This window comes from Bradyrhizobium sp. IC4060 (genome assembly GCF_020193715.1).
In the GTDB taxonomy this organism is placed as follows: domain Bacteria; phylum Pseudomonadota; class Alphaproteobacteria; order Rhizobiales; family Xanthobacteraceae; genus Bradyrhizobium; species Bradyrhizobium yuanmingense.
In genome coordinates this window covers 1,178,536-1,236,206 of record NZ_JADYVJ010000001.1, presented here as the reverse complement: position 1 = coordinate 1,236,206, position 57,671 = coordinate 1,178,536, and the positions used below count along the sequence as shown (strand labels likewise).

Annotated in this window: 46 protein-coding genes (2 of these 46 only partly in view); 24 read left to right on the top strand and 22 right to left on the bottom strand. The window is 63.7% G+C overall.

Translation table 11 applies throughout. The features are described 5' to 3' along the window. The 7 genes from I6F16_RS05870 to I6F16_RS05840 all read left to right on the top strand — a co-directional run. A protein-coding gene (locus I6F16_RS05870; RefSeq protein ID WP_036005767.1) for a branched-chain amino acid ABC transporter permease crosses the window boundary here: on the top strand, positions 1 to 630 show its 3' portion. 318 nt of this gene lie to the left of the window's left edge; 630 of the gene's 948 nt are visible here — the last part of the coding sequence; its start codon lies beyond the left edge, outside the window; it ends in the stop codon at positions 628 to 630. Further along, on the top strand, positions 627 to 1,931 hold the full coding sequence (locus I6F16_RS05865; RefSeq protein ID WP_225111756.1) for a branched-chain amino acid ABC transporter permease: 1,305 nt from the start codon (positions 627 to 629) through the stop codon (positions 1,929 to 1,931). Before I6F16_RS05870 ends, I6F16_RS05865 begins: the two co-directional genes overlap by 4 nt. Beyond that, on the top strand, positions 1,928 to 2,677 hold the full coding sequence (locus I6F16_RS05860) for an ABC transporter ATP-binding protein (protein ID WP_036005761.1): 750 nt from the start codon (positions 1,928 to 1,930) through the stop codon (positions 2,675 to 2,677). The genes I6F16_RS05865 and I6F16_RS05860 overlap by 4 nt, the downstream gene beginning before the upstream one ends. Beyond that, positions 2,677 to 3,372, top strand: coding sequence for an ABC transporter ATP-binding protein (locus I6F16_RS05855; protein ID WP_036005758.1), 696 nt, complete (start codon positions 2,677 to 2,679; stop codon positions 3,370 to 3,372). The genes I6F16_RS05860 and I6F16_RS05855 overlap by 1 nt, the downstream gene beginning before the upstream one ends. 366 nt (positions 3,373 to 3,738) lie before the next feature. Then, on the top strand, positions 3,739 to 5,199 hold the full coding sequence (locus I6F16_RS05850; protein WP_225111757.1) for an ATP-binding protein: 1,461 nt from the start codon (positions 3,739 to 3,741) through the stop codon (positions 5,197 to 5,199). Then, positions 5,196 to 8,165 (top strand): bifunctional [glutamine synthetase] adenylyltransferase/[glutamine synthetase]-adenylyl-L-tyrosine phosphorylase, encoded by a 2,970-nt coding sequence (locus I6F16_RS05845; protein WP_225111758.1) that lies wholly within the window; start codon positions 5,196 to 5,198, stop codon positions 8,163 to 8,165. Before I6F16_RS05850 ends, I6F16_RS05845 begins: the two co-directional genes overlap by 4 nt. A gap of 186 nt (positions 8,166 to 8,351) precedes the next feature. Beyond that, on the top strand, positions 8,352 to 9,245 hold the full coding sequence (locus tag I6F16_RS05840; protein WP_057027218.1) for a LysR family transcriptional regulator: 894 nt from the start codon (positions 8,352 to 8,354) through the stop codon (positions 9,243 to 9,245). 227 nt (positions 9,246 to 9,472) lie between these two features. On the opposite strand, the gene I6F16_RS05835 is transcribed toward I6F16_RS05840, so the two are convergent. From I6F16_RS05835 to I6F16_RS05765, 15 genes are all read right to left on the bottom strand, one after another. Continuing rightward, a complete protein-coding gene (locus I6F16_RS05835; protein ID WP_225111759.1) occupies positions 9,473 to 11,803 on the bottom strand; it encodes a PAS domain-containing sensor histidine kinase in 2,331 nt (776 codons plus the stop codon). A gap of 215 nt (positions 11,804 to 12,018) precedes the next feature. Then, entirely contained in the window at positions 12,019 to 13,392 is a 1,374-nt protein-coding gene (locus I6F16_RS05830; protein ID WP_036005745.1) for a cation-efflux pump, read from the bottom strand. Between the two features lie 208 nt (positions 13,393 to 13,600). Then, positions 13,601 to 14,572, bottom strand: a complete 972-nt coding sequence (locus I6F16_RS05825) for a zinc-binding dehydrogenase (protein WP_036005742.1) — start codon at positions 14,570 to 14,572, stop codon at positions 13,601 to 13,603. A 25-nt stretch (positions 14,573 to 14,597) separates the two neighbouring features. Continuing rightward, entirely contained in the window at positions 14,598 to 15,593 is a 996-nt protein-coding gene (locus tag I6F16_RS05820) for a nitronate monooxygenase family protein (RefSeq protein WP_225111760.1), read from the bottom strand. A gap of 311 nt (positions 15,594 to 15,904) precedes the next feature. Beyond that, positions 15,905 to 16,567, bottom strand: a complete 663-nt coding sequence (locus I6F16_RS05815; RefSeq protein WP_128262572.1) for a hypothetical protein — start codon at positions 16,565 to 16,567, stop codon at positions 15,905 to 15,907. 54 nt (positions 16,568 to 16,621) lie between these two features. Continuing rightward, positions 16,622 to 16,825, bottom strand: a complete 204-nt coding sequence (locus I6F16_RS05810; RefSeq protein WP_036005927.1) for a hypothetical protein — start codon at positions 16,823 to 16,825, stop codon at positions 16,622 to 16,624. A gap of 561 nt (positions 16,826 to 17,386) precedes the next feature. Beyond that, the gene (locus I6F16_RS05805; RefSeq protein WP_225111761.1) at positions 17,387 to 18,169 is read right to left on the bottom strand and encodes a fumarylacetoacetate hydrolase family protein; all 783 of its coding nucleotides are present in this window, start codon (positions 18,167 to 18,169) and stop codon (positions 17,387 to 17,389) included. Continuing rightward, positions 18,169 to 19,188 (bottom strand): 2-dehydropantoate 2-reductase, encoded by a 1,020-nt coding sequence (locus I6F16_RS05800; RefSeq protein WP_225111762.1) that lies wholly within the window; start codon positions 19,186 to 19,188, stop codon positions 18,169 to 18,171. The genes I6F16_RS05805 and I6F16_RS05800 overlap by 1 nt, the downstream gene beginning before the upstream one ends. A 180-nt stretch (positions 19,189 to 19,368) precedes the next feature. Then, the gene (locus I6F16_RS05795) at positions 19,369 to 19,797 is read right to left on the bottom strand and encodes a CBS domain-containing protein (protein WP_036005729.1); all 429 of its coding nucleotides are present in this window, start codon (positions 19,795 to 19,797) and stop codon (positions 19,369 to 19,371) included. 175 nt (positions 19,798 to 19,972) lie between these two features. Beyond that, the gene (gene oxlT, locus I6F16_RS05790) at positions 19,973 to 21,295 is read right to left on the bottom strand and encodes an oxalate/formate MFS antiporter (protein WP_225111763.1); all 1,323 of its coding nucleotides are present in this window, start codon (positions 21,293 to 21,295) and stop codon (positions 19,973 to 19,975) included. 244 nt (positions 21,296 to 21,539) lie between these two features. After that, complete coding sequence (gene oxlT, locus I6F16_RS05785) at positions 21,540 to 22,832, bottom strand: oxalate/formate MFS antiporter (RefSeq protein ID WP_057030074.1); 1,293 nt, start codon at positions 22,830 to 22,832, stop codon at positions 21,540 to 21,542. Between the two features lie 408 nt (positions 22,833 to 23,240). Continuing rightward, a complete protein-coding gene (locus I6F16_RS05780; protein WP_036005721.1) occupies positions 23,241 to 24,740 on the bottom strand; it encodes a tripartite tricarboxylate transporter permease in 1,500 nt (499 codons plus the stop codon). Positions 24,741 to 24,782: 42 nt separating this feature from the next. Continuing rightward, positions 24,783 to 25,280: a tripartite tricarboxylate transporter TctB family protein gene (locus tag I6F16_RS05775; protein ID WP_036005718.1), complete on the bottom strand. Its 498-nt coding sequence runs from the start codon at positions 25,278 to 25,280 to the stop codon at positions 24,783 to 24,785. An 85-nt stretch (positions 25,281 to 25,365) separates the two neighbouring features. After that, positions 25,366 to 26,370 (bottom strand): tripartite tricarboxylate transporter substrate-binding protein, encoded by a 1,005-nt coding sequence (locus I6F16_RS05770; RefSeq protein WP_036023325.1) that lies wholly within the window; start codon positions 26,368 to 26,370, stop codon positions 25,366 to 25,368. A gap of 469 nt (positions 26,371 to 26,839) precedes the next feature. Next, positions 26,840 to 26,977 (bottom strand): hypothetical protein, encoded by a 138-nt coding sequence (locus I6F16_RS05765; protein ID WP_167361641.1) that lies wholly within the window; start codon positions 26,975 to 26,977, stop codon positions 26,840 to 26,842. Between the two features lie 252 nt (positions 26,978 to 27,229). Between I6F16_RS05765 and zigA the strand changes: the two genes are divergently transcribed. Together zigA and I6F16_RS05755 are read left to right on the top strand one after the other, a co-directional pair. Further along, positions 27,230 to 28,435 carry a zinc metallochaperone GTPase ZigA gene (gene zigA, locus I6F16_RS05760; RefSeq protein WP_225111764.1) on the top strand — a complete coding sequence of 402 codons (1,206 nt, stop codon included), beginning with the start codon at positions 27,230 to 27,232 and terminating at the stop codon, positions 28,433 to 28,435. A 123-nt stretch (positions 28,436 to 28,558) separates the two neighbouring features. Beyond that, complete coding sequence (locus I6F16_RS05755; protein ID WP_225111765.1) at positions 28,559 to 29,884, top strand: Hsp70 family protein; 1,326 nt, start codon at positions 28,559 to 28,561, stop codon at positions 29,882 to 29,884. A 41-nt stretch (positions 29,885 to 29,925) separates the two neighbouring features. Here the strand turns inward: I6F16_RS05755 and I6F16_RS05750 are convergent, their stop codons facing one another. Next, positions 29,926 to 30,504, bottom strand: a complete 579-nt coding sequence (locus I6F16_RS05750; protein ID WP_225111766.1) for a c-type cytochrome — start codon at positions 30,502 to 30,504, stop codon at positions 29,926 to 29,928. Positions 30,505 to 30,660: 156 nt separating this feature from the next. Beyond that, a complete protein-coding gene (locus I6F16_RS05745; RefSeq protein ID WP_225111767.1) occupies positions 30,661 to 31,104 on the bottom strand; it encodes an SRPBCC family protein in 444 nt (147 codons plus the stop codon). Between the two features lie 260 nt (positions 31,105 to 31,364). Between I6F16_RS05745 and I6F16_RS05740 the strand changes: the two genes are divergently transcribed. Then, positions 31,365 to 31,610 carry a hypothetical protein gene (locus I6F16_RS05740; protein WP_036005707.1) on the top strand — a complete coding sequence of 82 codons (246 nt, stop codon included), beginning with the start codon at positions 31,365 to 31,367 and terminating at the stop codon, positions 31,608 to 31,610. A 109-nt stretch (positions 31,611 to 31,719) separates the two neighbouring features. Here I6F16_RS05740 and I6F16_RS05735 read toward each other — a convergent pair whose 3' ends face one another. Both I6F16_RS05735 and I6F16_RS05730 read right to left on the bottom strand, forming a co-directional pair. Beyond that, positions 31,720 to 32,406, bottom strand: coding sequence for a hypothetical protein (locus I6F16_RS05735; protein WP_225111768.1), 687 nt, complete (start codon positions 32,404 to 32,406; stop codon positions 31,720 to 31,722). Between the two features lie 283 nt (positions 32,407 to 32,689). Continuing rightward, positions 32,690 to 33,667 carry an AraC family transcriptional regulator gene (locus I6F16_RS05730; RefSeq protein ID WP_109144350.1) on the bottom strand — a complete coding sequence of 326 codons (978 nt, stop codon included), beginning with the start codon at positions 33,665 to 33,667 and terminating at the stop codon, positions 32,690 to 32,692. A gap of 384 nt (positions 33,668 to 34,051) precedes the next feature. Between I6F16_RS05730 and I6F16_RS05725 the strand changes: the two genes are divergently transcribed. The 7 genes from I6F16_RS05725 to I6F16_RS05695 all read left to right on the top strand — a co-directional run bounded on the left by I6F16_RS05725 (position 34,052) and on the right by I6F16_RS05695 (position 43,220). Continuing rightward, positions 34,052 to 37,354, top strand: coding sequence for an outer membrane beta-barrel protein (locus I6F16_RS05725; RefSeq protein WP_225173493.1), 3,303 nt, complete (start codon positions 34,052 to 34,054; stop codon positions 37,352 to 37,354). A gap of 124 nt (positions 37,355 to 37,478) precedes the next feature. Beyond that, positions 37,479 to 38,309: an outer membrane beta-barrel protein gene (locus I6F16_RS05720; protein ID WP_225111770.1), complete on the top strand. Its 831-nt coding sequence runs from the start codon at positions 37,479 to 37,481 to the stop codon at positions 38,307 to 38,309. Positions 38,310 to 38,533: 224 nt separating this feature from the next. Beyond that, the gene (locus I6F16_RS05715) at positions 38,534 to 39,256 is read left to right on the top strand and encodes a hypothetical protein (protein WP_225111771.1); all 723 of its coding nucleotides are present in this window, start codon (positions 38,534 to 38,536) and stop codon (positions 39,254 to 39,256) included. 179 nt (positions 39,257 to 39,435) lie between these two features. Continuing rightward, on the top strand, positions 39,436 to 40,194 hold the full coding sequence (locus tag I6F16_RS05710; RefSeq protein WP_225111772.1) for a hypothetical protein: 759 nt from the start codon (positions 39,436 to 39,438) through the stop codon (positions 40,192 to 40,194). Positions 40,195 to 40,946: 752 nt separating this feature from the next. After that, positions 40,947 to 41,333 (top strand): hypothetical protein, encoded by a 387-nt coding sequence (locus tag I6F16_RS05705; RefSeq protein WP_050995893.1) that lies wholly within the window; start codon positions 40,947 to 40,949, stop codon positions 41,331 to 41,333. Between the two features lie 156 nt (positions 41,334 to 41,489). Next, entirely contained in the window at positions 41,490 to 42,452 is a 963-nt protein-coding gene (locus tag I6F16_RS05700; RefSeq protein WP_225111774.1) for an ABC transporter substrate-binding protein, read from the top strand. 204 nt (positions 42,453 to 42,656) lie between these two features. Beyond that, a complete protein-coding gene (locus I6F16_RS05695; protein WP_225111775.1) occupies positions 42,657 to 43,220 on the top strand; it encodes a group 1 truncated hemoglobin in 564 nt (187 codons plus the stop codon). 432 nt (positions 43,221 to 43,652) lie between these two features. Here I6F16_RS05695 and frc read toward each other — a convergent pair whose 3' ends face one another. The 3 genes from frc to I6F16_RS05680 all read right to left on the bottom strand — a co-directional run bounded on the left by frc (position 43,653) and on the right by I6F16_RS05680 (position 47,498). Next, complete coding sequence (frc, locus tag I6F16_RS05690; protein WP_036005670.1) at positions 43,653 to 44,930, bottom strand: formyl-CoA transferase; 1,278 nt, start codon at positions 44,928 to 44,930, stop codon at positions 43,653 to 43,655. A gap of 62 nt (positions 44,931 to 44,992) precedes the next feature. After that, complete coding sequence (gene oxc / locus I6F16_RS05685) at positions 44,993 to 46,726, bottom strand: oxalyl-CoA decarboxylase (RefSeq protein WP_225111776.1); 1,734 nt, start codon at positions 46,724 to 46,726, stop codon at positions 44,993 to 44,995. 76 nt (positions 46,727 to 46,802) lie between these two features. After that, on the bottom strand, positions 46,803 to 47,498 hold the full coding sequence (locus I6F16_RS05680; RefSeq protein ID WP_157282741.1) for a GntR family transcriptional regulator: 696 nt from the start codon (positions 47,496 to 47,498) through the stop codon (positions 46,803 to 46,805). A gap of 351 nt (positions 47,499 to 47,849) precedes the next feature. Between I6F16_RS05680 and I6F16_RS05675 the strand changes: the two genes are divergently transcribed. The 7 genes from I6F16_RS05675 to gcl all read left to right on the top strand — a co-directional run. After that, on the top strand, positions 47,850 to 49,979 hold the full coding sequence (locus tag I6F16_RS05675; RefSeq protein ID WP_036005664.1) for an acetate--CoA ligase family protein: 2,130 nt from the start codon (positions 47,850 to 47,852) through the stop codon (positions 49,977 to 49,979). Positions 49,980 to 50,174: 195 nt separating this feature from the next. Beyond that, positions 50,175 to 51,017 (top strand): IclR family transcriptional regulator, encoded by an 843-nt coding sequence (locus I6F16_RS05670; protein ID WP_225111883.1) that lies wholly within the window; start codon positions 50,175 to 50,177, stop codon positions 51,015 to 51,017. Positions 51,018 to 51,122: 105 nt separating this feature from the next. Beyond that, positions 51,123 to 52,091 (top strand): tripartite tricarboxylate transporter substrate binding protein, encoded by a 969-nt coding sequence (locus I6F16_RS05665; RefSeq protein WP_225111777.1) that lies wholly within the window; start codon positions 51,123 to 51,125, stop codon positions 52,089 to 52,091. Next, positions 52,088 to 52,573, top strand: coding sequence for a tripartite tricarboxylate transporter TctB family protein (locus I6F16_RS05660; RefSeq protein WP_057030059.1), 486 nt, complete (start codon positions 52,088 to 52,090; stop codon positions 52,571 to 52,573). The genes I6F16_RS05665 and I6F16_RS05660 overlap by 4 nt, the downstream gene beginning before the upstream one ends. Then, complete coding sequence (locus I6F16_RS05655) at positions 52,573 to 54,072, top strand: tripartite tricarboxylate transporter permease (RefSeq protein WP_036023341.1); 1,500 nt, start codon at positions 52,573 to 52,575, stop codon at positions 54,070 to 54,072. Before I6F16_RS05660 ends, I6F16_RS05655 begins: the two co-directional genes overlap by 1 nt. A gap of 120 nt (positions 54,073 to 54,192) precedes the next feature. Next, the gene (locus I6F16_RS05650) at positions 54,193 to 55,995 is read left to right on the top strand and encodes an adenine deaminase C-terminal domain-containing protein (protein WP_225111778.1); all 1,803 of its coding nucleotides are present in this window, start codon (positions 54,193 to 54,195) and stop codon (positions 55,993 to 55,995) included. A 152-nt stretch (positions 55,996 to 56,147) separates the two neighbouring features. Beyond that, positions 56,148 to 57,671, top strand: partial view of a glyoxylate carboligase gene (gcl, locus tag I6F16_RS05645; protein ID WP_036023343.1) — the 5' portion only. Its footprint extends 261 nt past the window's final position; 1,524 of the gene's 1,785 nt are visible here — the first part of the coding sequence; the start codon lies at positions 56,148 to 56,150; its stop codon lies off the right edge, out of view.

The following is a 57,671-nucleotide window of genomic DNA, read 5'->3' as shown; positions in this document are numbered from 1 at the left end:
GAAATCGTGGCGATGATGTGGGGCAGGAGCCCCGTCGATTACCGCGTGCCGGCGCTGCTCGACTTTCCGGCCTTCACGATCTTCTCGACGAATTATCCCGCCTACAAGATTTTCATGCTGGCTGTGTCGATCCTGATATTCATCGTGTTGCTGATGGTGCTCAAGCGCACGAGGGTGGGCCTGATCGTTCAGGCCGCGCTGACGCATCCCCATATGGTGGGGCATCTCGGTCACAATGTCGGACGCATATTCATGCTGGTGTTCGGCGTCGGCAGCGCGCTGGCGGGAATTGCCGGCGTGATCGCCGGTCCGGCGCTGGTGACGCAGTCCGACATGGCCGCGGCGCTGGGACCGATCCTGTTCGTCGTCATCGTGTTTGGCGGCCTCGGCTCCTTGCCGGGCGCCTTCATCGCCTCGCTGGTGATCGGCCTGATACAGACCTTCGCGGTGGCGCTGAACGGTTCGTTGGCGAGCGCCTTCGGTCCGCTCGATCCGTCGGCAGGGCCGTCCGTGCTCACCGACATCTGGAACGTCACCATTGCCCAGGTGGCGCCGATCGTACCCTACCTGCTGCTGGTGATCATTCTGATCGTACGCCCCATGGGCCTGATGGGGACGCGCGAGACATGAACGCCAAAACGACATCGACGCCGACATCGACAATCGCAGGGAAGCCGGCCGGCGACGGCCTGCGCTTCTACGGCATATGGCTTGCCGGCATCGCCGTGCTGATCGTGCTGCCGCTGATCTTCTCCTCCGGCGGCTCGCTGACGTCCTTCAGCCTGATCGGCATCGCGATCGTGTTCGCGCTGTCCTACAACATCCTGCTCGGCCAGACCGGCCTCTTGTCGTTCGGCCATGCGGTGCATTACGGCCTCGGCGGCTTCGCAGCGTGCCACATGATGAATGCAGTGGTCTCGCACGGCTGGCCAATCCCGCTGCCGTTCATACCGCTGTTCGGTGGACTCGGCGGCCTCGTTTTCGCGATCATCATCGGCTGGCTGATGACCAAGCGGGCTGGTACCGTGTTCTCGATGATCTCGCTCGGCATTGCCGAGCTGGTGGCGTCGTCCTCGCTGATCCTGCGTTCGGTGTTCGGCGGCGAGTCCGGAATATCGACCGACCGCACGGCTTTGCCGAAGATCTTCGGCTTGAGTTTCGGCCCGCAGCTTCAGGTCTATTACCTCATCGCGTTCTGGCTGGTGATCTCGGCCGTCGCGATGTATGCGCTGACGCGGACCCCGCTGGGGCGAATCAGCAATGCGGTGCGGGACAACCCCGAGCGCGTCCAGTTCATCGGTTATGATCCGCACGTGGTGCGCTACATCGCCTTCTGTTTTGCCGGCTTCTTCGCTGGCGTGGCAGGGGGCCTGGCCGCGATCAACTTCGAGATCGCCAACGCCGCCTATCTCGGCGCGATCCAATCCGGCCTCGTGCTGTTCTCGACCTTCATTGGCGGCGTCGCGTACTTCTTCGGACCCATCCTGGGTGCAATCCTCGTGACCTATCTTCAGCTCGGGCTGACCAGCGTCACCGGCGTGTGGCAGCTCTATTTCGGCATTATCTTCATCGGCATCGTGATGCTGTCCCCCGGCGGCATCGCCGGGCTGGTCATGATGCACCGGCCGCTGGTTCGCGCCGGAACTCTGCCGACGGTGATCCCTTCCTATCTGATCGCGGCGGTGCCGACCTTGGCACTGGCTTGCGGTGTGATCCTGACGATCGAATCGATCGCGCGCACGCATAGCGGTCAGGGCAATCCGATCAACCTGTTCGGCGTTGCCTTCAGTCCGGCGTCGCCGCTGACGTGGGCGAGCGCGGCGGTCCTCCTCATCGGCGGCTTCTTCGTCGCGCGCCTGAGCTGGCGGCGCGTCGCCGAGGCATGGGACCGCGCGGCGACGGTCGCGCGCGATCGGGGGTACTTGGCATGACGGCAGCGATCGAAGTCCGCGCCGTTGAGAAGCGCTTTGGCAATGTCGGCATCATCCGCGATCTCAATCTCAGCGTCGCGCAAGGTGAGCGTCACGCCATCATCGGTCCGAACGGTGCCGGGAAATCGACGACGTTCAATCTCATCAGTGGCCACATCAAGCCGACCTCGGGCGAGGTGAGACTGAACGGCGATGTGATCTCCGGCCTCAGGCCGTTCGAGATCAACCGGCGCGGCCTGTCGCGGTCGTTCCAGGTCACCAACGTATTCGCGCGCATGTCGGTCTGGGAGAACGTCCGCTGTGCCGTGCTGTGGGCGACGGGGCACCGTTACGCCTTCTGGAAGAACGTCGATAGCCTGCCGGAGGTGCGCGAGCGCACGGCGCAAATCCTCGACGACATCCATCTGACGCATCGGCGCGATGTTCCGGCCGGCTTGTTGACCTACGCTGAGCAGCGCGAACTCGAGATCGGCATCACCATCGCCAGCGGCGCGACCGTCGTGCTGCTGGACGAACCGACGGCGGGCATGAGCCACGCCGAGACCGACCGCGCGGTGTCGCTGATCCGGCGCCTGACCGAGGGCAAGACCCTGGTCATCGTCGAACACGACATGAGCGTTGTGTTCGGCCTGGCCGACCGCATTTCCGTGCTGGTCTACGGCCACATCATTGCTTCCGGCACGCCGGAGGAGATCAGGCGGGACCCGAAAGTTAAGGAAGCCTATCTCGGCGAGGAGGCGCACTGATGCTGGAGGTCAGGGACCTGCACGCCTATTACGGCAAGAGCCACATTCTCCAGGGCGTCGATCTCGACGTTGCGGCAGGCGAGGTCGTCAGCCTGCTCGGCCGCAACGGCGTCGGACGTTCGACCACTGTCAAGGCGATCATGGGCGAGGTTGCGCCGCAAGGCACGATCCGCTTCAAAGGCAAGGACATCGCGGGGCTGCCGAGCTACAGGATCGCGCGCCTCGGTCTCGGCTATGTGCCGGAGCATCGGGACATCTTTCCGGGGCTGACGGTCCGCCAGAATCTGCTCCTCGGCATCAAGGATACGCGGCGTCCCGGCAAATGGCAGCTTCAGGACATGCTCGACATGTTTCCGAATCTTGCCGCGCGGGCAGATACGCCTGCGGGGGTGCTGTCAGGCGGCGAGAAGCAGATGCTCACGACGTGCCGGACCCTGATGGGCGACCCCGATCTCATCATGATCGACGAGCCGACCGAAGGTCTTGCGCCCTTGATCGTGCAGCAGGTCGGCGATCTCATCGCCCGCATTGCGCAGGCCGGCGTCGCAATTTTGCTCGTCGAGCAGAAGCTGTCGATTGCGATGAAGATCTCCAACCGCGTCTACGTCATGGGGCACGGTCGTGTGGTCTTCGAAGGTACGCCCGAGCAACTGAAATCAAACAGCGACGTTCGCGCGCAATGGCTGGAAGTGTGAGGGAGGCCGGCGGGTTTGACCGCAATGGCGCGATGCCCTCGACAAGGACGTCCGCCCGTAACGGCTGATGTTCCTCAGCGTGGTCGGAAGGGGAGGCCCACAGCGGATCACTGCTCCCGCAGGCTCCGTCCGGTGTCCGCATGGCCCGAGCTTGCGGGGATTTAACTTGGTTCCGATCGAGTGCCCCTTTAACGTTCCGCGTGCGCCTATCACGTGTGGTCACGAATGCCTTTCGCGTTGCTCGTTCCACAAGGGACCTAGGCGCAGGTGCGACAATCTAAAGGCTATGTTATTGTAAACAAAGCGAAATACGTGAGTGTCGATGCTCGTGATGCAGGCGCGTGGTTGAAACTGGGTACATGATCCGTGACGGCATTCGGTAAACTCGTCCGCACCACGGCGTTCCGGCTGACGCTGGTCTATCTGCTGCTGTTCGCGATGTTCGCGGCCTCGCTGCTGGCCTATTTCGCCTGGAATACGCGGCGGCTGATCACCGAGGAGATCACGCAGACCGTCAATGCCGAGACCTCGGAGATCAACGAGATCTACGACCGCCGCGGCCTAGTCGGTCTCGTGCGCACGATCGAGTATCGGGCGCTGCGGCCAGGCGCCAATCTCTATCTCGTGACCACGCCGACGGGCCAGGCGATCGCCGGCAATGTCGGCTCGCTGGCGCCGGGCGTTATGGCGACGCGCGGCTGGTCGGAGACAGCCTACCGGCGGATCGAGGACAGCGATGACCGCGATCATCGCGCGCTCGTTCGCGTCACCGAATTGGAGAACGGCTTCCGGCTTCTGATCGGCCGCGACTTGGCCGAGCGGCGGCGCCTGTTCGGCATCGTCGCCAAGGCGGCGCAGTTTTCGGTCTTGATCGTCGTCGTGCTCGGCCTCGGCGGCGGCATCTTCGTCGCGCGGCGGGTGCTGAGGCGCATCGACGCGATGACCGGCACGGCGCAGCGGATCATGACCGGCGATCTCAGCGAGCGCCTGCCCGTGGGGCGCAGCGGCGACGAGATCGATCGCCTCGCCGAGAACCTGAACGCCATGCTGGAGCGGATCGAGGCGCTGATGGCGGGGCTGAAGGAGGTTTCCGACAACATCGCCCACGACCTCAAGACGCCGCTGACGCGGCTGCGCAATCGCGCCGAGGAGGCGCTGGCGAAATCGGGCTGCGAGGCGGATTATCGCGCCGCGCTGGAGCGGACCATCGAGGAGTCCGACGGGCTGATCCGGACCTTCAATGCGCTTCTGATGATCGCGCGCGCGGAATCCGGACAGGCGCGCGGCAACATGGACGACTTCGATGCCGCGGAGGTCGCGGAGGGCATCCACGAGCTCTACGAGCCGCTCGCCGAGGACGACGGCATGACCCTGAAGGTCAAGTGCGAGCCGACGCCGGTTCATGCCAATCGCGAGCTGATCAGCCAGGCGCTTGCCAATCTTGTCGAGAACGCGATCAAATACGGCCAGCCCGCGGCGCAGCCGGCGGGAACCGTGGTCAGCATGGACGCGCGGCAAATCACGATCGAGGCGAGGCGCGACGGCGACCTGGTGCTGCTCAGCGTCACCGATCGCGGCCCCGGCATCCCCGAAGCCGACCGCAAGCACGTCATCGAGCGATTCGTGCGGCTGGAGGCCAGCCGCACGCTGCCGGGCTCGGGCCTCGGCCTCAGCCTCGCCTCGGCGGTCGCGACATTGCACGGCGGCGAATTGCGCTTGGGCGATGCCCATCCCGGCCTCGTCGCCACGCTCGTGCTGCCGGCGCGCGCGGGTGCCGGCGACAGGGTTGCTCCGCCAATACCGGATGTGCCACAGAAGGTGGCATGAACCACTCCGCGCCGGGAAACGCGGACAAGCATGGTGAGAGGCTGGCCGCACGCTTCGCGGAGGCTCCCCATATTGCCGCTTCCGCAACCGACGAACGCCGTTTCGAAAGCTGGCTGGCCGAGCTCGAGCCGGCCCAATCGGCCCGTCTTGAAACGCATCTCGGCCATCCCTTCGCCCGCGAGATACTGACCGGGATTGCGGAATTCTCGCCCTATCTGTTCGACCTGGTGCGCGCCGATGCCTTGCGCCTGATCCGGCTGCTCGAATGCGATCCGGATGCGCATCTGACGGCGCTGATCGCGGAGGCGCGCAGCGCGGTGCTCGCGGCTTCGGAGGAGGCCGAGGTGATGCGGCTGCTCCGCCGCATGAAGGCTGAGGCTGCGCTCCTGATCGCGCTGTGCGACATCGGCGGTGTCTGGCCGGTGATGCGGGTGACGGCGGCGCTGACCGATGTCGCGGTGTCCTCGGTGCAGGCGGCGCTGCAATATCTGCTGCGGCAGGAAGCCGCACGCGGCAAGCTCTCACCGCCCAATCCCGAGGCACCCGAAGAGGGCTGCGGGCTGATCGTGCTCGCGATGGGCAAGATGGGTGCGGGCGAGCTGAACTATTCCAGCGATATCGATCTCATCGTGTTCTTCGATCCCGATGCGACGACCCTCGCGCCCGATATCGAGCCGCAGCCGTTCTTCGTCCGCGTGACGCAAGGCATGGCGCGCATCCTGCAGCAGCGCACCTATGATGGTTACGTCTTCCGCGTCGATTTGCGGCTGCGGCCCGATCCGTCCTCGACGCAGGTGGCGATCTCGCGGGACGCCGCGCTGAACTATTACGAGCGGGAAGGGCGCACCTGGGAGCGCGCCGCGATGATCAAGGCGCGGACCTGTGCCGGCGATTCAAAAGCGGGCGAGGCATTGCTCGCCGAGATCGGGCCGTTCGTCTGGCGCAAGCATCTCGACTTTGCCGCACTTGCCGACGTACACGACATGAAGCGGCAGATGCAGACCTATCGCGGCCAGAGCGAGGTTGCGGTCGAGGGCCACAACGTCAAGGTCGGACGCGGCGGCATTCGCGAGATCGAATTCTTCGCGCAGACCCAGCAATTGATTGCCGGCGGCCGCCATCCGGAATTGCGGGTGCGGCCGACACTGCGGGCGCTTGACGTGCTCGCCGCCAGCAACTGGATCACTGTGGCGGCGCGCGACGAGCTGGCGACCGCCTACGAATTCCTGCGCCGTGTCGAGCATCGCCTGCAGATGATCGCCGACGAGCAAACCCACACGCTGCCGGAGGACAAGCAAGCGGTCGAGCGCTTTGCGTGGTTCTTCGGCTATCGGACTCGGGAGGCCTTTGCGCGCGACCTCTTGCGCCAGCTCCAGATCGTCCAGGGCCATTACGAAAAACTGTTCGAGGGCGATGACCCCACCGGCACGGCGAGGCTGCCGGCGCTCGACTACGGTGCGGGCCCCGATGATCCGCGCCTGCTGCAGCACCTCGCGACGCTCGGCTTCAAGAAGCCCGCCGCGGTCGCGCAGACGGTGCGCGACTGGATCACCGGCGACTATCGCGTCTTCCGCGTTGAGGCGACGCGAAGCGCCTTCGTCGAGTTCGTGCCGGCCTTGATCGACGGCCTTGCCCATGCCGAAGAGCCGGATCGCGCCGTCGTTTCGTTCGATCATTTCCTCGGCGCGCTGCAGCGCGGCGGCCGGCTGATTACGCTGCTCGGCCAGAACCGCGATCTCGTCGCGCTGGTGGCGCTGGTGCTGGGAGCCGCGCCGCGGCTCGGCGACATGCTGGCGCGGCAGCCTCAGCTGATGGATGGCCTGATCGATCCGCGCTTCTTCGGCGCCATGCCCGACAGGCAGGAATTGTCGGGGCGGCTCGCGACCACCGTGCAGGACGCCGGCTCATACGAGGAGTTCCTCGATCGCCTGCGCCTGTTCGGGCAGGAGAGCCTGTTCCTGATCGGCACACGCATCCTCTCCGGCACGGTCTCGGCGCAGCAGGCGAGCACGGCCTTCGCCGACGTCGCGGAGGGAATCGTCCACACCGTGCACGGTCTCGTCGCCGATCGCTTCGCCGCCCAGCACGGCCGCATCAAGGGTCAGGAGACCGCGATCGTCGCGATGGGCCGGCTCGGCAGCCGCGAGATGACGGCCTCGTCCGATCTCGACCTGATCCTGCTCTATGATTTCGACGGCGACCATCCGGACTCCGACGGGGTGAAATCGCTTCACGGCGCACACTATTTCGCCCGTTTCACCCAGCGCCTCATCAGCGCCTTCACGACCCGCACCAATTACGGCGTGCTCTACGAGATCGACATGCGGCTGCGGCCCTCGGGACGCGCAGGTCCGGTGGCTTCGAGCCTCGTCTCGTTCGCGGACTACCAGGCCAACGAAGCCTGGACCTGGGAGCACATGGCATTGACGCGTGCGCGCGTGGTCTCGGCTTCGCCCGAATTCCGGGAACGGATCGAGCGCGTCATCCGCGATGTCCTGACCCGCCGCCGCGATCCTGCCATCACCGCCAACGACGTCGCCGACATGCGGCGCGCGATCGCGCAGGAGAAGGGCGAGGCGGATTGCTGGGATCTCAAGCATGCCGCCGGCGGCATGGTCGATATCGACTTCATCGCGCAGTATCTCCAGCTCGTGCACGCGCACGACAAGCCCGAGATTCTCGACGTCAGCACCATGCAGGTGCTGGAGAATGCCTGCAGGATCGGCGTGCTCGCGCAATCGGAGACGGAGATTTTGCGGGCCGCGGCGCGGCTCTATCACGACCTCACGCAGATCCTGCGTCTCTGCGTCAGCGAGCGCTTCAAGCCTGATACCGCCGGCACCGACCTGCAACGCGTCATGGCGCGCGCCGGCGACGCGCCGGATTTCTCCTCGCTGGAGGCGCGGGTGAAGGAGACCCAGAGCGAGGTGCGGCGCGTGTTCAGGGCGCTGCTGGAAGGGTCATAGCCTGCTTCAGCGCGGTGACCGAGCTCATCGCTCAGAAGCTGCGATTGCGGATTCCGATCGATTTGCAACCGCAATCCATCGATACGGATTGGTCATGAAAGTTGGGTCGGCTGCGGGTTTTTGCGTGTTGGTGCAGGCCCGGCGTGCTAGCTTGCGTGCCACGATGGAATCCGAGGGGACGACCGGTTGATCGACAAGCTTGAACTATTGCTGGCGCTGGCGAAGGAGCGGCATTTCGGACGCGCGGCCGAGGCCTGCGGCGTGACGCAACCGACGATGTCGACCGGGCTCAAGCAGCTCGAGGAGATTCTCGGCGTGATGCTGGTCCAGCGCGGCTCGCGCTTTCAGGGATTTACCCCCGAAGGCGAGCGGGCGCTCGACTGGGCGCGGCGGATCGTGGGCGATGCCCGCGCGATGCGCGACGAGATCAACGGGCTGAAGCATCAGCTCTCCGGCGAGATCCGCATCGCGGCGGTCCCGACCGTGCTCGGCATGGTCGCCGCGCTGACGACGCCGTTTCGTGCCAAGCATCCGGAGGTGCGCTTCCGCATCCAGTCCACCACCTCGTCCGAGGTGCTGGGGCTCTTGGAAAATCTCGAGGTCGATGCGGGGCTGACCTATATCGAGAACGAGCCGATCGGCAAGGTGCGCACCATCCCGCTCTACAACGAGAGCTATCGCCTGCTCACCGCGCCGGACGCGATGTTCGGCGATCGCGAGACGGTGACCTGGACCGAGGTCGGCCAGGTGCCGCTGTGCCTCTTGACGCCAGACATGCAGAACCGCCGCATCATCGACCGCGCATTGCGATCGGTCGGCGCGGAGGCGACGCCGACGCTGACCTCGAACTCGCTGCTGGTGCTGTTCACGCACGTCAAGACCGGGCGCTGGGCCAGCGTGATGCCGGCCAAGCTCGCCGAGACGCTCGGCCTGTCCGACACCGTGCGGTCGATCCCGATCGTCGATCCCGAGGTCACTTACAGCATCGGCCTGGTGATCCCGCAGCGCGATCCCATGACGCCGCTGATTGCAGCGCTGGTCAACGTCGCGCGCGAGGTCGCGCCGACGCTGCAATCGTAAGCGGAAGGTCTTTTGGCTGAGCCGAGTGAACCGAGAGCTCTTCTTCCCCTCTCCCCTTGTGGGAGAGGGTGGCTCGCCGCGTAGCGGCGAGACGGGTGAGGGGTATCTCTCCTCCCGAAAGTATTGCGCGTGGATAGACACCCCTCATCCGGCGCTTCGCGCCACCTTCTCCCACAAGGGGAGAAGGGCATCCCAGATCGAAACTGACTCGATCGTTGCTCGCGGTTTTAAGCCGCAGCCGATATCCCCGATCCCGCCTTCACCGCATCCCGCGGCAGGGTCACGCGCACGACGGTGCCGACCTCGATCTTCGAGCGCAGGCGCATCGAGCCGCCGTGGAGCTGCGCCAGTGAGCGGGCGATGGCAAGGCCGAGGCCCGAGCCGTGATAGGTCTTGGTGAGCTGGCTCTCGACCTGCTCGAAGGGGCGCCCGAGCCGCGCCAGCGAATGCGGTGCGATGCCGATGCCGGTGTCGGCGATCATCAGCACGATCCTGTCGTCGAGCTGCCGGCTGCGCACCACGACGCGTCCGCCGTCCGGCGTGAACTTCACGGCGTTGGAGAGCAGGTTGACGATGATCTGCTTGGTGGCGCGGCGGTCGGCGACGACCGAGATGGATTTTGCGATGTCGGCATCGAGCGTCAGGTGCTTGTCCTGTGCGCGGCCGGTGACGACCCGCAAGGATTCGGCGAGTGTCTGCGCGAGGTCGAGCTCTTCCATGTCGAGCTTCATGCGGCCGGCCTCGATCTTGGACATGTCGAGGATGTCGTTGATGACCTCGAGCAGATAATGGCCGCTGGTCAGGATGTCCTGGCAATATTCCTGGTACTTCTCGCTGCCGAGCTCGCCGAACATGCCCGACCCCATGATCTCGGAGAAGCCGATGATGGCATTGAGCGGCGTGCGCAGCTCGTGGCTCATATTGGCGAGGAATTTCGACTTGGTCTGGTTGGCTTCCTCGGCGCGGGTCTTCTCGCGCTGGTACTTCTCGGCGAGGTCGGCGAGCTCGACCGCCTGGCGCTCCAGCGCGGCCTGCGAGCGCTTGAGGTCGATGACGGTGGCGCGCAGGCGCAGATCGTTGTCGACCAGCTTCTGCTCGTGCTCCTTGATGCGGGTGATGTCGGTGCCGACCGAGACGTAGCCGCCGTCCTTGGTGCGGCGCTCGCTGATGTGCAGCCAGCTGCCGTCGTCGAGCTGCGCCTCGAAGGTGCGCGCCCCCGGGCCTTGGGCCGCGGTCTCGTTGTGGCGGGTGCGCACCTCCGGCATGCGGCCGACCTCGAGCACGGTCTCGTAGGAGGTGCCGGGGATGACGGCGCTGTCGGGCAGCTTGTGCAGGCGCTGGAAGTGCGAGTTGCAGAGCACCAGGCGGTCGCTCGCATCCCACAGCACGAAGGCCTCCGGAATGGTCTCGATCGCGTCGCGCAGGCGGAGGTCGGCTTCCACGGTCTTTTCGGCGAGGCTCTTCTGCTCGGTGATGTCGACGGCGATTCCGATCAGGTGCACGCTGGAATCGGTCGCGCCGCGCGTCTTCTCGCAGCGGACGCGGAGCCAGATCCAGTGGCCGTCGACATGCTGCATGCGGAAGGTCTGGTCGATATGGTCGATCTTCTCGGAGATGAGCTGGTCGGCGATCGCGAACAGGTCGATGTCATCGGACTTCACCAGCGCATTGACCTCTCCGAAGGTGAGGAGTTCGTGACGGCCGTCGAGACCGAGGATCGAGAACATCGACTGCGACCAGAAGATCCGGCCGCGCGACAGGTCCCAGTCCCACAGCCCGCAGCGGCCGCGGTTGAGCGCGGTGTCGATGCGGCCGCGCACCGCGTCGTTGATGAGGTCGCCTTCGCGGGCGCGGGTCGACTGCCAGTGGAAGGCGAAGCCCAGGATCAGGACGACGAAGCCCGTGGTCGCCGACAGCGTCACCGAAAGCGCGGCGTCCGAGCCCCAGATCGGCTCGTTGCGCTCCTGGATCACGGTGACGAAGCCGGGCAGTGACTTGATCTGCCGCGAGGTCGCCATCGCCGCGTTGCCGCTCGGCAGCGTCAGGTCGGAGACGTTGGCGTCGCGTGGCGGCGCCGCGACCAGCTGCGCGGTCGTGATCGCATCGAGCAGGCGGTCGTTGCCGATCGGGTCGCTGTCGGCCGGGATGCGCGCGAGGATGCGGCGGTCGATGCCGGCGGAGGTGACGATGACGTGCCGGCCCGAGGCCGTGGCCCAGGACGGAATGAGATCAGGCAGCAGCGTCGGCAGGCCCTCGATGGTCTTGAGCCGCTCCTGGCGAACCGAAGTGAGGCGGTCGATGCGCTCGGCGAGCAGGTCGGCGAGCGCCGAAATGTCGTGTCGGATCACCAGCCGCTTCTGGCGCGTTTGATCGACCACCTGCACGAAGGCACCGAGGCAGATCGTGATCAGGAAGGCGATGATGAGCGTCGGCACGGCGCGACGCAGCGCCGGCTCCGCGATCAACAGCCGATGATAGGCAGGTTTCGCGATCGATTGCGCCAATCCCTTGATCGAATCGGATTGGACGCACGCGTTCGCGGCGTCTGCACGCGACATGCCTTCGGCCCCCTGAAAAACGAGTTCCGGAAGCAGCCCCACGTCACTTCCGAATCACACCGATTTGAATCCAGTTTTCGCGGGCTGTCGAGAGTCAACGAATCGTTAACGCGAAATTATTCTTATCCAACACGCAGTTTGTGCGTCGCGCGTCCGCAAAGGCACGGGTGCAACGAGTCCGAAACGAGAACGTGTGACTCGTCGCGCATTCTTCATCACGCCCGCGGCGGCTCGGCGTGGCTGATGACGCGCTTCACGCTCGGGAACGCGCGCCGCAACGCACGCTCGATCGCGTCGACATGCTCGTGCACCTTGATCACGCTCATCGACGGTGTTGCGCGGCAGTGGAAGTTGACGATCTCGCCGGCGTCGGTGTTGCGGACCCGCACATTGTGGATGTCGTGGATCTCGCTGCCGGCGGCATATTCCGTCAGCGCGGCGGCGATGGTCCGCACCCGGTCCGGCGTGGCATCGACCCCGAACGGAAGTTCCGGTTCCAGCGGCTCGATGTGAACGTCGACCTCGACGTCCTCGCCGAACTCCTCCTGGATGTTGCGCTCCAGCGTGTTGGCGATGTCGTGCGCGGCCTCGAGCTGCATGTTGGCATCGACCTCGAGGTCGATGCTGACGATCAGCTTGACGCCGAGATCGTGCACCGTGACGTGGTGGACGGCGAGGGCGGAATTGCGCGCGATCACCATGATGCGGTCGCGCACGGTCTCGTTGTCGCGCGCGACGGGCACTGCGGCGAAGGTAAGGTCGGCATCGCCGAAAGCCTTGGCGACGGCGGCCTGCGCGTTGCGCTTGATGTCCTCGACCCGGTCGATCGGATAGGTCCGCGGCACCTTCGCGATAGTGTCGATGAACGTGGTCGCTCCGACCATGCGCACGCGCAAGCGTTCGACGTCGATCACGCCGGGCACGCTGCGGATCGCCGCTTTGGCCTTCTCCTGCGCGCCTTCGGGAGCGCGATCGACCAGCGTCTGCACGGTCGAGCCGGCCATGCGCAGGCCGAGCGCTGCGATCATCACGGCAACCGCTGCGGCCGCCGCGGTGTCGCCCCACCAGAAGCCGAGCCCAGCCAGGATCAGGCCCACGATCACGGCGCAGGAGCCCATCACGTCCGAGGCGAAATGCAGCGCGTCGGCCGCCAAGGCCTGGCTTCTGGTCTCCCGCGCGGCATGGTGCAGGGCGCGGGCGCGCCAGAGATTGACGGCGATATCGATCACCAGCACCACGAACGGCACGGCCGAGATGGTCGGCGGCGGGGTTCCCTCGCGCAGCCGGCTATAGGCCTCAACCAGGATGCCCCCAGCCAGCACGTAGAGCAGGGCGGTGACGCCGAGCGCGGAGATGCTTTCCAGCTTGCCGTGGCCGTAATGGTGCTCCTCGTCGGCGGGCTTGTCGGACACCCGCACCACCGCCCAGGTGATGATGGTCGCAACCAGGTCGATCAGGGAATGCAGGGCTTCCGAGATCAGCGCCAGCGAGCCGATCGCGATCCCGACCGCGAACTTGGCCGCCGCCATGCCGCCGCTGGCGAAGATCGAGATGGCCGCGACCGAGGTTTTGTCATGCTGGGAGGTCATGGGCGGGGATTTAGCAGCCCCGTGTGGGACATCAAGCGATGATCCACAGGATGTAGTCGCTAGTGAGTTGCAGGAGCGGTCTACGCCTTGCTCCGGCCCCGTAGGGTGGGCAAAGGCGCGTTAGCGCCGTGCCCCCCATTCGTCCGCGATGGATGCAGATCGTGGGCACGCTTCGCTTTGCCCACCCTACCGGGCCGCTGCCGGCGCCCTACGGCACCGTCACCACGATCTTCCCCAGATGCTTGTTCGCTTCCATGTGCTCGAACGCCTTGTCGATGTCGTCGAACGCGAACACCTTGTCGATCGGCAGTTGCAGCTTGCGCGATTCCACCGCGCCCCAGATGTCCCTGCGGACCTGGGCAAAGATCTCGCGGACCTCCTCGATGGTACGGGTACGGAAGGTGACGCCGACATAGTCGATGCGGCGGGCCGCGTGCAGGTCGAAATTGAAGTCGGCATGGGTGCCGCCGAGGCGGCCGACATTGACGATGCGGCCCTTGATCTTCGTCGCGGCGAGGTTCTGGTTGGCGACCTTGCCCGAGACCTGGTCGACGACGAGGTCGACGCCTTCGCCGTTCGTCGCCTTCAGCGCCTCGTCGACCCATTTCGGATCGGAGCTGTCGACGGCGAGGTCGGCGCCATACTCCTTCAGCCGGCCGCGGCGATACGCGTCGGTGGACGAGCCGATCACCAGCTTCGCGCCCTTGAGCCGGGCGATCTGCATTGCCATCAGCCCGACGCCGGAGCTCGCACCCTGGACCAGCACGCTCTGGCCAGCCTGCACCCCGCCGATCGTGACGACGGCGTTGTGCATGGTCGCGAGCGCGACGGGGAGGGTGGCGGCCTCCTCGAAATTCATGTTCGACGGCGTGTGGAGCAGCCGGCCGTGATCGGCCAGCGTATATTCGGCGAACGCCGCGCCGCCCGATCCCATGATGCGGTCGCCGATCTTCACGCCCTTCGCATCGGGCCCGAGCTCGGCGACCTCACCGGCCCATTCCATGCCCAGCACGGTGCCGACGCCGCCGGCCGCGCCATGGGCGTGGCCCTTGCGCATGCCGGTGTCGGCGCGATTGAGGCCGCAGGCGCGAACGCGGACGAGCACCTGCGTGCCTTTGGGCTTTGGTTGAGCGACGTCGGAAATCCCCGCGCCTTCAGGGCCGTAGACGTAGGCTTTCATGCAATACTCTCACGTCTTGCAGTGATTATTCCGCCGCTTCGCGTTGTGACTGAACGATCATCCCCTCGAGCCGGCTGCGAATGATCGCCTCCGCCTCGCGCACGATGCGGGAGACGAGCTCGGCACAGCTCGGGATGTCCTGGATCAGGCCCTGCACCTGGCCGGCCGACCAGATGCCTTCGTCGGAATTGCCGGTGGCATAGACCATCTTGCCGCGGGCACCGGCGACGAGCTCGCGGATGTCCTCGAACTTGGCGCCTTCCTTCTCCATCGCGACGACCTTGGTCGAGACCGCGTTCTTGGCCACGCGCGAGGTGTTGCGCATGGTGCGGAAGATCAGCTCGGTCTCGCGCTCGTCATTGGCGACGATCTTCTCCTTGATGAGCTGATGGATCGGGCTCTCCTTGGTGGCCATGAAACGGGTGCCCATGTTGATGCCCTCGGCTCCCAGCGCCAGCGCCGCGACCAGGCCGCGGCCATCGGCAAAGCCGCCCGAGGCGATCATCGGAATCTTGATCTTGTCGGCGGCGGCCGGGATCAGGATCAGGCCGGGCGTGTCGTCCTCGCCGGGATGGCCGGCGCATTCGAAGCCGTCGATCGAGATGGCGTCGACGCCCATCCGCTCGGCCGAGAGCGCGTGGCGGACGCTGGTGCATTTGTGCACGACCTTGACGCCGTGCTTTTTGAACTCGTCGACATGCTCCTGCGGCTTGTTGCCGGCGGTCTCGACCACCTTGATGCCGCTCTCGATGATCGCGGCGCGGTACTCGGCATAGGGCGGCGGCTTGATCGCCGGCAGGATGGTGAGGTTGACGCCGAACGGCTTGTCCGTGAGGTCGCGGCAGCGCGCGATCTCCTTGGTCAGGTCCTCCGGCGTCGGCTGGGTCAGCGCGGTGATGAAGCCGAGCGCGCCGGCATTGGCGACGGCTGCGACCAGCTCGGCGCGTCCGACCCATTGCATGCCGCCCTGAACGATCGGGTGCTGGACGCCGACGAGCTTGGTGAACCGTGTCTGCAACATGATCTGTTTCCCCCGCGCCCCGCGTGGCGCTTTGTTCTCGGTTGATGGCGGCAGGATGCCGCTGGGGGTGGGAAAAGTCTATTGCGCCGCCCGGCGGGGCGACCATGCGGAAGGCGAGGAGATTCCGCGGGGCGGATAATTGGGGTGCGCTGCTGCCTGATGAGGGCAAGCTCTTTCCTCAAACTCCGCCGTCATACCCAGCGAAGGCGGGGTATCCAGTACGCCGCGACCTCTCGGCTCTACCCTCGCAGTCTCTGGAATACTGGATTGCCCGCCTCCGCGGGCAATGACACCGAGTATGGGGCGAAGAGCTACTTCGCCGACAACCGCACCATCTGGCGCCCGCCGTTGATTTCCTTGAGGCTGTTGACGAAGTTTTCCGGGCGCTGCCAGCGATGGGGGACCTTCAATCCCATGAACTCCGCGATGTCGCCGATGAAGCCGGTACAGTTTATGGTCTCGGCATTCCAGACTGGAGAGCTGGCCTGCAACTCCTTGATGTAGGCGAACACGCGCTTGGCGTCGGCTTCGTTGAGATAGACCCGATAGCTCGCGGTCAGATATTCCGGATCGAGATCGCCGTAGCTGGCGCCGGTCTCGGATGGCACAAAGGTAATGTGACCGAGCACGTAAGCGAGCGTATCGCCGGCCGGTGTCAGGCCCGCAACCTCGACGGCCTTCTCGCTGGTCTTGCCGTACCAGACGAAGGCATGGCCCCAGCTCGCAGCCGTGCGGGCGCGGAAGTCGACGTAATAGGGGCCTTTCTCCGCACGCGCGACCGAGCGCCGCGTCGATTGCGGCTGTGGCCGCGGGGCGGTGTCGGTCGTAGCAAGCGCGTTCGCATCGGCAACGCGCCTGTCGGTCTGCTTATCGGCCTCATGGGCCGAGGCCGAGGGCGTCGTGCATGAGAGCATAGCCGCAAGAGCGAAGCCCGCGAGGATGCAGGATCCCGATCGACCAGCTTTGTTCGTCACGCTATTCCCCCTCGACCATCGAGCGCAAATGTCTGACGCGTATTTCGCTGCGCGTCAGTAGCGCGCGGCGACCGGGCCCGGCGCCTTGCCGATCGGGGCCTTTCCAATCGGGCTCTTGCCGATCGGCATCTTGCCGATTGGCGCCTGCTCGCCCGGATAGGCTGGCACCGGCTGCCGGCGCGGCAGATCTGCAGCGTTTGCAGCCGTCGCAAAAGCAAGCGTGGCACCCAGAGCAAATACAATCTTCTTCACAGCGATACCCCTAGAAGGTTTGGTCCAAACACGGTCATGCCGTGCCCCCAGACACGCCTCCCAAAAGGGCGGCCGAATGCGTCCAAGTTGCGGCGCGCACGGGACATGTTGGCGGCATTGCTCGGGCGCGCGGAGATGTGATGTGTCTGGATGTTTCGGAGCGCGACCGACCCTTGGTGCCGACAGGGGCGCGCTGGGCTTGCCGGGAGCGCGCAGCACCGGGATTCCGTCAACGCCAGGCGCTGCGGGAAGATGCGAGGTGGCGCCCACGTTCCTGTGCCGGCCCGCTTGCACCAGGCCAGCCGCCAGCGCTAGGACGAAGCAACGTGCCCTGGGGCTATCGCTTCCCGAGCAAGTTCGACCGAATCCTATCGGCGAACCAGACCACGAAGATCGCGGCGAACGAGAGAGCGAAGTACAGCACGGTCCACAGCAGTGCGTTGCCGGCATTCGACATGTGCGTCCTCCCTTGCATCAGAAATCAATCTTTTGCCGGGGAGGGTAGCCTTGGCCGCGACGGCGGGTTTGCGCCAGATCAATTTTGCTGCTCTGCGGCGGCGAAAAAGTCTACAGCCGAAACTCGTTGGTGAGTTCGCCGATGCCGTCGATCGCGACAGTCACCGTGTTGACGGGCTCCTTCATCACGCCGACGCCGACCGAGGTGCCGACCGCGATGAGGTCGCCGGGCGAGAGGGTCATGTCGTGGGAGATCCTGCTCACCAGCTCCTGCGCGCTGAAGATCATGTCCGAGATCGGGTAGTTCTGCCGCTCCGCGCCGTTGAGGATGGTGCGAACCGTGAGTTTTGCCGGATCGAGACCGGTCGCGATCACGGGACCGAACGGGCCGTAATCGTCGATGCCCTTGGCGCGGGCCCATTGGGCGAAGGTGGGGTCGCGCGTCAGGATGTCGTTGGCGGTAATGTCGTTGACGCAGGTGTAGCCGACGATGAAGCCGTCGGCCTCATCTGGCGAGACACGGGCGCAGGTCCTGCCGATGACAATGCCGAGCTCGCCCTCATAGGTGGTCTTGCCGTCGTAATAAGAGGGGCGGCGGATCACGGCGCCGGGTGCGGCGATGCTGGTGGTGGCCTTGAGCAGGTACAGCGGCTCCGGCGGTTCAGGCTGGTTCAGCTTGGCCGCGAGCGCGTGGAAATTATTCCAGAGCGCGACGATCTTGCTGGGCACGCAGGGCGCAAGCAGCTCGACCTCCGAGAGCGCCAAAATCTTGCCCGTTGCGGCGTTGCGACCGAACATGTCGCCCTCGTGCACGGTGATGCCGGAGGACGTCAGCGTGCCGAAGCCCGTCGTCCCGGCATGGCGGAAGCGCAGCCATTTGGTCACGCTCGTCATCACGCCACCGCCAGTGCGCGCGGATCAGCCGGTGTCGAGACGCCGTCATAGAGGCCGGCGATGCGGGCGCGCTGCGTCACCATGGCCAGCACCGAATCCAGCGCGGGCGTGGCGATGCCGGTGAGCCGGCCCATCTCCTGCACCACGGTGACGAGCGGATCGATCTCCATCGGGCGGCCGCGCTCGAGATCCTGCAGCATCGAGGTCTTGTGCGCGCCAACCTTGCGCGCCCCCTCGATGCGGCGCTCGACGTCGACGCGGAACTTGACGCCGAAGGTCTCGGCGATGGCTTGCGTCTCCACCATGATCGCGCGCGACAGCGCGCGCGTGGCGGGATCGGTGCAGATCACGTCGAGCGTGGCGTGGGTCAGCGCGCTGATCGGGTTGAAGCAGACATTGCCCCAGAGCTTCAACCAGATCTCGTCGCGGATGCGGTCGAGCACGGGAGCCTTCAGGCCGGCGGCGGCGAAGAGATCGGCGAGGCGCTGCACGTCGGAGGTGATCTCGCCCGAGGGCTCGCCGAGCGGAAAGTTGTTGCCGTAGACGTGGCGGATCACGCCGGGCGCCTCGATCTCGGTGGCGGGATAGACGATGCAGCCGATGGCGCGCTCGGCCCCCAGCTCACCCCACTGCCGGCCGCCGGGATCGATGCTCTCCAGCGTCGAGTTCTCGTATTGGCCGCCGTGCTTGTAGAAGTACCAATAGGGAATGCCGTTGACGGCGGTGACGATGCGGGTGTGAGGCCCGAGCAGCGGCTGCATCTTTTCGATTACGCCGGTGATCGAATGGGCCTTCAGCGTGATGATGATGAAGTCCTGCACGCCGAGCTCGGTGGGGTCATCGGTGCAGCGCGGATGAACGGTGTGCTTTTCCTCGCCCGCGAGCAGCGTCAGGCCGCGCTCGCGCATGGCGGCAAGGTGCGCGCCGCGTGCGATCAGGCTGACGTCGGCGCCCGCGCGCGCGAGCTGAACCCCGAGATATCCGCCGATCGCGCCGGCGCCGTAGATGCAGATCTTCATGAAATCCTCGCGAGCAGAGACGGATTTTGGGACGAAAGATCCGGTCCGGCTCGGAAGGATCCGAGCCGGGGCCGGCAGTCGCAGGGGGAAGTTTTGCCGCTCTAAAGCGCGATGCGCTTTAGTCTATTGTTTGAGCATGATCTTGTCGGAAAACCGCTGCGCGCTTTTCCGGATCATGCTTTAAGCCGCCGCTTGCGGCGTGCCGTTGAGCGCCTCGTCCATCGCCGCGGCGATGTCGCGCATGCTGATGACGGAGACGAGGCTGTAATCGTCGATCACGGGCAGATGGCGGATATGATGACGGTTCATCAGATGCCGGACGTGCTCGATCGTGTCGGTGGAGGTGCAGGACACCAGCTGCTGCACCGAGACCAGCTGGGAGACTTTGACGTTGACGGCGCCCGCGCCGTGCTCGGCGACGGCGCGCACCACGTCGCGCTCGGTGAACATGCCGACCGCGGTGTTGCCCTCGGAGCGGACCACATCCTTGACGACCAGCGCGCTGATATTGTTGGCGCGCATCAGCTTGGCCGCGATCCCCACCGTTTCGTTCATACGCACCGTGACAACGCGCGGCGTCTTCTTGCGCAGAATGTCTCCGACCAGCATTGCAACCTCCCTGGGTGAGTGGTGAGGAAGTGTGGTATACATAATGCCAATCGTCAAGCGCTGGATTTGGCGGATCCGAAAAATCTTGCGACAGGCGTACTGACATTATCGCCGTGCCCCAAAAAGAAAGGGGCGCATCGCTGCGCCCCTTCGCAAGCCGGCAAGGTTCAGCAGCTCACGCCGTCTCGGTCTTGGCAGTGCCGGTCGCTTTGTCCGTGCGCTCGGCTTCCTGGCCGTGGATGAAGGCGCGGCGCAGCGGCTTGATCACGAGCAGCGCCATCAGCGCCGCCATGGCATTCAGTGCCACCGCCAGCACGAACACGGCCTTCCAGCCATAGGCGGTCGAGATCACGCTCGCGAGCGGGACGAGCAGGGAAGCCGTGCCCTTCGCAGTGTAGAGCATGCCGTTGTTGGTGGTTGCGAACTTCGCACCGAAGGTGTCGCCGCAGGTTGCGGGGAACAGCGAATAGATCTCGCCGAACACGCCGAAATACACCGCGGTCGCCAGCACGAAGACGACAGGCACCCGGCCATAGGCCGAGAGCGTCAGCAGCATCAAGGCGGCGGTGCCGAAGGCGATGAACATGGTGGGCTCGCGGCCGATCGTGTCGGAGACCCAGCCGAAGAAGGGTCGCCCGAATCCGTCGAAGATGCGGTCGAGCGAGATCGCGAAGGTCAGCGCCGCCATCTGGAAGCCGGCGAGCGTCACCGGCGTGTTGGCAATCCCGAAGTCGCGTGCGATCGGGGCGATCTGCGCCGCAGTGATCAGCCCGCCGGAAGCGACCATGACGAAGACGAGATACATCGCCCAGAAAACAGGGCTGCGCAGCACTTGCGGCGGGGTGAAATCGATCCTGGTCTGCGGCAGGTTGATCTGCTTCTTCTTCGGCGGAATGGAGAGGCGCGGCGGCTGGATGAAGAAGGCGAGCACGAACACGACGAGGCCCTGGGCGATGCCGAAGGTGAGGAAGGCGTGCTGATAGCCGCTCGAGGCGATCATGCTCGCGATCGGCACGATGGTGATCGCGGCCCCTGCGCCGAAGCCGGCAGCGGTCGCGCCCGCCGCGAGGCCGCGGCGGTCGGGAAACCATTTCAGCGCGTTGCCGACGCAGGTGCCGTACACGGCACCCGCGCCCATGCCGCCGACGATCGCCGCCGCATAGAGCAGGGTGAGGCTGTCAGCGGAGGCGTTGAGGATCCAGGACAGTGCGATCATCACGCCGCCGAACATGATGACAATGCGCGGGCCGTATTTGTCGACGAACCAGGCCTCGACCGGCACCAGCCAGGTCTCGGTGACGACGAAGATGGTGAAGGCGAGCTGGATCGCGGTGCGCCCCCAGTGGTGGGCGGCATCGATCGGATCGACGAACAGCGTCCAGCCATATTGCAGATTGGCGATCATCGCCATGCAGACGATGCCCATGCCGAGCTGGAGCCAGCGGAAACCGGTGCGAAGCGGCGCGGCGGTGACGGCGCCGTCCGGGCTGGAAATCATCGAGAACCTCCCAGCGCCTGATTGTCCGTGACACAGGATCGCAAGACGACCTGGTGTCGCGAGTATTGTGGCTTATCGTCGCAGGCGCGACGCGGAGATTGGTATACGATATTCCAGATTGCAAGCCCTAACTTGTCACTTCTTGGTGGCTCCGCCCGCGCCCCGGCGAGGCGATGCGACGATCGCCAAAGAAAAACGCCCGGCCGTGAGGCCGGGCGTCGTGCTTGCTGAATTGTATCGCCGGTCAGATCGTCGATTTCGCGACCACGATCTTGCGCCAGGGCTTGAGCACCGCGATCGCCAGCACCGAAGCCAGGATGTTGGCGCCGGCCGCGATGATGAACACGCTGTCCCAGGTCCCCGATGTCTGCTGCATGTAGTTGGCGATCGGCACCAGCAGCGCGGCGGTGCCCTTCGCGGTGTAGAGCAGGCCGGCATTGGTGGTCGCGAACTTGGTGCCGAACGTGTCGGTGCAGGTCGAGGGGAATAGCGAGTAGATCTCACCCCAGGCGAAGAACACGAAGCCCGAGAGCAGCACGAACCAGACCGGATCGTGACCCCAGAGGTAGAGCATCCAGATGCCGAACCCTTCCATGCCGAAGGCGATGAACATCGTGTTCTCGCGGCCGATCATGTCGGAGATCCAGCCGAAGAACGGACGCGTCAGGCCGTTGAGCACGCGGTCGATCGTGGCCGCGAAGGTCACCGCCGTCATCGTCACCGCCATCAGCGTCACAGGGACGCTGTCGACCTTCCAGTCAACCGCGATCGGCTTCAGGTTCGCGGTGACCATCAGTCCACCCGCGCCGACGATCACGAACATGAAGTACATCAGCCAGAAGATCGGCTGGCGCAGCACTTCGGTCGGCTGATAGTTGCGCCGGGTCTGGATGATATTGGCATTCGCCACCACGTGCGGCACCTGGCCCGCTTTCGGCGCGAGCAGGAAGAAGGCGAGGAGGCAGATGATGATGCCTTGCCCGAGGCCGAAATAGAGGAAGGTGGTCTGGAATCCGCTGTCCTTGATCATGGCCTGGATCGGCGCCACGGTCAGCGCGGAGCCTGCCCCGAAGCCGGCCGCCGTGATGCCGGCCGCAAGACCGCGCTTGTCCGGAAACCATTTCAGCGCGTTGCCGACGCAGGTGCCGTAGACGCCGCCGGCGCCGATGCCTGCGATGATCATGCCGAGATAGTAGCCGTTCAGCGAGGTCGCCTGCGCGTTGATCGCCCAGCCGATAGCGCAGAGCACGCCGCCGACCAGCACCACGATGCGCGGGCCGTATTTGTCGACGAACCATCCTTCAACCGGCACCAGCCAGGTCTCGAACAACACGAAGAGCGTGAAGGCCCATTGGATCGAGGCACGATCCCAGCCGAACGTCTTCTGGATGTCGGGGACGAAGAACGTCCAGCCATATTGGTAGTTGGCGATCATCACCATCGCCGCCACACCGATCGCCAATTGCGCCCAGCGATAGGCATCGCTTACGCGCGCGGCACTCGGGGCCGCTGCTGCCGACTGCACCATGTCCGTCATCAAAAACCCTCCCAAACGCGCCCATCATTTTTATGCATGCGCTGGCGCGCACTCTGGTATGCAATATGCCAAGATTCAAGCGAGGACGGGAGGGTGCGGCGAAATAGCGCGGGCTTGTTCACATGCGCTATGAGCGCGGAAATGTAAAGCCCGATCGCGTCGGCGTGATGGCGGCGATTGCAGTTGATTAAAGCTAAGAGGCTGTTTTTACAGCGCTTTATCTCGGATCGTCGACGTCGCGGGGCGTTGTTGAAAGCCTATGCACTTGGCGTTCTTGCAGGCCTGCATTGGTCGCGTGCGCCGAGGCGCCGTCGGCGGGGACGGCGCAATCTCTGGAATTCTATATTCCAGAAGTCTGGAGTGCGGCAATTTGGCGTCGGTACCGATGCGGATTGCGCAGATCCCGCCTCACGCCATCGACGTGCGCAGCCGGCTGTAGCCTTCCTGGATCGCGGACCAGAACAGGGCGACCAAGCCGAGCGCCATGATGGTGCTGACGAGGCCGTTGGAGAAGAACACCCCGAGCGATCCTTGCGAGCCCAGCAGCGATTGTCGGAAGGCTTCCTCGGCCTTGTCGCCGAGCACGATGGCGAGCACCAGCGGCGCGAGCGGGTAATTGCACTTCTTCAGGAGATAGCCGATCACGCCGAACACCAACATCAGCATCACGTCGAAGGTGCTGTTGTGCACCGAATAGGCGCCGATCGCGCAGAGCACCAGGATCAACGGCGCGATGATGCCGAAGGGTACGCGCAGGATCGCGGCGAAGATCGGCACGCAGGTGAGTACGACGATGAGCCCGACGAGATTGCCGAGATACATCGAGGCGATCAGGCCCCAGACGAATTCCTTCTGCTCGACGAACAGCATCGGGCCAGGCTGCAGGCCCCAGATCAAGAGGCCGCCGAGCAGCACGGCGGCGGTCGGCGAGCCCGGCACGCCGAGCGACAGCATCGGCAGCAGCGCCGCGGTGCCGGCGGCGTGTGCGGCCGTCTCCGGCGCGATCACGCCCTCGATCTCGCCCTTGCCGAAATTGTTGCCGCGTCGCGCCAGTCGCTTGGCGATGCCGTAGCTCATGAAGGAAGCAGGCGTCGCGCCGGCCGGGGTGACGCCCATCCAGCAGCCGATCAGGCAGGACCGCAGCGATGTCATCCAATAGGCGGGCAACTCGCGCCAGGTCTGGAGCACGACACGAAGGTTGATGCTGGCTTTGCCGCCGCGGAAGGCGAGCCCTTCCTCCATGGTCAGCAGGATCTCGCCGATGCCGAACAGGCCGATCACGGCGATCAGGAAGTCGAAGCCGTTGAGCAGTTCGGTGATGCCGAAGGTCAGCCGCAATTGTCCGGTGATCGAGTCCAGCCCGACCGCCGCGAGCGCAAAGCCGATCATCATTGCGGCGATGGTCTTGAACGGCGGCTCCTTGCTGAGGCCGACGAAGGAGCAGAAGGCGAGGAAATACACCGCGAACTTCTCCGCCGGCCCAAATCGAAGCGCAAAGCCCGCGACGAGCGGCGCAACCAGCGTGATCATGACGACGGCAAACAGCGCGCCGACGAAGGAGGAGGTAAAGGCCGCCGTCAGGGCCTCGCCGGGCTTGCCCTGCTGGGCCATCGGATAGCCGTCGAAGGTGGTCGCCACCGACCATGGCTCGCCAGGGATGTTGAACAGGATCGAGGTGATGGCTCCCCCGAACAATGCGCCCCAATAGATGCAGGACAGCATGATGATGGCCGATGTCGGCGGCATGCTGAAGGTCAGCGGAAGCAGGATCGCGACGCCGTTGGCGCCCCCGAGCCCCGGCAGCACGCCGATGAGGACGCCGAGCGTGATGCCGATCACCATCAGCATGATGTTGTAGGGCTGCAGGGCGACCGCGAAGCCGTGAAACAGATTGGCCAACTCTTCCATGTCAAAACGTCCTGCAGCAGCAATTGAATGGGTGGATGGGTCTCACAGGCCGAGCCATTCCTCGAGCGGCCCCTTGGGCAGAGGGACGAGGAACCAGCGCTCGAAAACGAGGTAAGTCACGACCGGCATGCCGACCGCCACCGCTGCGACGGTCAGCCAGCGATAGCCGCCGAGCCAGCGCATGAACCAGGCGATGAAGAGCATTGAGCCGACGTAAAGGCCGATGAACGGCATTGTGCCGACGTAGATGGCGGTCGGCACCACGACGCTCATGACCTGGCGCAGCTGCCCCCATTCGGCGAACAACCGTCCGTCGTCGTCGCGCTGCGCGTTCCAGACGTTGATCGCACTCGCCGCGACGATGGCCGCGCCGATATAGAACGGGAAAAATCCGGCGCGCGGCCCCTCCGGGCCCCAATTGATGCCGGCCTTGAGGCTGCCGAAGATCACGATGAGGCCGAACACGCCGATCAGCAGCCCCATGCCGATTTCCAGCGTCTTGTGGGCGGGGCCGGATTCGGCTCGGGATCGTTCAGTCATGAGGCCTCCAGGCGGAAATGCAGTCTTTCGCAGTCGCTGCCGGCGCGAGGACGCACAGCATCCTCGGCCGTCATCGATGCCAGGCTCAATTCGATGCGAGGAAGCCGGCTTCCTTCATCAGGCTTTCGTGCCGCTTCTCCTCCGCCTCGATCCACTTGGCGTAATCGGCGCCGGTCAGGAAGGTCGTGTTGAAGGCGCCGCTCTTCATGAACTCCTGCCACTCCGGCGTGGCGCGGACCTTCTTGAACAGCTCGACGTAATATTCGACCTGGTCCTTCGTGGCCTTGGGCGACATGAAGATACCGCGCAGCATGAGATATTCCATCGCAAGGCCCTGCGACTTGCAGGTCGGAATGTCCTTCCAGGCCTTGCCGTCGGCGATCGGCTCGTCATAGGCCATCGGCTGGGCGTCGAACACGCAGAGCGGACGGAGCTTGCCGCCGCGCCATTGCGCGACCGCCTCGATCGGGTTGTTGACGGTCGAATCGACGTGGTTGCCGACCAGCTGCACCGCGACTTCGCCGCCGCCCTTGTAGGGAATGTAGGTGAACTTGGCGTCGATGGCCTTCTCGATCCCGACCGTGATGATCTGGTCTTCCTGCTTGGATCCAGTGCCGCCCATCTTGAACGTGCCGCTTGGTGCCTTCTTCGCGGCCTCGACATAGTCTTTCACGGAGCTGTACGGCTTCTCGGCATTCACCCAAAGCACGAACTCGTCGAGCGCGAGCATCGCAACCGGAGTCAAATCCTTCCAGTTGAAGGGGATGCCCGTCGCCAGCGGCGTCGTGAACAGGTTCGACAGCGTGATGATGATCTTGTGCGGATTGTTCGCCGACGTCTTCACATCGAGGAAGCCTTCACCGCCTGCGCCACCGGCCTTGTTGATGACGACCAGTGGCTGCTTCATCAGATTGTGCTTGGTGACGATGCCCTGGATGGTGCGCGCCATCTGGTCGGCGCCGCCGCCTGTGCCCGCGGGCACGATGAACTCGACCGGACGGACCGGCTCCCAGGCGGCACGGCTAGCGGTGCTGCTCGCGCACGACATCACCATTGCCGCCAACGCGACATTCAGAACGAATGGCTTCATCTTGTTCACTCCCTGTCGAACCCTCAACGCAGCCGCTCTTTGTCGGCTTGCGTTAGCCCATCCCGAGTCACATGCCCCGGGATTACCCTTGCGGTCTAGCACCCATGGCAGTCCCGATAGAAACTGTATGAGCAGGGATAACGCGCGGCATCCGCATCTTTCGGCTAAGGCTTCGCCAAGGGCGCGGCAAAACTTGCCACTCGGCCTTCCGTCCTGCGTTACGCTTCCCCGTCCTTACACTTTTGAATCGTGCAACCATTCTTGTTTGAATGGATGGTATGCGAAATGCCAGTAGACAAACAACCGGAATCGTCGGTTGGCCTCGGCGGACTAATCGTCGCAGTTCCGCTCGCCTGCGAGGGAGGGCGCTGCCAAACAGAAATGGCCCCGACAGGCGGGGCCATTTGGTCAAACACCGTGTTTTTGGCTTCTGTGCCGTCGCCCGTTCGGTGAGGCAGCGAAGGCCTTCTTACAGGCCGAAACGCGGCAAGTCCCCGTTGCGATTGGAGATTTCGGCGCTCGCCAGCAGCAAGCCGTCGATCGCGGCCATCAGGCGCGCGAACAGCGAGGAGGAGGGCGCAAGAGCGACGGAAGCGGTCTTCGACATCGGAAATCCCTTTCTTGAGAACAGTCAGTCTTGCTGTCTCATTTCTGGGAACAATCTATGTATGCCAGATGCCAGCGTCCATGCTCTTGTTTGCATAGCAGCATTCTTTCTTCCGCATTGCGGCATAGGCGGTGAACCGAGCGCCTTGACAGGGTCAGGTCGTATAGCGAATGTAATGTTATAACATTACATAGTGAGATGCCGTGTCTCGTCGTCCTCGGCCCATCCCCCTCAAGAGGCTGTTCGATCTCCATGCCCAAACTCCCCGTTACCGTCTTGTCCGGCTTCCTCGGGGCTGGAAAGACCACTTTGCTGAATCACGTCCTGAACAATCGGCACGGCTTGAAAGTGGCGGTAATCGTGAACGACATGAGCGAGGTGAACATCGATGCGGACCTGGTCCGCGATGGTGGTGCCAACCTCTCGCGGACTGATGAGAAACTGGTGGAGATGACCAACGGTTGCATCTGCTGCACCCTGCGCGACGATCTCCTGAGGGAAGTACGTGCGCTCGCCGAAAGCGGGCGCTTCGATTATCTGCTGATCGAATCGACGGGCATTTCGGAGCCGCTCCCCGTCGCAGCGACGTTCGATTTCCGCTCGGAAGAGGGCGAAAGCCTCTCCGATATCGCCCACCTGGACACGATGGTGACGGTGGTCGACGCCGCCAACCTGCTGAAGGACTATTCCTCGACCGAGTTCCTCGGCGAGCGCGGCGAGGCGCTGGACGGCGACAAGCGGACGCTGGTCGATCTCCTCGTGGAGCAGCTCGAGTTCGCCGACGTGATCGTCCTCAACAAGGTGGACGATGCCTCGCCGCAACAGCGCGAGGCGGCACGGCAGATCATCCGCTCGTTGAATCCCGAAGCCGACATCATCGAGGCCAATCACAGCCGCGTGCCGTTCGACCGCGTGCTCAACACCGGCCGGTTCGACTTCGAGAAGGCCCAGCAGCATCCGCTCTGGTACAAGGAGCTCTATGGTTTCGCCGACCACGTGCCTGAAACGCAGGAATATGGCGTCAAGAACTTCGTCTACCGCGCCCGCCGGCCGTTCGATCCGGCGAAGTTCGACAAGTTCGTCAAGGCATCCTGGCCAGGCGTGATCCGGGCGAAGGGTCATTTCTGGCTGGCGACGAGGCCGCAATGGCTCGGCGAGATCAGCCAGGCGGGAGCGATTGTGAGGACCGAAGCGCTGGGGTTCTGGTGGGCGAGCGTTCCAAAGGAGCGGTGGCCGAACGATGAGGCCTGGCGCAAGCGGCTCGGCCAGTATTGGGACAAGCTGTACGGCGATCGTCGCCAGGAGATCGTGTTCATCGGCACCGGCATGGACGAGGCCGAGATCCGTGGCAGGCTGGACGCATGCCTTGTCCCTGATACGTCCACCATGGACATCGCCGCATGGTCCGCTCTCGCCGATCCGTTTCCGGCCTGGCGTCGAGGCGATCAGTCCAACTGATCGACGTGCCTGCCAGCCACGCGACGTGAGGTCCGCGCTCGACCATCTCGGACCAGGTCTTGCAAGGGGACGGTAAAGCCGTTAGTGCTCTGCCCCCTTTCCAAGCATCATTCAGAGTGGTTCATGTCGAGCGCCTCGCCCGCCGTCTCGATCGGCATCGATTTTGGCACCAGCAACACGGTCGTTGCGCTGGCGGCGGACGACCGACGGGTCGAAGCCATTCGCTTCGACCATGGCGGGCAGCGTCACAGCGTCTACGTGTCGGCGCTGTGCTTCTGGGAGGACCGGCCGGGCGCCGGTGCCCAGGCGGAGGGCGGGCCATGGGCGATCGAGCAGTTTCTCGAAGGACGCCACGTCTACCGTTTCCTGCAATCGTTCAAGACCTTCGCAGCGAGCTCGAGCTTCAACACCACGCAAGTCTTCCGGCAGCGCTACAAATTCGAGGACATCCTGGCGGCGTTCCTGCGCACGCTGGCGCGCCATGGCGGGGACAAGTTCGGCTTCGAGGCGGCGAACATCACGGTCGGTCGCCCTGTGCGCTTTGCCGGCGGCAATCCCGACGAGGCGCTGGCGATGCAGCGCTACCGCGCCGCGTTCGAGCGCTTGGGCGCCGGCCACGCGCGCTATGTCTACGAGCCCGTGGGCGCGGCATTCTCGTTTGCCCGCAGGCTGGAGCGCGATGCCACCGTGCTGGTGGCCGATTTCGGCGGCGGCACCAGCGACTTTTCCGTGATGCGTTTCTCGCGTACGGGCGGCGTTCTTCGCGCCGAGCCGCTCGGCCATGCCGGCATCGGCGTTGCCGGCGACACCTTCGACTATCGCATCGTCGACCACATCGTGTCGCCGCGGCTCGGCAAGGGCTCCAGCTTCCGCTCGTTCGACAAGGTGCTGCCGGTCCCGACCGGGCACTACACGAACCTGGCGCGCTGGCATCAGCTCGCGATGATGAAGAGCAACGGCGATCTGCGCGAGCTCCGCGAGCTCGCGCGCACCGCGCTGAAGCCCGAGCTGCTCGAGGACTTCATCACTATCGTCGATCTCGACCTCGGCTTTGCGCTTTACCGCGCGGTGTCCGACGCCAAGGTGGCGCTCTCGGCGCAGGACGAGGTGGACTTCCGCTTTAGGGGCGGCGGCGTCGACATCGGCGCGGCCATCACGCGGAAGAAATTCGAAGCCTGGATTGCCGACGACATCGCCCGGTTAGGTGCCACCGTCGACAAGGTGCTGGCCGAGGCCCGCATCGCCTCGCGCGAGGTGGAGAAGGTGTTTCTGACCGGCGGCACCTCGTTTGTGCCTGCGGTCCGAAAATTGTTCGCCGACCGCTTCGGCAACGAGCGCCTGATGTCCGGCGACCAGTTCGAGTCGATCGCCTATGGCCTGGCGCTGATCGGGCACAGTCCGGATCCCGAGCGCTGGACGGCAGGCGGTGCACCTGCCGCGAAGGCATAGCAGGCGGCGTTCGGCGTCTGTGCGGCGACGCTGTTCGATCGCTATTTCTGCTGAATTCGGTTCAGGTAGTCGATCACGGCGAGAATCCGAGTCCGCACGACGACCTCCGGGTTCTGCTGCGGCCCTGCCTTTTGCCAGTAATAGGAATCCACGGCGTGAGGCAGGTTGACGATGGGGTTGAACCGCTCGCCCCAGATCGGCATTTCACGGGTGCCGTGCGCCGGGACCGATTTCGACCCATACAGGGTTTCGTAGACGGCGTTGGTGGGAAACACCCCGTTGTTGTTCTTGGTCAGCACGGTCAAGTCGGAAGGCCGGGTCTTGAGCTGGCTGCCGACGGGTCCGTTGCCCCTCGCGTCAGTGCCATGACAGCTCGCGCACGAAGACTGAAATTCCGCCTTGCCGATATCGACGTCTTCGCCCTTGGCGGCGGTGGCGAAACCGGCGGCAAGACCGGCAATGATCAACCATTCGACAGCAGATCGCATCATTTCGCCTCCGACGCGCGCAGGGAAGACGTCTGCTCCTAGCCGCTTCGCCGTCTTGACGGCTTGATGCATATCAAGACTGCACACCAGTGCCGCCGCGTGGGCAAAGGCGCGCTCCGCCGTGCGCGCCATCTGGCAAGTGCCGTTGGGTGGGCAAAGGCGCGCTCTTCGCGCGCCGTGCCCACCATCTTTGCGAGGTTGAGAGACCGTTGGTGGTGGGCACGCTTCCGCCTTCGCTCGTCGAGCTACGGCGGACAAGTCGCTTGGCCCACCCTACCATACTGACCGCTATTCATTGATCTCCGGCTCGACGAGCCTGGCCAGATTACGCAGCGATTCCTGCCAGCCGAGATAGCACGCCTCCGGTGGAATGACGTCGGGGATACCGGCCTGCGTGATGTCGATCTCGGTGCCGACCGAGACTTTCTTCAGGATCACGGTCACCTGGATTTCGCCGGGCAGGTTGGGGTCGTCGAATCTGTCGGTGTAGCGGAGACGTTCGCCCGGCACGAGCTCGAGATATTCGCCGCCGAACGAATGGCTGTTGCCCGTCGTGAAGTTCCGGAACGACATCTTGAACGTGCCGCCGACCTTGGGCTCGAAATGTTGCACGGTGCAGGTAAAGCCGTTCGGCGGAAGCCATTTCGCCATCGCGTCGGCTTCCAGGAAGGCGCGATAGACTTTCTCCGGGCTGGTGGCGAGAACGCGGTGCAGGCGGACGGTATTGGGCATGGTTGTTATCCTCAGTGTTGATGGGCCCGAGCTGGCCTCTATGGCCCATTCATGTCACGAGGACGACCGGGACGTCGCTGATCCGACAGGACTTTGCGGATTTTTTGTCGCGGGTGCCGGGACCGCGAACCCCTCATATGCGAGAACCCTGCCTGCGCAGGGACCGCAGAGCGCAGAAGCTCTCTCCTGGTTTAACCGCGCACGTGAGGAACACGGAGCGTATCGGCTTGTTGTTCGCGATCAGAACAGGAGACAGTCAGATGATCAAGAAGCTCATGCTGGGCGCAGTGATCGCCTCGATGATGGGATCCACCGCAATGGCGCAACCCAGTCAGCAACAGGGAGGCGCGCAATCCGGGGTGGGCGGAACAAGCGACACCACGAAGAACAATGACAAAACCAAAGGCGGCATGACGACCGGGACCTCGTCGACCGGCACCACGGACGGCTCGGGCAGCAGCACCCCTGGCGGACAATCCTCCAAGAAGAGCTCGACGCCCAAATGAGTTCAGGAGGCGCTCATTGTCGGTCTACGACCAAACGATGGGCGCAAACTTCAAGCCGCGGCAAGGAAGTTCTTTGCGGAGCAGCGGCGCGCTCTTTGATCGGCTCGGCCTAGGCCCCAACGTCATTCGGTGTCATTGTGAACGCCAATCTGTAACGACCTGGCGTCGGACCATCCTGCGCGCCCGCTCTTTGAAGCGATGGCGGCGAGAGCTGTCCGGCGATGACAGCGTCAACCGCATCGATATCGTAACCTGACACCAGAATGATCCAGTCGGCGGCACCGTCATTGCCGCGGATTTGCTGTTCAGTGGTGGGCGAACTCGTCTTGGGCGTATCGGTCAGGAGGAGGTGGGCGCCCGTCAGCCCCGGCTTGGAGGCGAGAGCGCCAAGCGTATCGAGAAGGTGGGCCTGTAGCTCGGCGGCCCGTCCGTTGAGCGGCGACAGCCTGATGGTGGCGAGCGCGCCTGCGATGCCGCCGCCAAAGCTCGCGGCGATCCGGCACTGGCTGCGCACCATGCCGAGATGATGTGGCATCATCTTCGTCGACCACGGCGTCGGCGCATTGAGCCGGTCGAGATATCCCTTCGACGTGAGAACGCCGTAGTGCTCGAGCTCGTAGAGCACGAAGAAGCCCTCGGCATCCGTCGCGCTGGTCCAGCGCGAACCCCGGCGAAAGCCGGGAATGCTCATCCGCTCGGGAAAGTGCTCGTGCGAATGCCAGTCACCGAACTCGCTGCGCTGCTCCGGGCGGACACTCCACCACATCGCGACGGCGGCCTTGCCGAGCAGTGACATGCTGACCTCCCTGCCTTGCGCGGGGCTATCGCATTTGAAAGCTTCTCCTTGCGGCCATCCTTCGAGATGCCCGCTTTAGGCGGGCTCTCAGGATGAGGGCTGAGTGCGCGCAGGCCGCCACTAGTCATATGCGATAGCCCTGACTTTCTTGCGGACACTTTGCCTCAACACCAACAGCGGCGGCAAGGTGTCTCCGCCTGGCAAGCCGCAGCCACGACACGATCGGAGGCGATCATGGTGCGTGGTGGACGCGAGCCAGCCGAGCGCCGGACTGCGCGTCCGATCACATCGGCTCGCCGACATCGCGGCGATAATGCCTCGGCGAAGTTCCGAAGCGGCGGCGGAAACAGCGGTTGAAGTAGGACACCTCGTTGAATCCGCAGGCATAGGCGATATCGCTGATCTTCGATCGGTTGTAGCGGGAATCGAGCAGCATCTTCCGTGCCTTCTGCAACCGCAGCTCGGTGACACGTTCGGTAAAGCTCGATCCGGTCTCCTGCAGCAGTTCCTGGACGTAACGCGGCGAAAGCCCTAACTTGCGTGCAAGTTCGCTCGGCGAAAACGACGGATCAGCGAAACGCCCCCTGATATCTGCGATCACGTCCTGCAGCCGCGCGGCACGCAACCCGCGCCGCGTCGCAAGCTCGGCTGAATCGCCGCGGGCGCCGAGGGCCAGCGCGACCAGATCGATGAGATGCGTGCCGATGTTCTCCTTCAGCACGAGGTCGGCATCGATGTCGGAGTCGATGACGATGGCGAGATAGCGCTCCAGGTGACGCAAGGCCGGCGATGCAGCCAACGGCGTCAAGGCAAGGTCCTCGAAATTCGGCAGCCGCTCGGCCAGCAGCGCGCGCGGCACCGTGATGCCGCGAAAGGCGATCGGCCCATCAAGTTGCGACGCGATCGGCGCGGCGTTGGTATAGAGCATCGCCTCCCCCGCGCCGCGAATGGCTTCGCGGCCTTCCTGCCTGATCAGCGTACTCACACCGTTGAACGTGGTGCCGATGATGTAGTCGCCGCGGGTATCGGCTTCGACGTGACGCTGGGTACGAACTGCCGTCTGAATATTAGCCTCAAGCTGGGTGACCGCGATATCGCCGAGTTTCAGGAATTCGGACCGCGAGTAAAACGGCGCATCGGGAAAGAACGAAATGTCCGCCGCGCACAAATGGTCGGTGAACAGGTCGAGCCACAGCCGCTGGCGCGCACCTTCGTCAAGATGCGCGGGAAGCTGATCCGAAGCGAATACGACCTTGGACATCGTTGCACGGCAAAGTTCAGGTGTAACTTGATACCGCCGCAGAGTTTATCGCGGCGCAAGCGCTACGTGTGCGGTAAAGCGCCGCATTCTCTGCGAGAACCAATTGGCTGCGCGCGCCAGTCTAAGTCGAGCGCGTCGCTGTCAAACTTCGTCATGCTTTGAACGGGCGAATGTATCCACCGAGCAACATGGATTCCGAAAAGGGCAGACGATGCGGAATCGTTCAACTCGGGTGCAGGCCAGGACAAGAAGCCGATGGCCATGACGTGTCAGTAACTTAGCCATCAAACGACGGCGGCAAGGGCGTGGTGCGCTACGCCTTTTGACGGGGCGCGTTCCTGTGGTTTTGGAGCGCCTGCTTTGGAATTGGAATTGGGGGGTGGAGTGAAAAAGCTGACATCACTGACGGGCGCTTCATTGGCTGGCGCCTCGATCATGGTTTCTGCAGGAGCTCTGGCCGCCGACTCCACTGTGAAGGCGCCGCCCCGACCGGCTTGGGTCGATAGCTGGGCCGGGCCTTATATCGGCGCCTATTTCGGCGCGGGTGCCGGACGTGTGACGGAATCCTCGACGGGCCGTTTCGGTAACAGTTCTGTCTCGACAAACGCCGGCGTTGTGACGTCGAGCTCGACCCTGGCCGGAACGACCGCGAGCAATCTTGCGGGCGATGTGACCGGTTCGATGGTCGACCTGTTCGCGGGGTATAATTGGCAGGCCGGGAGTATCGTGGCGGGCGGACAGGTCGAAGGCACGGTCTTTTCCGATGTCGCGTTGAAGCCGTTCGGCAACGAGACGCTCAACAGCGTCAGCACCAACGTGCTGCTCGGGGCGGTGACCTCGACGGGTGCCCGCACGGCGATCGTGCAGAGCAACCAGCAGCTGCGCTCGCGGGTCGGGCTGATCGGCCGGGTCGGTTTTCTCGCGCGTCCGGATCTGCTGCTGTATGGCCTCGGCGGCCTCGAGCTCGGTCACTTTACCTTTGCCGACGGCGCCGATCCTTTCGGCGGTGACAACAACAAATGGGTTGCCGGCTACACGGTCGGCGCCGGCGGCGAGCTGAAGCTGACCGGCAATTGGTCGCTGCGCGGCGAGTATCGGTATCTGAACTTTGGCTTCAACCGGAGCGCAGCCGCCAGCTCAACGGCCAGCTCGGCGACGGGCGCAACCACGTCCGTCTCGACTAGCAGTCAATCCTTTTCGTCACGCATAAATGCTGATTTCCACCTGGCCAAGATCGGTCTGGTCTACCAATTCGGTGATTCCGGGCCGCTGTCCGCAATGGCGGCGATACCTTCGGCAGCACGCGGGTCTTCATTCGCAGGCGCCTGGGGTGACAGCTGGGCCGGCCCCTATATCGGTGCTTACGTCGGCGCCGGCGCCGGGCGGGCAAGGCAGACCTCCACGAGAATCGACGACGAAGGCAATGCCAGCAGTCTCGGCGGGTCGTCGGCGTTCACGCGATCAGGATTCGGCAATCTCGCCGGCGACATGACCGGTTCGATGGTCGATCTGTTCGCGGGCTACAATTGGCGAACCGGCAATGTCGTGGTCGGCGGGCAGATCGAAGGCACCCTGTTCAGCGACATCACCACAAGGATGGTCGGCAACGAGGCATACAGCTCGGTGTCGAGCGACAACGGCGTCGTCACCTCGACAGAATCGGGGACGAACAGCATCGAGGACCGGCAGCAATTGCGCTCGAACGTCGGCGTGATCGGCCGGGCAGGTTATCTGGTGACACCGAATGTGCTGCTGTACGGCCTCGGGGGCCTGGCGCTGGGGCACCTGACCTATCCCGACAATTATCCCGACCCGGAAGCGCAGGTCAGCGACAAGAACGGCAAATGGGTGGCCGGTTATGTCGCGGGCGCGGGCGGCGAGGTCAAGCTGACGGACAGCTGGTCGCTGCGCGGCGAATACCGCTACATGCATTTCGGATATGACCGTAACGAGCCGTCAGGCAACTCGTCGACGTCCGTATCGGGCGGCGGCACCAACACGTCCACCAACAGCACCGTCCACCGGCGGCATATCGATGCCGATTTCCACGTCGGCAAGGTTGGACTGGTTTACCAATTCGGCGCGTCAGGCGCGCGGTCGGCGATGGCGGCACCGCCGGGCCCGGCCTGGAGCGACGGCTGGGCGGGACCCTATATCGGTGCCTATTTTGGTGCCGGTGCCGGACGTGCGGCGGAAACCATCGCAACGAACAACAGCAGGACGAGCACGACCACCAGCGTCGGGACCACGACCTCCACCAGCACTGAATCGGCGCGCGGCCGTCCCGTCGGGGACGTGACGGGCTCGATGGTCGATCTTTTCGCGGGCTACAATTGGCGCGCCGGCAATGTCGTGGCCGGCGGGCAGATCGAAGGCTCGGTGTTCTCCGACGTTACGTTCAACACCATCGGTCCTCAGACATTCACCTCAGTCGACACCTCGAACGGAGCTGTCACCTCGCGGTTCTCGGGCTCGCAAACCGCTGCGAGCCAGGCTCAGCAGCAGCTGCGTTCGAATGTCGGCGTGATCGGCCGGGCCGGTTATCTGTTGACACCGAACGTGCTGCTCTACGGCCTCGGGGGTCTGGCGCTGGGGCATTTCACTAACGCAGACGGGGACTTCAGCCGCGGCGATTCCAGCGGCAAGTGGGTGGCCGGCTACACATTGGGCGCCGGCGGCGAAGTGAAGCTGACAGGCAATTGGTCGCTGCGTGGCGAGTATCGCTATGCGCATTACGGCTTCGACCGCGACGAATCCAGCAAATTCGCATCGAACTCGCAATCGACCGGATCCTCCAGGACCTCTGTGTCCACCGACAGCACCCATCGTCAGATCAATGCCGATTTCCACACCGGGAAGATCGGCATGGTCTACCGGTTCGGTGAAGGCGGACCGCGTTCGGCCATGGCCGCGATGCCTGGCGCGCCCAGCGACCACTGGGCGGGCCCCTATCTCGGCGCCTATTTCGCTGCCGGCGCAGGCCGCGCCCGACAGAACCTCGCCTCGACGGCCGACTCCGCGCAGCAGAATTTCAATGGCGCCGTGCTAACGACGAATGGCGTCGTCAGCACGACGACCCGCGGCAATGCCGTCGGGGACACGATGGGCTCGATGGTCGACCTGTTCGCAGGCTACAATTGGCGAGCCGGCAATGTCGTGGCCGGCGGTCAGATCGAAGGCACGCTGTTCTCCGATGTCGCGTTCAAGACGGTCGGCGAGCAAACGAGGAATACCCGGCAAGTTTCCAACGGTGTCGTGACGACAGGTGTCAATCAGGTGGCGATGCAGGCCAGCGAGCAATTGCGCTCGAACGTCGGCGTGATCGGCCGGGCCGGCTATCTCGTGACCCCGAACTTGATGCTTTACGGTCTCGGCGGCCTGGCGCTGGGCCATTTCACTTTTCCCGATCCCGGCAATTTCGAAGGGCCCAACGGCAAGTGGGTGGCGGGTTATACGGCCGGCGCGGGCGGCGAGTTCAAGCTGACGCAGCGATGGTCATTGCGCGGCGAATATCGCTACATGCACTTCGACATCGACCGCAACGAGACACGGACCAGTTCGAGCACGCAGACCCTGGGCACCACGACCATTTTCAGGTCGAACGCAGACACCACGTCGCGAAAGACCAGTGCGGATATTCACATTGCGAAGATCGGTGCCGTCTATGGCTTCTGCTATTGCGACTAGGTGCACGGTGGCAAACGCGCATGCAGATGGTGGTTGCGATCACCTCTGTGAAATAGGCAGGCGAAAAGCCGCTACTGAATCGTTCCATGGGTGCGCCGCCTCTCGGCGCAATTTGAGGGAAGTCATGAAATCCATCGTCTCTGCTGCCCTTCTGGCCTCGGCTGTGTGTCTCTCCCACGCCGCCTCCGCGGCCGATCTTGCCAGGGCCTACACCAAGGCGCCGCCCGCGCCGGTCGCATTCAGCTGGACCGGTTTTTACGCCGGCGTGCATGGCGGTTATGGCTGGAGCGATCCGACGGCGACCTTCGATCCCGGCGCGCTCGCAACCGGGACGGTGCCCGGCTATGTCGTCACGGGTGGGACTGGGCCGTTCACCCTGGATGTGAGCCCCAAGGGCGGATTCGGCGGCGGCCAAATCGGCTATAACTGGCAGTCCGGCACGTTCGTGTACGGTCTGGAAGCGGATGTCAGCGGCGCAGCCATTAAGGAGACGGCGAGCCGCCCCTTCAGCGTCACCGGAACGATCGGCGGCGACAATGGCGCCTTCACCGGCGTATTCAATCTCAAGCAGGAAATCGACGTCTTCGGCACGGTTCGCGGACGCATCGGCTATGCCGCGAACAACCTGCTGATCTACGGTACCGGTGGCTTCGCCTGGGGCCACGTCAAGAACAGCATCTTCACCTCCAACCTCGCCACGCCGAATATCGCCAATTTCAACGGCTTCTTCCCGGCCCTGACGCGAAGCGCTTCCTCGTCGGAGGTCCAGGTGGGTTTCTCCGCGGGTGGCGGCCTGGAATGGGCATTCGACCCGCGCTGGACGTTCAAGGCCGAGTACATCTACATCAATCTCGGAAAGTCGAACGGCAATGCGCTTGCATTCCCCGGAGCGTCCTTCACGGACACCGAGGTTCAGCTTCATACGGCCAAGGGCGGCATCAATTATCGGTTTTGACTGAATGGATTTTGTGGTGCTTAGTGGTGGTAACGCAGGCGCGGCCAGTAGCGAACCACGGGCAGGGCAGAGCAAGTCTGCTCTGCCCCGAACTCAGACTTCAACTTGTTCGGCTATCGCGAGGGCGTCATCGACCCCGATGTCGAAATAATCGAACGGTACTCTCGGTCTTCCGAGACTAGCCGCTGAGCAAAAGAGGAGTCCGAGTCAATCGGTGGTGCCGGATGAACGAGTTATCAAGCACTTTCGACGGCCTCTTCAAAAGTGAATTCTCGATCAATCAAATGGTTGGCCGGAGCGTCACGTACGTGCGCCGGGGCAAGTTGCTGGGCGGCAATTCAGGGTTTGCTCATATAGGGAATTACCATGTCGAGGGGGACTCAATCCGTGTCGATGTGACCAGCCGACGACACAATTTTGGCGCCGATCATCAGTCTTTGCTCGGTTCCGACGTCTCGTCAATTTCCGTCGTCGGAAGGGCGGTTGGTAAGGCCTTTCACTTCGAGGGCAGCTCCCCGCAGGTGCCCGGTGCCGTCTTTCGATCCATCATGACCCCGCTGGATGAAAGCGACCTTCCGGCGCCCGGGATGATTGGTGAAGGTGGCATTTCCAACGGATTGTACTCCATCCATCTCAAAATCTTGGACGGCGTTCCCGGCGGCCTGACTGGAGTGATGCTATTGAACAACGGCCGTATCCTGGGTGGCGATGCCTTCTTCTACTATCTGGGGTCATATTCCTCCTCCAGCGGTCGATGGAGAGGGCAGATGGTCAATCAAGAGCATACGCCGGCGCGAGGGGAAGACCCGGTATTCGGCGGACACGAGATTGGAATTGGTTTTTCCGGGACGTGCGATGCCGAGGGCGGTTTGCTCGAGGGCACGGCGCTTGCGGGCAAGCGCAGCATCAGGTTCGAAGCTGATCTGAAATTGATCTGCGCTGCTTAGGGAGCGCGAAAGCCGAGGGCGCAGCTGCCGCGCGACGCCGCGCCGCACACCCATCATTTTTCCAAGCTCAAGTAGTCGAAATAGAGATAAGCTACTTGAAGTTGTCCATCGAACCGCGGCGTAGCTCGCGAACCGGCCTGTCCTAGTCGCTTTGAGCACTTAAAAGTGTGGAGGAGGAGATGAAACGGCTGCTATTCGTTGGGCTTGTCGCGCTTCAATCGATCGGTATCGGATTGGCTCATGCCCAATCCGACGACTTAGCCAGACGCATCGAGCTGGGCATGAGGCTTATTAAAGTAGGATGCCCTACCGGCTCGGCAACGCAGAAAACAGAAGTGAAGGGAAATGCGACCGGTCGCATTACACTGTTGAGACCTGCTGACGCATCCGCCGACGCCGGCGCCAGTGTCAACTTCACGAAGGAGGAAGCCCACGGGCTGGTGGCTGCACTGCAAGAAGAAGTAACTGACAGCGGAGTCAAACTCTCTGAGCGACAGCTCGATTGCCTAAAGCCCTATATCGACCGAATCTTCGAAGAGCTTTTCCCGAACAAGAAATCAGGTACACGCGATGAAAAGCGTTTAGCTCTTGCAGACCTTCATACTGCATTCAGAAAGATTGCAAGGCACGCGTATGGAGAGCAGATTGGTCCCCCTTTGACGTACGGGGTTAGCATCAATGACGACAAAATTGAGATATTTAACAGATCTTCGGCTTATTGGGCTCGCCTCGGCGATCTCAAACCAGAACCGGAATTTGTAACGCACGCTCCGGGGCTTCCACATCTCAGATTATATTGCCTGCTAAGCGACTGCGTGTCTCAGGTCTACAAAGATGGAAATTCCGAAAAAAGAAGCTACGCCCCAGTCTATGTAAAAATCGGAGCAGACCCGAAGCCGCTTGAGAATGCATTTGCTCGCGTGATCCGCCTATATTGAATCTAGCAGTTGTTGTGTCGCTTTTTTCCGCTCTCTGAGAGTTCCTGAGGGAGTGGACGGGTTTGAGCCTGAATCGGGCTAGAGGTCTTTTGGCGCAACCCCCGATTCACTTATCTTAATGAGCTGCGCACTTCCTCTTCTCTACTCTTAGACCGTTCAAGTCTTGTGGCGAGGGCGTCGATGCAGAACCACCGCACGATTGTGTTTGTCGAACGGCTGAACGAACTCTCTTCCCAACTTGCAGAACTAGAAGAACTCCGCCTCAAGGTCGAAGAGGCGGAGCGACTCGCCTGCGCTGTGCATACGTCGCGTTCGCCCGGACCTCTGACCACCCGCTGGAAACACAAATGCGCGCCAGACGCCGCGACATAGATTGGCACTTCGCCACTGTTGTCGTGACGCTGCTCTGGCTAGCGTGCTTTCTGCGACGCTGTTCGTGGTCCTTTTGCGTGGGCACCCCTGAGAGGAGTGACAGTCAGTGAAAGTCGCGTATTGGCTTGTCGCTGACGTCCTTGCGCCTCGCGAGACTGCGATACCGCCGCCAAAGCTCTGGCGATCCGGCACTGGCTGCGCACCATGCCGAGATGATGCGGCATCATCTTCGTCGACTACGATGTCGGCGCATTGAGCCGCTCGAGATAGCCAACGAGCACGGACGCCGATGAGCCTCATCCTGAGGAGGCGCGTGAGCGCCGTCTCGAAGGACGAGGCGTGCGCGCAGGCCGCCACCAGTCAATGCGAAGGACAGGGCCGTGATCGATCCTGCAAGGGTCGGCTTCGTCGGTTTCTCGCTCGGCGGGGCGACCGGCCTCGTGCTGATGGGGATCAAGCCGGATTTCGCCAGGGTCGCCAGCCTCTGCAAGGAGACGACCGGCATGTGCGCACAGCTTCACAACGGCGAGACGCCGCCCGAGCCGATACAGGACGCGCGCATTCGCGCCGCCGTCATCGTTGATCCCGCACCGGCGACCCTGACGCGAGACACCGCGGACGGTGTAATGCTAAGGGACACGACGAGCGACCATGGTGCGAGCTACGATCTGATTGCAATTAAGCCGGACCGCGCCCCAGTTGACCTCGCCTCCGTGCTGCCGCCGGCCCGTTTATTTGTGCGTGCCACCTGGGGAATACCTGATTAGTTCGGCTGTACTTCTTCCGCTTCTGGCCCTTGGCAGACCTATTGCGGCTTCGTGTTCGACAGCAGCTTTTGACCCGAAGCAGTCATTGCACCCGGTCTCACGAAAAAAGTGCTAAGCTGATCTTCCCACAGGCGTGATCCCTAGAGGGAGCGACGCATGCGACGGCGGGAATTCCTAGCCTTCAGCGGTGCCGTAGCAATCCTCCCATTTGCTGCGGGGGCTCAGGCCCAAGTCCGCCGCGTGGGTGCGCTCCTAGCTAGCCCTCTAAGCAGGCCAATTCTCGAAAGAGTATTGAAGGAGAAAGGTTGGCTGTTGGGTCAGAACCTGCTCATAGACTATTGCATAAGCGATGGCGATACTGAGGAGAGCCGCAAGTGCGCGCGCGAATTGATCTCGTTGAAGCCTGATGTCTTGTTCGCGGTTACCAACACGTCGATGGCGTCACTGCAAGCTGAGGGGTCTAACATCCCGACCGTATTCGCGATGGTCAGCGATCCGATTGGAATGCGCTATGTCGAGACTTTCGCGCGGCCCGGTCGTAATGTTACCGGCTTCACTGCCTTTGTACCATCTCTCGGGGGTAAGTGGGTCTCCCTGCTGAAGGAAATCGCGCCGCAGGTTGAGCGGATCGGCGTTGTCTACAACCCAGAACCAGGGAATAACTCTGCTGCGTTTCTCGCTTCGATAAAGGCCGTCGCACAAACCTCCGGAGTGGTTTCGGTGGAGACGCCCCACGGCGATAGCTCCAGCATCGAACGGCTAATCGTATCTCTCCAAGACACGCGGAACGCTGGTCTTGTTTTTCTACCTGACGCACTGACTGCCGCACGACGGAAGGAAATGACCGCGCTTGTTGCTAAGTGCAGGTTGCCCGCGATCTACTTCCTACGACTATTCTGCGATGTAGGGGGTCTTGTTTCGTATGGAGTAAACCTCAATAAAATATATGCAGGCGCGGCATCCTACGTTGATCGAATTTTGCGCGGCGCCAATCCGGCAGACCTGCCAGTGCAAGCTCCGACCGAATTCGAATTCATCATCAACCGCAAGACCGCGAGGGTGCTCGGCTTGGAATTACCTAAAAGCCTCCTAGCCCGCGCCGATGAAGTTATCGAATAGAGAGCCGACTTCCGCTTGTGGCCCATCGCAGACGTCCCGGGCGGCCACACACGCCAATGTGCGGTGAATCGTTCTTAGCGTGTAACCCCGACGCTTCCATCTTAATCCATCGACCTAAAATTTAATGCCGGAAGAAGGTGACGAATTCTGACAGGCTGCATGCTCCCAACGGATTATCCTGTTGCCTCACCAGAGGAGGTGACCATGGTACAATTTATTCCGACTTCCATCACACGACGAAGCATGGTCGCAGGAATGGCGCTGACCGCCGCCCCGACGACTACATTGCAGGGAGCGAGTAAGGCATACGCGCAGGCCCAGCAAACCTCGCCTGAGAAAAGTCTGTATGAGCGGCTGGGCGGCGTTTTTGCTATTGCGGCCGTGGTGGATCACTTCAGCGACGCTGTCGTGAAGAATCCCGTCGTGGGCCAGAAGTCCAAGAATCCGCAACTACGAGAATGGCACACCAAGAACCTGACAAGGTTGCCGGGCCTCAAGTTCATGCGGACGCTGTGGGTCTGCGACGTTTCGGGCGGGCCCCTTAAGTTCGCGGCCACCAAGCCTGGCGCGACGCCGCTCGGACTTGAGGAAGCGCACCGCAATCTCAGAATATCTCCGGCAGAGTTCGATGAGGTCGCGGCGGAACTCGGGCGGAGCCTCGACTTTGCCAAGGTCCCTAAGCGCGAGAAAGCCGAGGTGCTGGCTGCGTTTGCCGCGCACAAGGACGAGGTTACCGCCGGGTCTGCGACGGTCGGCAAGCGCGGCTGAAGGGTAATCTTCCCGGTCTTCGCTAGCACCGACTGGCTCCGGCTGGGCGGGCACGTTGGATCGCGCCGCGATCCGTCCGGTTGTGGCCATGCTGACGTCCCTCGCGCTAACGTCCGATAAGCGCCCTTGGACTCCAGACCTCTGCAGCCCCTTCCGCGAACAGCGTGTGGTCGGGGATTCGCTGCAATGTGCAGCAGCCAGCGCCTGATGTGCGCTCCCGGCAGGATATCCACGATGGCATAATACCCCTGTTTTGCCCGACGGGTCAGAAGTTTTTCGTCGAATCAGAAATATCGTTGCGGGCCAACGGGATGGCTCCTGTGCATGGGGTTGTTTTCCAGTTTTGATTTTGAGCCTGCGATTGCACGCCTTCACAAGCAAAAGGGGCCGCCCCTTCGGACGGCCCCTTTGGTCTCGTGAAATGTGGTCCGCTTACTCCGCGGCCTGCTTCTGCGGCGGGTCGAGCGCGCCGGACTTGTGGATCTCGGCGACCTGGTGATCGCTGAAGCCGAGCACCGAGCGCAGGATCTCGTCGGTGTGCTCGCCGAGCAGCGGCGATCGCGTCACGTCTGCCGGGCTATCCGACAGCTTGATCGGGTTGCCGACCGAGACGTACTTGCCGCGGGTGGGGTGGTCGACCTCGACCACCGTGCCGGTGGCGCGCAGCGACTGGTCTTCCGCGATCTCCTTCATCGACAGGATCGGGCCGCACGGGATGTCGTCCTTGTTGAGGATCTCCATCGCCTCGAACTTTGTCTTCGTCATCGTCCACTGCTCGATGCGGGCGAAGATCTCGTTGAGGCGCGGCAGGCGCGCGGCCGGCTTGGCGTAGTTCGGATCGGTCTTCCAGGTGGGTTCGCCGATCACATCGCAGATCTTCTCCCAGACCGGGGCCTGGGTGATGAAGTAAATGTAGGCGTTGGGATCGGTCTCCCAGCCCTTGCACTTCAGGATGCGGCCGGGCTGGCCGCCGCCGGAATCGTTGCCGGCGCGCGGCACGGCATCGCCGAACGGCACGCCTTCGCCGAACTGGCTGTATTCCTTCAGCGGGCCGTGGGCGAGGCGCTGCTGGTCGCGCAGCTTGACGCGGCAGAGGTTGAGCACGCCGTCCTGCATCGCGGCGGTGACGCGCTGGCCCTTGCCGCTGTGGGTGCGCTGGTAGAGCGCGGTGACGATGCCGAGCGCCAGGTGCAGGCCGGTGCCGCTGTCGCCGATCTGCGCGCCGGTGACGAGCGGCACGCCGTCGCGGAAGCCGGTGGTGGAGGCGGCGCCACCGGTGCACTGGGCGACGTTCTCATAGACCTTGCAGTCTTCGTACGGTCCGGGGCCAAAGCCCTTGATCGAGGCGACGATCATCTTCGGGTTGATCGCCTGGATCTTCTCCCAAGGAAAGCCCATGCGGTCGAGCACGCCGGGGCCGAAATTCTCCACCAGCACGTCGCACTTCTTGATCAACTCGGTGAGGACTTCCTTGCCCTTGGGGTTTTTGGTGTCGAGCGTGATCGAGCGCTTGTTGTGGTTGAGCATGGTGAAATACAGGCTGTCCACGTTCGGGATGTCCTGCAGCTGGCCGCGGGTGATGTCACCCACGCCCGGGCGTTCCACCTTGATCACGTCGGCGCCGAACCAGGCCAGCAGCTGCGTGCAGGTCGGTCCTGACTGGACGTGGGTGAAGTCGAGAATGCGAACGCCCTCGAGCGCTTTGGTCATCGTATTGCTCCGTACTCTGTCTGCCCCTGCACCCGGCAGGGAATAAGGGTTGAGGGGTGGACTTACTTCTTCTTCTGCAGAACGCTCTGTGGATTGAGGTTGCCGATGCGGCCGCTCTCCGAGCCGGCGGCCGGATCGATCACGGCGTTGATGAGCGTCGGCTTACCGGACTTCATGGCGTCGTTGACGGCACGCTTCAGCTCGTCCGGCGAGGTCGCGTTGACGCCGACGCCGCCGAAGGCTTCCATCATCTTGTCGTAGCGCGCGCCCTTGACGAACACGGTCGTTGCTGGATCGGAGTTGGCGCCGTTGACGTCGGTGCCGCGATAGATGCCGTCATTGTTGAAGATGACGACGCAGATCGGCAAATTGTAGCGGCAGATGGTCTCGACCTCCATGCCGGAGAAGCCGAACGCCGAGTCGCCTTCCACCGCCAGCACGGGGTGGCCGGTCTCGAGCGCGGCCGCGATCGCCTGGCCCATGCCGATGCCCATCACGCCCCAGGTGCCGACGTCGAGACGCTTGCGGGGCTTGTACATGTCGATGACGCCGCGGGCGAGGTCGAGTGTGTTGGCGCCTTCGTTGACGAGGATCGCCTCGGGATAGTCCTTGATGACGTTCTTCAGCACACCGAGCGCGCCGTGATAATCCATCGGCGATTTGTTGTTCATGAGCTTCGGCGCCATCTTGGCGACGTTCTCTTCGCGCTTGGACGAGACCGCCTTGGTCCATTCGGCCGGCGGGGCGGTCCAGGATGATCCCATCGCCTGGTTGAAGGCGGAGACGACCGAGCCGATGTCGCCGACGACGGGCGCGACGATCTCGACGTTGGAATCCATCTCCTTCGGCTCGATGTCGACCTGGATGAACTTCTTCGGCGCCTCGCCCCAGCTCTTGCCCTTGCCGTGCGACAGCAGCCAGTTCAGCCGCGCGCCGATCAGCATGACGACGTCGGAGTCCTTCAGCACCGTCGAGCGGGCGGCGCCGGCGCATTGCGGATGGGTGTCGGGGAGCAGGCCCTTGGCCATGCTCATGGGCAGGAACGGAACGCCGCTCTTCTCGACGAAGCTCTTGATCTCCTCATCGGCCTGCGCGTAGGCCGCGCCCTTGCCGAGGATGATGAGGGGGCGCTTGGCGCTCTTGAGCACGTCGAGCGCGCGCTTCACGGATGCGGGCGAGGGGATCTGCGCGGGCGCCGCGTCGATCACCTTGACTAGCGACTTCTGGCCGGCCTCGGCGTTCATGACTTGGCCGAACAGTTTTGCCGGCAGGTCGAGATAGACGCCGCCCGGACGGCCTGAGACCGCAGCGCGGATGGCGCGGGCGAAGCCGATGCCGATGTCCTGGGCGTGCAGCACGCGATAGGCCGCCTTGCACAGCGGCTTTGCGATCGCAAGCTGGTCCATCTCCTCGTAGTCGCCCTGCTGGAGGTCGACGATCTCGCGCTCGGAAGAGCCGGAGACCAGGATCATCGGATAGCAATTGGTGGTGGCGTGGGCGAGGGCGGTGAGACCATTGAGGAAGCCGGGCGCCGACACCGTGAGGCAGACGCCGGGCTTCTTGGTGAGATAGCCGGCGATGCCGGCGGCGTAGCCGGCGTTCTGCTCGTGACGGAACGAGATCACGCGAATACCCGCGGCCTGCGCCATGCGGCCCAAATCCGTGATCGGGATGCCCGGCACATTATAGATGGTGTTGATGCCGTTCAGCTTGAGCGCGTCGATGACGAGATGGAAGCCATCCGTCAGTTCCTGCTCGGTGCCCGGTGCTTCGGACTTGGTCGCGGTATTCAGCATGGGCCTTGTCTCCCTGGTCTCAAGGTCGTTGGGGCGAATTGTTCGCCCTTCTGGTGAACGTTGCTTAAGTGAACAGTTACGTAAACAGTTCTTGGCCGTGCGCTTCGACGTAAGCGGCAAGGCCGAGGGTGTGATCGCGGGCGCGCTTCTCGGCAAGCTCGGTGTCGCGCGCTTCGAGCGCTTCGATGATGCCGAGATGCTCGGGCAGTGACGTCGCGGTGCGGTCCTTGCGTCCGATGGTCAGCTGGCGATAGCCGCGCACGTGCAAGAGCAGGTCGTTGGTGAGATCGACCAGCACCGGCGATTCCGACAGCGAGATCAGCGCCTGGTGGAAGGCGATGTTGGCGCGCGAATATTCCTCGACGTGATCCTCGGGCAGTCGGTCCTTGCCGAAATCCTTGAAATAGTCGCGCAGCGCCGTGATGTCCTTCTTGCGCGCGGTGGTGGTGATGAGGCGGGCGGCCATGCTCTCCAGCGCCGCCCAGGCGCGGATCATGTCGACGATCTCGCTCTTGGTCCTGCGCACCACCATGATGCCGCGGCGGGGCACGGTCTTCACGAAACCGTCCTGCTCCAGCATCGCGATGGCCTCGCGGATCGGCGTGCGGCTGACGCCAAGCCTCTCAGACAATGCGCGCTCGTCGAGCATCACCGGCTCGGGCGTCGAGTAGATGTCCATCTTGAGGATGGCTTCCTTCAAGGCGTCATACGCCTTGTTCTTGAAGCTGCTCTCCGGGGCAATACGAACGATTGCGATGTCTGCCTCGGCCATGTTCGGCAACGCCTTGGTTGGTTTCCGTAGTGACACGACGAATCTCCTCCAGTGGGGAGTCGTCTTTTACAGGAATATTAACTGGAAAGTTTTTGGCATACCACATGCCAGAATGTCAAGCTGCCTATTTTTTGCGGCCTTCTAGGCCATGCACCAGCTTGACAAGTTGGCTTCTGGCATACCAAATGCCATCGCCAGCCATTTTTGATCCATGCCGGCGGAGTAGTCTTGAGGCTTATGCCACTCCGTACCGCCGCATGGAACAGAGCGCGGCGAATGGCAAGCATCATGGGCAGCCGCAAACACGCGCGCGCTTTGAAAAGAACGAACTGAGGTCAAGGGAGAAGCCACATGTCCAATTCCAAAGATGCCGTCCGCAAGGTGCTTGACCAGGTCAAGGCGGACAATCGCACCAGCCTGACGGCCCCGGAAGGCAAGCTGGTCTGCGACGCCTACGGCATTCCGGTGCCGAAGGAGGGCGTGGCCAAGTCGGCGGGCGAGGCCGGCAAGATGGCTTCGTCCATGGGCTTCCCCGTCGTGATGAAGATCGTCTCGCCGGACATTCTCCACAAAACCGAAGCCGGCGGCGTCATCGTCGGCCTCAAGACGACCGAGGAGGCTGAGAAGGCCTACGAGACCATCCTCGGCAACGCAAAGAAATATAAGTCCGATGCCAAGATCGAAGGTGTGCAGGTGCAGCAGATGTTGGCCGGCGGAACCGAGGTCATCGTCGGCTCGATCACCGACGGCTCGTTCGGCAAGCTGGTCGCCTTCGGCCTCGGCGGCGTGCTCGTCGAGGTGCTCAAGGACATCACCTTCCGCCTCGCGCCGGCGACCAAGGAAGACGCGCTCTCGATGCTCGACGGCATCCAGGCGCACGAGATCCTGAAAGGCGTGCGCGGCGGCGAGCCGGTGAACCGCAACGCGCTCGCCGACGTCATCGTCAAGGTCTCGCAGCTCGTCACCGATTTCCCTGAGATCGTCGAGCTCGACCTCAACCCGGTGTTCGCGACGCCGAAGGATGCCACGGCCGCAGACGTCCGCATCGTGGTCGACTTCGCCTACAAGCCCAAGCCGAAGCCGCGTCCGACCGATGAGATCGTCGCGGCGATGAACCGCATCATGCAGCCGAAGGCGGTCGCCGTGGTCGGCGCCTCCGCGGAGGACGGCAAGATCGGCAATTCCGTGATGAAGAACCTCATCAACGGCGGCTACAAGGGTGAGATCTATCCGATCCATCCCAAGGCCGCCGAGATCCTCGGCTACAAGGCCTACAAGAGCGTCAAGGACGTGCCTGGTGTGATCGACGTCGCGGTGTTCGCAATCCCCGCGAAATTCGTCGCGGCCGCGCTGACCGAATGCGGCGAGAAGAAGATCCCGGGCGCGGTGCTGATCCCGTCGGGCTTCGCTGAAGCCGGTGCGCCGGAGCTGCAGGCCGAGATCGTCGAGGTCGGCAAGAAGTACGACATCCGTCTGATGGGGCCGAACATCTACGGCTTCTATTATACGCCCGCCAATCTCTGCGCGACCTTCTGCACCGCCTATGACGTCAAGGGCCATGCGGCGCTGTCGTCGCAGTCGGGCGGCATCGGCATGGCCATCATCGGCTTCTCGCGCTCGGCCAAGATGGGCGTGTCCGCGATCGTCGGCCTCGGCAACAAGTCCGATATCGACGAGGACGATCTGCTCGCCTTCTTCGAGCAGGACCCGAACACCAATCTGATCGCCCAGCACTGCGAAGACCTCAAGGACGGCCGCGCCTTCGCGGAAGCCGCAAAGCGCGTGTCCAAGAAGAAGCCGGTGGTGGTGCTCAAGGCCGGCCGGACCTCGGCCGGCGCGAAGGCGGCGTCGTCCCACACCGGCGCGCTCGCCGGCAACGATCGCATCTATGAGGACGTGTTCAAGCAGTCCGGCGTGATCCGTGCCCGCTCACTTCGCCAGTTGCTTGAATTCGCCCGCGGCGTACCGGTGCTGCCGACGCCGAAGGGCGAGAACGTTCTCATCATCACCGGTGCCGGCGGCTCGGGCGTGCTGCTGTCGGACTCCTGCGTCGATAACGGCCTGTCGCTGATGTCGATGCCGCCGGATCTCGATGCGGCCTTCCGCAAGTTCATCCCGCCGTTTGGAGCGGCCGGCAATCCCGTGGATATCACCGGCGGCGAGCCGCCGATCACCTACGTCAACACCGTGAAGCTCGGCCTGTCGGATGAGCGCATCCACGCGCTGATCCTCGGCTATTGGCACACCATCGTCACGCCGCCGATGGTGTTCGCTCGCAACATGGTCGAGGTGAAGAAGGAGATGGAGGCCAAGGGTTTTGTGAAGCCGATGGTTGCCTCGCTCGCTGGCGACGTCGAGGTCGAGGAGGCCGCCGAATATCTCTATCAGAACGGCATCCCGGCTTACGCCTATTCGACCGAGCTACCGGTCGAGGTGCTTGGCGCCAAGTACAAGTGGGCGCGCGGGGCAGGGCTGCTCTGAGCTTGCGTTCACCTCTCCCCGCTTGCGGGGAGAGGCCGGAATTTGCACAGCAAATTCCGGGCGAGGGGAAGCTTCCGCGAGTCCAATTGCCACTGTCCTTGCGGAAGCTCCCTCTCACCCTGACCCTTTCAGAGCGAGCGTTGCTCGTCTCGGCCCCGCAAGCGGGAGAGGGGAAGAGAAGAAATGCAGGTCGCGATGAGCAAGAACGTGATCCGGCGCAAATCGCTTGAGCCCAAATCGGCCTCGGAGGCCGATCACGAGAGCCGCGACGGTGGCGTGCAATCGGTCGACCGCGCGCTGTCGATCATCGAGACGCTGGCCGAGGACGACGAAGGCTATCGTCTGAGCGATCTCGCGATCCGCACCGGCCTGTCGGCGTCCACCGTGCACCGGCTGCTCGCAACGCTCGAAAGCCGCCGCTTCGTGCAGTTCGACCGTGGCGAATCCAAATGGCATGTCGGGGTGCGCAGCTTCACGGTTGGCGCCAGCTTTGCGCGGCGACGCAATTTCTCCGCACAGGCGATTCCATATTTGCGCAAGCTGCGCGATCTCACCCGCGAGACGGCCAATCTCGCCGTGGTCGACGATGAGTTCATCATCGTGCTGACCCGTATGGAAAGCCGCGAGATCATGCGCTCGCTGACCAAGGTCGGCGGCCGCGTCCCCATGGTGACCTCCAGCGTCGGCAAAGCGGTGCTCGCAACCTATTCAGACGAGGATGTCGGCGCCGTCATCCGTCATCACGGCATGCCCCGCCTGACCGAGAAGTCGATCGTGCGCCCGAGCGACCTGTTCAGGGAGCTCGAGAAAATCCGCAAACAGGGCTTTGCCGTCGACGATGAGGAGGCGCAGATCGGCCTGCGCTGCGTCGCCGCGGTGGTATACAACGCGCTGGCCGAACCGCTTGCGGCGATCTCTGTTTCCGGCCTGACGAGCCGCGTCACCGACGAACGGTTGCCGGAGATCGGCCAGATCGTCCGGGACGTCGCGGCGGAACTGACTGCCGCGCTCGGCGGGGTGATCCCGGCGCCCCGCTGACCAAAAACCCTGAGGCATGTCACTGGACAGCATCGGCCGTTTTGGTTGATATGCGACCAAACGACACAATGCGGCAAACGTCCGCATGAGCCTGGAGATGCCCACATGTTCCGATTTCCCGTGCGCCTTGTCGGCGCAGCCGTCGCGTTGACTCTGGCGGCAGCCAATCCGGGCTTTGCCCAGCAGCTCGAGCTCAAGCTGATGGCGCCGGCGGCTCCGGGCGGAGGCTGGGACCAGACCGCGCGCTCGATGCAGCAGGCGCTGGTGGCTGCGGGCGTCGCCCGCAGCGTGCAGGTCACCAATGTTCCCGGTGCAGGTGGCAGCGTCGGCATCGCGCAGTTCGTCAACGGCGCCAAGGGCGACGGCAACCAGATGATGGTCAACGGCTTCGTCATGGTCGGCGCGCTCGCCATGAACAAGTCGCCAGTGACGCTGGAGCAGGTGACGCCGATCGCGCGCCTGACCGAGGAAATCCAGGTGATCGTGGTTCCCGCGAACTCACCGATCAAGACTGCGCAGGATCTGGCCGCCGCGGTGAAGGCCGATATCGCCAAGGTCACCTTTGCCGGCGGTTCGGCCGGCGGCGTCGACCATGTGATGGCGGCCTTGTTCGCCGGCGCCGTCGGTGCCGACGCCAAGAAGATCAATTACATCCCGTTCTCCGGCGGCGGCGAGTCGCTGGCGGCGATCCTCGGCGGCAAGGTCACCGCGGGCATTTCGGGGCTCAGCGAATATGAAGGGCAGATCAAGTCCGGCAAGCTGCGCGCGATCGGCGTGACCTCGGAGAAGCGCATCGCAGGCAACGACATCCCCACGTTCAAGGAGCAGGGCATCGACCTCGTGATCGCCAATTGGCGTTCGGTGGTCGCGCCTCCCGGCATCACGCCGGAGCAGCGCAAGACCTTGAGCGATGCGGTCGAGAAGATGGTGAAGTCTGACGCCTGGAAAGAGATCCTCAAGCAGAAGGGCTGGGAGGATGCCTATCTCGGCGGCGATGCTTTTGCCGACTTCCTGAAGAAGGAAACGGCCCGTGTCACCGACGTGCTGAAATCGGTCGGCTTGGTCAAATCATGACCTCGGGCGATCCCGTCCAGCCGCCGCGGCGCGTCGACCGCGCCGGTCTCGTCATCGCGGCATCGCTTGCGGTGCTCGCGGTCGTGCTGGTCTGGGACGCGCGCGGCCTGCAATCCGCCGCGATGTACGGGATGGGGCCGGAGGCGATGCCGGTCGTGGTCGCCTGCGGCCTTGCGCTGCTTGCGATCGGCAATTTCGTCGATGCACTGCGCGGCAATCTGCCGGCACGCGAAAGCGCCGATCCCGTGCCTGTGGTTCTGATCCTCGTCGGTCTGGCGCTGCTGATCGCCATCATCGGCTTTGGCGGCGGCTTCATCCTGGCGACCTCAGCCCTGTTCGTGACGACCTCGGCGGCCTTCGGACGCCGTGCCATCCTCATCGACGCCATCATCGCTCTCGTGATGTCGACCCTCATCTATCTCGCGTTCGACCGGTTGTTGACGCTGAGCCTGCCTGCCGGCCCGCTGGAGCGACTGCTGTGATGGATACCTTTGCCGCGCTGGCTCACGGCATGGCGGTCGCCGTCCAGCCGATGAACCTGCTTTACGCGCTGATCGGCGTGTTCCTCGGCACGGCCGTGGGCGTTCTGCCCGGCATCGGCCCGGCATTGACGGTCGCGCTGCTGCTGCCAGTGACCTACAAGCTCGACCCCGGCGGTTCGCTGATCATGTTCGCCGGCATCTATTATGGCGGCATGTACGGCGGATCGACCACAGCGATCCTCATCAACACGCCGGGTGAAAGCGCCTCGATGGCGACCGCGCTCGAAGGCAACAAGATGGCCAAGGCCGGCCGCGGCGGGCCGGCGCTTGCGACCTCCGCAATCGGTTCCTTCGTCGCCGGCACCATCGCCACCATTGGCTTGGCTTTCCTTGCGCCATGGCTGGTCGATGTCGCCGTGCGCTTCGGTCCGGAGGATTATTTCGCGCTGATGTGCGTTGCCTTCGTCACGGTGTCGGCGACCTTCGGCGATTCCCCAATCCGCGGCCTGACCAGCCTGTTCATCGGTCTGACGCTCGGTCTCGTCGGCATCGACAAGTTGACCGGTCAGGCGCGGCTTGCGTTCGGCGTTCCTGAATTGCTCGACGGCGTTGAAGTCACAACGCTCGCGGTCGGCCTGTTCGCGGTGGGCGAGGCACTCTACGTCGCATCGCGCCGCCACCACACCGAGGAGAAGCTGGAGCCGGTGCGCGGCTCGCTGTGGATGACCAAGGAGGACTGGAAGCGGTCTTGGAAGCCCTGGCTGCGCGGCACCATGTTCGGCTTTCCGATCGGTGCGCTGCCGGCCGGCGGTGCGGAGATCCCGACCTTCCTGTCCTATTCGACCGAGAAGCGGCTGACGAAGCACCCCGAAGAGTTCGGCAAGGGCGCGATCGAAGGGGTCGCCGGGCCCGAAGCCGCCAACAACGCCTCCGCCGCAGGCACGCTGGTGCCGCTCTTGACGCTGGGCCTGCCGACTTCGGCGACCGCCGCGATGATGCTGGCGGGCTTCCAGCAATATGGTCTCAATCCGGGCCCGCTGCTGTTCGCCGAGCGGCCCGACCTCGTGTGGGGCCTGATCGCCAGCCTGTTCATCGCCAACATGATGCTATTGGTGCTCAATCTGCCGCTGGTCGGCCTGTGGGTGCGGCTGCTCGCGATCCCGCAGCCCTGGCTCTATGCCGGCATCCTGGTGTTCGCGACCATGGGCACCATCGCGGCAAAGCCGTCGGTGGTGGAATTGTCGATGCTCGCCGGTTTCGGCGTGCTCGGCTTCCTGATGCGCCGGTTCGATTTCCCGATCGCGCCCGTCGTGGTCGGCCTGATCCTGGGCCCGATTGCCGAAAGCCAGCTGCGCCGCGCGCTCGCGATCAGCCTCGGCGATCCCATGACGCTGCTGCAGAGCCCGATCTCGGCGACGCTCCTCGGCGTCGCGCTGATCGCGCTGGTCGCGCCCTTCGTCTTGAAGGGGCTCGGGCGGTTCAAGGCGAATGAGGACTAGCGGAACTCATCAACGGCCAGTTTGCCCAATGCGTAAGCAAAGGTGCCGTTTTATTTGAGTTGCCCCTGCCGCCGTCGGGGGCAACCATCGCTGGGCTGTCCAATATCCGTGAGAGCCCCGATGACCAAACTCACCCGCTTCACCGTTGCTCCCCTGCACAGCATGACGCGGCGCTTGGCCGATGTTGCGTCGGCCCGCGTCGCGCCGGATCTCGTCGTCACGGGGGCGCGGGTGCTCTCGACCTATTCGGAGCGCATTCATCAGGGGCGGGAAGTCTGGATCACAGGCGGCCGCATCGCGGCGGTGAAACCGGCAGGCACAGCCAAGAAAGCCTGGAGCGATGTTCCGCTGTATGACGCCGCCGGTGGCATCATCGCGCCCAGCCTCGTCGATCCGCACATCCACATCGAATCCTCGATGGTGACGGCCTGCGCCTATGCCGAGGCTGCGTTGCTGAACGGCACCACCACGATCTTCTGCGACAGCCACGAGATCGGCAACGTCATGGACGTCGCCGGTGTGGAGGCGATGCTGGAAGATGCGCGCGAGGCGCCGCTGTCGATCTTCTTGACCGTGCCGAGCACGGTTCCCGCGACCTCGGCTGAACTGGAGACGGCGGGCGGCGACCTCACGCCGGACAAGATCGCCGGTCTGTTCGATCGCTGGCCCGAAGCGGTGGCGCTTGGCGAGAAGATGGATTTCGTGCCTGTCACGATGGGCGACGAGCGCAGCCATGCCATCCTCTCCGCAGCCTTAAAGCGGGGGCGTCCCGTTTCCGGGCATGTCTACGGCCGCGAATTCGTTGCGGCCTATGCGGCATCCGGCGTCACCGACACCCATGAGGCGATCGACCGCGACATCGCCGATGACCTGCTCGATGCCGGCGTCTGGGTGTTTTTGCGCGGGGGACCGCCGACTACGCCCTGGCACTCGCTGCCGCAAGCGATCCGAACAATCACCGAGCTCGGGGCCTCGCACAAGCGCACCGCCGTGTGCACGGACGATCGTGACGCCGATGATCTCCTGCTGTTCGGTCTCGACTGGGTCGTGCGGGAAGCCGTGAAGGCGGGGATGTCGCCCGAGCAGGCCTGGTCAATGGGCTCTCTGCATGGCGCGACCCGCTTCGGGATGGAAGGCGATATCGGCGGGCTTGGCGGCGGCCGCCGCGCCGATCTCGTGCTGATGGACGATCAGCTCGAGCCACAATGCACCTGGTATGGTGGCGAGCTCGTGGTCGAGCACGGCAAGATCACCCCGCGTCTCGATCAGGCGCTGTCGCATCGCTACCAATATCCCAAGGGAGCCTATGCGACCGTCAAGCTGCCGCCGACCATGAAGCTGACGCCCGAATTGCCGGCCAAGGCCTGCACCGTCAACGCCATCAAGACCGCGCTGCCTGGCATCACGCTGATCCACGAGAAGGTCGCGATCGAACCCGCAAAAGACTGGCCGTCGCTGTTCGCGCGCTACGGTCTCTGCTTCGTCGCCGTGGTCGAGCGTCATGGCCAATCCGCGGGCAACGTCGCCCATGGCCTCTTGAAGGATTTCGGCCTGAAGCGCGGTGCGGTCGCGTCCAGCGTCGGGCACGACAGCCACAATCTCATCGTCGCTGGCACCAACGAGGGCGACATGCAGGTCGCCATCGCCGCCATCAAGGAGCGGCAGGGCGGCGTCTGCGTCGTCGCCGACGGCGAGGTGAGGGCGCTGGTTCCGCTGCCGATCGCAGGACTCCTGTCCGACAAGCGTGTCACCGAAGTGGCGGAAGAGGTGAAGGTGCTGAAGAAGGAATGGGCCGAGGCCGGCTGCACCATCCCGTACATGGGCTTCAATTTGATTCCGCTATCGGTCATTCCGGAAATTCGCATCACCGATAAGGGACTCGTGCTGGTGCCGCAGATGCAGCTGGTGCCGCTGTTCGAGTGAGCTGCTTTCACGCATCTGTTGATCTAACCGATTGACACGTCCACGATTTTCTCGTGGTTGCCGCATCGTGGAAAATAAAATCGGTCTCGTTGAGATCGGCTTCTGCGTATCTGATGATCTCGCTCGCTGACGCAATTTGAGCGAGGTCCGATATGGCGAAGATGCGAGCTGTCGATGCGGCCGTGCGTATCCTGGAGAAGGAAGGTATATCGACGGCCTTCGGTGTTCCCGGCGCTGCAATCAATCCGCTTTACTCGGCGCTGAAGAAGCGCGGCTCGATCCGCCACATCCTGGCGCGCCATGTCGAGGGCGCTTCGCACATGGCCGAAGGCTATACGCGCGCCAAGGCCGGCAATATCGGGGTCTGTATCGGCACCTCCGGGCCGGCTGGCACCGACATGATCACCGGTCTTTACTCCGCGATCGCCGATTCCATCCCGATCCTCTGCATTACGGGGCAGGCGCCGCGCGCGCGGCTCTACAAGGAGGATTTCCAGGCGGTCGACATCGAGTCGATTGCAAAGCCTGTTACGAAGTGGGCGCTGACGGTACGTGAGCCGGCGCTGGTGCCGCGTGTGTTCAGCCAAGCCTTTCACGTGATGCGCTCAGGCAGGCCGGGGCCGGTGCTGATCGACATGCCCCTCGACGTACAGCTCGCCGAGATCGAATTCGATGACGAGACCTACGAGCCGCTGCCGGTCTATAAGCCCGCCGCGACGCGCAAGCAGGTCGAGAAGGCGCTGGAGATGCTCAACGCCGCCGAACGGCCGCTGATCGTCGCGGGCGGCGGCATCATCAACGCCGACGCCTCGGACCTGCTGGTCGAGTTCGCCGAAATCGCCAACATACCCGTCGTGCCGACGCTGATGGGATGGGGCGCGATCCCCGATGACCACGTGCTGATGGCCGGCATGGTGGGTCTCCAGACCAGCCACCGCTATGGTAATGCCACGCTGCTGGAGTCCGACTTCGTGCTCGGCATCGGCAATCGCTGGGCCAACCGCCACACCGGCTCGGTCGAGACCTACACCAAGGGTCGCAAATTCGTTCACGTGGACATCGAGCCGACGCAGATCGGGCGCGTGTTCAATCCCGATCTCGGCATCGTCTCGGACGCAAAGGCCGCGCTCGAACTGTTCGTCGCCGTCGCCAGGGAGTGGCGGCGGTCAGGCAGGCTCCGCGAGCGCCAGGCGTGGCCTGCGGCCTGCCGCGACCGCAAGAAGACGATGCTGCGCAAGAGCCATTTCGACAACGTCCCGATCAAGCCGCAGCGCGTCTACGAGGAAATGAACAAGGCGTTCGGCCGCGACACCACCTATGTCACCGTGATCGGCCTGTCGCAGATCGCCGGCGCGCAGTTCCTCGGCGTCTACAAGCCCCGCAACTGGATCAATGCCGGGCAGGCGGGGCCGCTCGGCTGGACGCTGCCGGCCGCGCTCGGCGTGCGCGCGGCGTGCCCGGAGCGCGAGATCGTCGCGCTCTCCGGCGACTACGATTTCCAGTTCCTGATCGAGGAGCTCGCGGTCGGCGCGCAGTTCAATCTGCCCTACATCCACGTCGTCGTGAACAATTCCTATCTCGGCCTGATCCGACAGGCCCAGCGCGGCTTCGACATGGACTATCACGTCCAGCTCTCCTTCGAGAACATCAACGCGCCCGAGATCGGCGTCTACGGC

What these genes read in the sequence shown, in the direction of transcription:
- I6F16_RS05655 (WP_036023341.1), top strand. Translation starts at nt 52,573, where the DNA reads ATGGATACCTTTGCCGCGCTGGCTCACGGCATGGCGGTCGCCGTCCAG.
- I6F16_RS05675 (WP_036005664.1), top strand. Translation starts at nt 47,850, where the DNA reads ATGTCCAATTCCAAAGATGCCGTCCGCAAGGTGCTTGACCAGGTCAAG.
- I6F16_RS05800 (WP_225111762.1), bottom strand. Translation starts at nt 19,188, where the DNA reads ATGAAGATCTGCATCTACGGCGCCGGCGCGATCGGCGGATATCTCGGG.
- zigA (WP_225111764.1), top strand. Translation starts at nt 27,230, where the DNA reads ATGCCCAAACTCCCCGTTACCGTCTTGTCCGGCTTCCTCGGGGCTGGA.
- oxc (WP_225111776.1), bottom strand. Translation starts at nt 46,726, where the DNA reads ATGCTGAATACCGCGACCAAGTCCGAAGCACCGGGCACCGAGCAGGAA.
- I6F16_RS05865 (WP_225111756.1), top strand. Translation starts at nt 627, where the DNA reads ATGAACGCCAAAACGACATCGACGCCGACATCGACAATCGCAGGGAAG.
- I6F16_RS05745 (WP_225111767.1), bottom strand. Translation starts at nt 31,104, where the DNA reads ATGCCCAATACCGTCCGCCTGCACCGCGTTCTCGCCACCAGCCCGGAG.
- I6F16_RS05735 (WP_225111768.1), bottom strand. Translation starts at nt 32,406, where the DNA reads ATGTCACTGCTCGGCAAGGCCGCCGTCGCGATGTGGTGGAGTGTCCGC.
- I6F16_RS05780 (WP_036005721.1), bottom strand. Translation starts at nt 24,740, where the DNA reads ATGGAAGAGTTGGCCAATCTGTTTCACGGCTTCGCGGTCGCCCTGCAG.
- I6F16_RS05765 (WP_167361641.1), bottom strand. Translation starts at nt 26,977, where the DNA reads ATGTCGAAGACCGCTTCCGTCGCTCTTGCGCCCTCCTCCTCGCTGTTC.
- I6F16_RS05700 (WP_225111774.1), top strand. Translation starts at nt 41,490, where the DNA reads ATGCGACGGCGGGAATTCCTAGCCTTCAGCGGTGCCGTAGCAATCCTC.
- I6F16_RS05825 (WP_036005742.1), bottom strand. Translation starts at nt 14,572, where the DNA reads ATGAAAGCCTACGTCTACGGCCCTGAAGGCGCGGGGATTTCCGACGTC.
- I6F16_RS05855 (WP_036005758.1), top strand. Translation starts at nt 2,677, where the DNA reads ATGCTGGAGGTCAGGGACCTGCACGCCTATTACGGCAAGAGCCACATT.
- I6F16_RS05665 (WP_225111777.1), top strand. Translation starts at nt 51,123, where the DNA reads ATGTTCCGATTTCCCGTGCGCCTTGTCGGCGCAGCCGTCGCGTTGACT.
- I6F16_RS05770 (WP_036023325.1), bottom strand. Translation starts at nt 26,370, where the DNA reads ATGAAGCCATTCGTTCTGAATGTCGCGTTGGCGGCAATGGTGATGTCG.
- I6F16_RS05730 (WP_109144350.1), bottom strand. Translation starts at nt 33,667, where the DNA reads ATGTCCAAGGTCGTATTCGCTTCGGATCAGCTTCCCGCGCATCTTGAC.
- I6F16_RS05670 (WP_225111883.1), top strand. Translation starts at nt 50,175, where the DNA reads ATGAGCAAGAACGTGATCCGGCGCAAATCGCTTGAGCCCAAATCGGCC.
- I6F16_RS05795 (WP_036005729.1), bottom strand. Translation starts at nt 19,797, where the DNA reads ATGCTGGTCGGAGACATTCTGCGCAAGAAGACGCCGCGCGTTGTCACG.
- I6F16_RS05805 (WP_225111761.1), bottom strand. Translation starts at nt 18,169, where the DNA reads ATGACGAGCGTGACCAAATGGCTGCGCTTCCGCCATGCCGGGACGACG.
- I6F16_RS05680 (WP_157282741.1), bottom strand. Translation starts at nt 47,498, where the DNA reads ATGGCCGAGGCAGACATCGCAATCGTTCGTATTGCCCCGGAGAGCAGC.
- I6F16_RS05845 (WP_225111758.1), top strand. Translation starts at nt 5,196, where the DNA reads ATGAACCACTCCGCGCCGGGAAACGCGGACAAGCATGGTGAGAGGCTG.
- oxlT (WP_057030074.1), bottom strand. Translation starts at nt 22,832, where the DNA reads ATGACGGACATGGTGCAGTCGGCAGCAGCGGCCCCGAGTGCCGCGCGC.
- I6F16_RS05695 (WP_225111775.1), top strand. Translation starts at nt 42,657, where the DNA reads ATGGTACAATTTATTCCGACTTCCATCACACGACGAAGCATGGTCGCA.
- I6F16_RS05715 (WP_225111771.1), top strand. Translation starts at nt 38,534, where the DNA reads ATGAACGAGTTATCAAGCACTTTCGACGGCCTCTTCAAAAGTGAATTC.
- frc (WP_036005670.1), bottom strand. Translation starts at nt 44,930, where the DNA reads ATGACCAAAGCGCTCGAGGGCGTTCGCATTCTCGACTTCACCCACGTC.
- I6F16_RS05710 (WP_225111772.1), top strand. Translation starts at nt 39,436, where the DNA reads ATGAAACGGCTGCTATTCGTTGGGCTTGTCGCGCTTCAATCGATCGGT.
- I6F16_RS05820 (WP_225111760.1), bottom strand. Translation starts at nt 15,593, where the DNA reads ATGTTGCAGACACGGTTCACCAAGCTCGTCGGCGTCCAGCACCCGATC.
- I6F16_RS05775 (WP_036005718.1), bottom strand. Translation starts at nt 25,280, where the DNA reads ATGACTGAACGATCCCGAGCCGAATCCGGCCCCGCCCACAAGACGCTG.
- I6F16_RS05750 (WP_225111766.1), bottom strand. Translation starts at nt 30,504, where the DNA reads ATGGCGCGCACGGCGGAGCGCGCCTTTGCCCACGCGGCGGCACTGGTG.
- I6F16_RS05755 (WP_225111765.1), top strand. Translation starts at nt 28,559, where the DNA reads ATGTCGAGCGCCTCGCCCGCCGTCTCGATCGGCATCGATTTTGGCACC.
- I6F16_RS05740 (WP_036005707.1), top strand. Translation starts at nt 31,365, where the DNA reads ATGATCAAGAAGCTCATGCTGGGCGCAGTGATCGCCTCGATGATGGGA.
- I6F16_RS05660 (WP_057030059.1), top strand. Translation starts at nt 52,088, where the DNA reads ATGACCTCGGGCGATCCCGTCCAGCCGCCGCGGCGCGTCGACCGCGCC.
- oxlT (WP_225111763.1), bottom strand. Translation starts at nt 21,295, where the DNA reads ATGATTTCCAGCCCGGACGGCGCCGTCACCGCCGCGCCGCTTCGCACC.
- I6F16_RS05835 (WP_225111759.1), bottom strand. Translation starts at nt 11,803, where the DNA reads ATGTCGCGTGCAGACGCCGCGAACGCGTGCGTCCAATCCGATTCGATC.
- I6F16_RS05860 (WP_036005761.1), top strand. Translation starts at nt 1,928, where the DNA reads ATGACGGCAGCGATCGAAGTCCGCGCCGTTGAGAAGCGCTTTGGCAAT.
- I6F16_RS05830 (WP_036005745.1), bottom strand. Translation starts at nt 13,392, where the DNA reads ATGACCTCCCAGCATGACAAAACCTCGGTCGCGGCCATCTCGATCTTC.
- I6F16_RS05720 (WP_225111770.1), top strand. Translation starts at nt 37,479, where the DNA reads ATGAAATCCATCGTCTCTGCTGCCCTTCTGGCCTCGGCTGTGTGTCTC.
- I6F16_RS05650 (WP_225111778.1), top strand. Translation starts at nt 54,193, where the DNA reads ATGACCAAACTCACCCGCTTCACCGTTGCTCCCCTGCACAGCATGACG.